Source organism: Hydrogenophaga luteola (assembly GCF_042648585.1).
GTDB lineage: Bacteria > Pseudomonadota > Gammaproteobacteria > Burkholderiales > Burkholderiaceae_C > Hydrogenophaga > Hydrogenophaga luteola.
In genome coordinates this window covers 439,502-494,814 of record NZ_JBHRXX010000002.1, presented here as the reverse complement: position 1 = coordinate 494,814, position 55,313 = coordinate 439,502, and the positions used below count along the sequence as shown (strand labels likewise).

Sequence of the window (55,313 nt, the reverse complement as noted above, 5' to 3'; positions counted from 1 at the left end):
GACAAGGTCGCCAAGGCCGCACCGGACGGTTACACCCTGCTGATGGGCCACATCGGTACGCTGGCGGTGAACCCCAGTCTCTATCCCAAACTGCCCTACAACCCGCTCAAGGACTTCGCGCCGGTGGCCTGGGTGGCCAACGTGCCCAATGTGCTGGTGCTGCACCCCTCGACCAAGGCGGCGAACATGAAAGAGTTCGTGGCCTACGCCAAGGCCAACCCGGGCCGGCTGAACTACGGTTCGGGCGGCAACGGCAGCGCCGCCAACCTCGCCACCGAGTACCTGAAGATGCGCACCGGCATCTCGCTGGTGCACATCCCCTACCGCGGCACCGCACCCGCGGTGAACGATCTGGTGGCGGGCCAGACCCAGGTGCTGTTCACCGGCGTGCCCGCGGTCATCGCCCAGGTGCGCAGCGGCCAGCTCAAGGCGCTGGCCGTCTCGGGCAAGGCGCGCGTCGAGGCCCTGCCGGAAGTGCCCACGGTCAACGAAGCGCTGGACCTGAAGGACTTCGAGGCCGACCAGTGGTATGGCGTGGTCGCACCGGCCGGCACGCCCGCCGACATCGTGGCCAAACTGAACCAGGCGATCAACGCCGCGCTGAACTCGGCCGAGCTGAAGAAGCGCCTGGGCGCCGAGGGCGCGGTGGCCAACCCGACCACGCCCGAGGCCTTCGGCAAGTACATCGCGTCGGAAATCGAGCGCTGGAAACCCGTGATCACGTCCGGTCGGGTGAAGGTGGATTGACAACCGCCTGATTCCACATAACCCGATGCCAGCTATCGCAGAGTGAAATAATCAGGTCCTCACCGCGGGACCTGTATGGACCTCAAACAACTCGAATACTTCGTGCGCGTGGCCGAGCTGGGCAGCTTCACCCGGGCTGCGCTGGCGCTGGACGTGGCGCAACCGGCCCTCTCGCGCCAGGTGCGCCTGCTGGAGGTCGAACTCCGGCAGAACCTGCTGATCCGCAACGGCCGCGGCGCCACGCCCACCGACGCCGGCAAGCTGCTGCTGGAGCACGGCCGCGGCATCCTGCACCAGGTGGAGCGTGCCCGCGAAGAGCTGGGCCGGGTGCGCGGTGCGCTGGCCGGGCGCGTGGCCATCGGCCTGCCGCCCAGCCTGGCGCGCGTGATGACCGTGCCCCTGACGCGCGCCTTCCGGGCGCAGCTGCCCGAGGCCAGCCTGTCGATCAGCGAAGGTCTCTCGGCCACCATGCAGGAGTGGCTGCACACCGGCAGGCTGGACATCGCCGTGCTCTACAACGCCACGCCGGCGCCCGACATCGAGATCGCGCCGCTGATGGAAGAGGAACTGATGCTGGTGCAGCCGCGCCCGCCCGGCCTGGCCGAAGAACCGCCGCCACCGCCCGTGCCCCTGGCCGAGGTGGCCGCGCTGCCGCTGGTGATTCCAAGCCGGCCCAACGCGCTGCGCATGCACGTCGAGGCCGAGATGGCTGCCATCGGTCTGAGGCCTGTTGTGGCGCTGGAGATCGATGGCGTCTCGGCCATCCTCGACCTGGTGGCCGATGGTGCCGGCGCCGCCCTGCTCTCGCGCCAGGCGGTGATCTCCTCAATCCGCCCCTCGGCCTACCGCATGCGCCCGGTTGAACCAAGGCTGCGCACCCGCGTGAGCCTGGCCACCAGCTCGCAACGCCCGGCCACGCTGACGCAACGCGCCGCGCTGGACCTCATCGCCCAGGTGCGCGCCGACCTGGGACTCTGAGCCGGTGGTTCAGCCCAGCCAGCCGGCGCTGTGGCGCAGCAGCCAGAGCAGGCCGCTGAGCGTGAAGAACGAGGCCATGGTGGCCACCAGCAGCGCCGCCGAGGCCAGACCTTCGTGGCCTTGGCGCTGGGCCAGGATGGTATAGATGCCCATGATCGGCATGGCGCCGGTCAGCAGCAGTGCCACCTTCAGCTGCGGATCACCGATTGGCACCAACCAGGTCATCACCGCCAGCAGGCACAGTGGGTGCAGCAGCAGCTTGCCGATGCCGATCTGGGCGACGGCGCTGCGCACCCCCTGCAGCTGCAGGCCTACCAGGCTGCCCCCGATCACGAACAGCGAGAGCGCGCTGCTCGCCTGCGCGAACAGCGTGACGGTGCGTGAGACGGGCGATGGCATCGGGATGCCGAGCGCCGACACCCCGAAGCCCGCTACGATGGCGATGATCAACGGGTTGCGCACCAGGCCCTGCAGGGTCTGCAGCACCAACTTGCGCCAGTGCCCGGCCTCGTGGCGCTCCATGTCGGCCAGCGCCAGCAGGATGGGGATGATCAGCAGGTTCTCGACCACCATGTTCAGCGCCAGCGCGACGCCAGCCACCGGAGCACCCAGTGTCAGCAGCAGCACCGGGTAGCCCACGTAGCCGCTGTTGGGGCAGGACATGCCCATGGCCATGATGGCCGAACGGCCCATGCCCTCGCGCCCGACCTTGCGGTACCAGAGCACGGCCGCGGACAGCAGGATCAGGCTGCCCAGCGCATAGGCAGCCAGGTAAGGGCCATTGAAGATTTCGCCCACGCTGCGCTGCGACAGCGCGTTGAACAGCAACGCGGGCAGCGCCAGGTTGATGACGAATTTTCCGAACACGCGCATGTCGGCGCGGTCGAACAGCCCGCCGCGTGTGGCCAGGTAGCCGAGGGCGATGCAGAGATAGATCGGGCCGGTGATGGCCAGGATGTCGAGCATGCGGCTTCAGACCTTGTCATCGTTGGCGGCGAGCAACCGGTCCGCGTAGTCCTTCCAGGGCGCGTTCTGGCCGAGGTCGGCGAAAAGCCCAACGCGCGCCCGCCCGGCCATCCAGTCGTGCTTGAGCGCAATGGCCGACGCCATGAATGGCTCGAAGCCGGCCTCGCGCACGGTGTGGGCCACCTCGCGCATCTCCTCGGCTCGGCGCTTGCCGTGCTGCGCCACGCGGCTGAAGAAGTAGGCGCCCTGCTTCGTCCAGTCGATGCCCGGGAAGGTTTCCTGCAGCGTGGCGATCATCGCGTCCTCGACGCCGTAGTGCCGCGCGGTGGCGTAGCTTTCGATCACCAGCGCCTCCAGCCCCTTGATCATCACGCTGCGGCACATCTTGGTGGCCGAGGCGATGCCCAGCCGTTCGCTCGCCACCTTCGCGTCCATGCCCAGCGCCGCCAGCACCGGCTGCAGGCGCGCGGCGTGCGCACCACCCAGCAGCATGGGCACGCGGATGCCGTAGGGCGGCACCGAGGTCATGACGCCCGCCTCGACGTAGTGGGCGCCGGCCGCGTCGATCAGCGCCGCGGCCTTCTGCTTGGTGCCCGGCGAGGCGGAGTTCAGATCGAGGAACACGGTGCCGGGCCGGATGTGCGGCGCCACCGCCTCGGCCACCGCCAGCGTGTTGCTCGCGGTCACGGCGGAAATCACCAGCGTGGCCTGCGCGCACAGCGCGGCCGCGCTCTCGCAGGCGACGACACCGGCCGCCGCCGCATGCGCCAGCGGCTCATCGCGCAGGGCCGGGTCCGCGAACTTCAGGTCCCAGGCGCCGGTCCAGGCCGCCTGGTCCTTGAGGCCCGACGTGAACACACGCCCCACCTCGCCATAGCCGATCAGGCCGATGCGCAAGTCACTCATGCTGTCCTCACTGTTTGGGGATACCGGCCTTCTCGATCACCGCGCCCCAGCGCTTGATGTCCGAAGCGAGCAGCGCCGCGGCCTCGTCGGGCGTGCTGGGGTCGGCGTCGATGTTCAGGTCGGCCAGCTTCTTCTTCACCTCGGGCTTGGCCAGCGCAGCGACGATGTCCTTGTGCAGGCGGTCGATCACCGGGCGCGGCGTCTTGCCGGGCACGGCCAGCGCATTCCAGGACGAGGCCTGGAAGTCCTTGACACCCTGCTCCACCGCGGTGGGCACCTCGGGCAGGATGCTCGAGCGCTTCTTGCCGGTGACGGCCAGCGCGCGGAAGGCGCCGGCCTTGATCTGCGTCAGCGTGGGCCCCAGGATCTCCACGCCCACGTCCACCTGCTTGCCGCGCAGCGCGCCGACCAGTTCGGGCGTGGCCTTGAACGGCACGACCTGCGCGTCGATGCCGGCGCTGGACTTGAACAGCTCGGCCGCCAGGTTCTGCGTGCTGCCGATGTTGATGCTGCCGATGTTGAGCTTGTTGGGGTTGGCCTTGGCGAAGGCGACCAGCTCGCCCAGGGTCTTGAACGGCGACTCGGCCGGCACCACCACCACCAGGTCGAAGGTGCCCAGTGTGGAGACCGGTGCCAAGTCTTTCAGCGTGTCGTAGGGCAGGCTTTTGAACAGGCTGGCCGTGACGGCCGTGCCGTTGGACATCAGGAACATCGTGTGCCCGTCGGGTTCCGCGCGCGCCACCGTTTCGGCCGCCACCACGCCGCCCGCGCCGGGACGGTTCTCGATGGTGACCGGCTGGCCCAGCGAGGCGCTCAGTTCGGCGCCGACGATGCGGGCCGTGAGGTCGCCCGCGCCACCGGCCGCGAACGGCACCACGATGCGCAGCGGCTTGCTGGGGAACGCCTGTGCCTGTGCGGTAGACACGACACCCAGCGCGGACAGCGCCAGGGCCGATGCCAGCAGGCCACGGCGCAGCGGTGAAACGGAACGGCTCATGGAAGTCTCCTTTTGTGGTGGGTCGGTCGGGAACGAGGGTCAATGTACCCAGCAGCAAAAAGGCCCGCAATTGCTTGCGGGCCCTTTCAGCTATGCAGGGTCGTGATGGCTGGCGAAGGACATCACAGGCGCAACACGAACAGCGTGATCGAGGGGAACGCCACCAGGATGGCGGTGCGCACGAAGTCGCTGGTCACGAAAGGCAGGATGGCGCGGTAGGTGTGGGTGATGGGCGTGTCCTTGGCCATCGAGTTGATGACGAACAGGTTCATGCCCACCGGTGGCGTGATCAGCCCCACCTCCACCACGATCAGCACCAGGATGCCGAACCAGATGGCCAGCTCTTCGGGCGGGAGGCCGAAGTCCAGCGCCATGATGATGGGGAAGAACACCGGGATGGTCAGCAGGATCATGGACAGCGAGTCCATGAAGCAGCCCAGGATCACATACAGCACCAGGATGGCGACCAGCACCAGGATCGGGCTCAGGCCCCAGCCGGCCACCGCGCCTGCGGCTTCCTGCGGCAGCTGCGACAGAGCCAGGAAGGTGTTGTAGAGGCCGGCGCCGAGCACGATCATGAAGATCATGCCGGTGGCCACGGCAGTGCCCAGCACCGAGTCCAGCAGGGTCTTGCGGTTCAGGCCGCCGCTGGCCCACGCCGCGATGCCGGTGCAGAACGCGCCGATGGCCGCGCCCTCGGTGGGCGTGAAGATGCCGGTGTAGATGCCGCCGACCACCACGACGAAGATCGCGATCACGGGCCAGGTGGCCACGGTGGCGGCGATGCGCTCCTTCATCGGCATGGGCGGCATGGTGCCCATCTCTTGGGGCTTGAGGCGCGCATAGATGGCGATGGTGATCATGTAGCCGATGGCCGCCAGGATGCCGGGCACGAAGGCGGCCAGGAACAGTTTGGCGATGTTCTGCTCGGTCAGGATGGCGTAGATCACCAGCACCACCGAGGGCGGAATCAGGATGCCCAGGGTGCCGCCGGCGGCCAGGCAGGCGGTGGAAATGCCGCCGGCGTAACCGGCGCGCTTGAGTTCGGGCAGGGCCACCTGGCCCATGGTGGCCGCGGTGGCCAGCGAAGAACCGCAGATGGCGCCGAAGCCGGCACAGGCACCCACCGCCGCCATCGCCACGCCGCCCTTGCGGTGGCCGATCCAGGCCTCGGCCGCCTTGAACAGCGCGCGGGAGAGCCCGCCCAGCGCCGCGAACTGCCCCATCAGCAGGAACAGCGGGATCACCGACAGGTTGTAGTTGGAGAAGGTGGTGAACGTGACCTGCTTGAGCTGGTTCAGGATCGGGTCGGCATTGCCGTAGATGACCCAGGAACCGCCCAGGCCGCACAGCAGCATGGACAGGCCGATCGGCACGCGCACGAAGATCAGCAGCAGCAGGAAGGGGAAGGACCAGAGGGCCAGTTGGATGTTGCTCATGATGCTCAGGCTCTCGGTCTCAGTGGCTGACGTTGGTTTCGACGGTCCAGCCCTTGGGCTCGGAGGCCAGCCCCAGGCGGGTCAGGGTCTTGGCGACGTAGCAGATGCAGCCGATCACCGCACCCACCAGGCAGAAGGCATAGGCCCACCAGATCGGCATCTGCAGGATGAAGGTGGTCTCCAGGTACTCCTTCTTCTCCAGCATGCCTTCCCAGAGTTTCCAGGTCAGCACCAGCCAGACCAGCAGCATGGCCACGTCGCTGAACAGGTCCACGGCCTTCTTGAACAAGTTGGGCATGTGCATGTAGAGCAGGTCCACCGTGGCGTGGCCGCCGCGCAGGTAGCACCAGGGCAGGAAGTAGAAGATGGCGATGCCCACGCCCACCTCGACCAGCTCGAAGTCGCCGGGCACCGGCCCCAGACCCAGCCCGATCAGGGCTCGCCCCGCCACACTGGCGACCACCATCAGCGTCAGCGCCACCAGCACGATCCCGCCGACGATGGCGGTCCAGTTGGCCAGGCGGTATATGAAAGAAATCATCCTCGGGTCCTTTGTTGTCTTGAGCGCCACGGGGCGCCCATTGTCTCTCACACGGGTCTGCGCACGCCCAGTAGGCGGCGCGCGAGACTCTATCCCATCATTTCACATGGGTAAACAGATTTCTCAATGAGAAACCGAAAACCAGGAAATCCGCTTCTTATTTGTTGTGCTTTGCCACCAGGGCGCGGGCCTCGGCGGCCAGCTTCGCGCCGTCGATGCCCTTGCCCTTCACTTCTGCCACCCAGTCGGACTCGACCACCGACGCGGTACGGCGCCAGCGCTGAGTCTCGGCCACATCGAGCGCCACCAGGTTGTTGCCCGCCTTCTGCGCCATGGCCAGGCCGACCTTGTCGGCCTCGTCCATGGTGCGACCGAAGGCGGCGGCCAGCTCAATGCCCGAGTTGTTGTCGATCACCTTCTTCAGGTCGGCCGGCAACTTGTCGTAGGACGCGCGGTTCATCACGAGGGCAAAAGTCTGGGTGAAAAGGCCCTCCTTGCCGGCAAAACTGGTGTGGTTCTTCACCAGCTCGGGGAGCTTGATGGAGGGCGCCACTTCCCAGGGCACGGTCGCCCCGTCGATCACGCCCTTGGACAGGGCCTCGGTGACGGCCGGCACCGGCATGCCCACCGGCGTGGCGCCCAGCTTGACCAGCATGTTGTTGATGATGCGCGAGCCGCCACGGATCTTCATGCCGCGCAGGCTCTCCAGCCCCGCCACCGGCTGCTTGGTGTGGAACAGGCCGGGGCCGTGGGTGTGGGCCGCCAGCAGCTTGACCGACTTGAATTCGTCGGCAGCGTTCTTCTCCACGTACTCGTGGAAGGCGCGCGAGCACTTCTCGGGGCCGCCGCTGCACATGAAAGGCAGCTCGAACACCTCGGACTTGTTGAAGCGGCCCGGGGTGTAGCCCAGCACCGTCCAGGTGATGTCGGCCACGCCGTCGCGCGCCTGATCGAAGAGCTGGGGCGGCGAGCCGCCCATCTGCATGGCGTGGAAGTCCTGGATCTTGATGCGGCCACCCGACTCGGCCTCGATCTTGCGGGCCCAGGGGATGATGGCCTTGGCCGGGATGGCGGCCTGCGGGGGCAGGAACTGGTGCAGACGCAGGGTGATGGTCTGGGCCTGGGCCAGACCGGAGAAACCGAGGGAAGCCAGCGCGATCAGCGCGCCGCGGCGAAGCAAGTTCATGAAAACGAAGTCCAGGGGAAAGGGTGAAACTCAGTCGGCGACTTCCGGAGCCCGGAAGAACGGCTGCACTGTGCGCGCTTTGCGACCTATTGAAAAGCAGCAGGTGCGACTTTCAGCTATGCCGGTTTGCTCTGTACCAAATGGTTAATTTCACCCCGCACCGCCGGGTGTGCGCCCCTGCGGCCCCTGAACAAAAAACCGCCCCCGAAGGGGCGGCCGTCAGAAGCTCAAGCTCCGGCTTACTTGTTGTACTTCGCGATCAGCGCGCGTGCCTCGGACGCCAGCTTGGCGCCATCAATGCCCTTGGCCTTCACCTCGTTGACCCAGTCGGTCTCCACCGTCGAGGCGGTGCGCTTCCAGCGCTGCACCTCGGCCAGTTCCAGCTCGGTGATCTTGTTGCCGGCCTTGACGGCAATCTCGCGCCCGGCCTTGTCGCCGTCGTCCATGGCCTTGCCGAACAGGGCGGCGGCCACCTGACCAGAGTTGTCGTCGATCACCTTCTTCAGGTCCGGCGGCAGCTTCTCGTAGGACGCCTTGTTCATCGAGAACGCAAAGGTCTGGGTGTACAGGCCTTCCTTGCCAGCGAAGGTGGTGTGGTTCTTCACCAGCTCGGTCACCTTCAGCGAGGGCGTCACTTCCCAGGGGATGGTGGTGCCGTCGATCACACCCTTGGACAGGGCCTCGGTCACCGCGGGCACCGGCATGCCCACCGGCGTAGCACCAAGCTTGGTCAGCATGTTGTTGATAATGCGCGAGCCGCCGCGGATCTTCATGCCGCGCAGCGACTCCAGCCCCACCACCGGCTGCTTGGTGTGGAACAGGCCCGGGCCGTGGGTGTGCACCGCGATCAGCTTGACGTCCTTGAACTCGTCGGCCGCGAACTTCTCGACGTATTCCTGGATGGCCCTGGACGAGGCCTCGGCCGAGCTGCTCATGAACGGCAGTTCGAACACTTCGGTCTTGGGAAAGCGCCCCGGCGTGTAGCCCAGCACGGTCCAGGTGAGGTCGACCACACCGTCCTTGGCCTGGTCGAACAGCTGCGGCGGCGCGCCACCGAGCTGCATGGCGTGGAACAGCTGCACCTTGATCTTGCCGCCGGACTCCGCCTCGACCTTCTGCGCCCAGGGCACGATGGCCTTGGCGGGAATGGTGGCCTGCGGCGGCAGCATCTGGTGCAGGCGCAGCGTCACAGTCTGGGCCATCGCGGTGCCGGCCGTCGCCAGGGCGGCCACCGCGCCAAGGGTGGCCAGGGCGGTGCGACGGGGAATGAGCTTCATGGGTGTCTCCTTGGGTTGAAAAACGGGATGGATGGGTTCAGCGGCGGCGCCGGATCATGCGGATCGCCGGCATATTGCCGGCCAGTGGTTCGGAAGGGTGCGCGGCCAGCACCTCGGCCAGGTTGCGGCGCGCCAGCCGCGAGTGCTCGCGCATGATGGACTCGGCGCGTGTGCCCTCGCGCTGCTCGATGGCGTCCAGCACCTGGCGGTGCTGGTCCTGCGCGACGATGAGCATGTCGCGCGCGCGGGTGGACTGCGCCTGCAGCAGCACGAAGCCCGAGGGCGACGCGAACGGCAGGCTCGCGGCACGTTCCAGCTGGCGCGTGATGGTGGGGCTGTCGGCCAGCTCGTAGAGCAGCGTGTGGAAGTGGCTGTTGAGGGCGACGTAGGCGGAGAACGCCTCGTCGTCCAGCTTGGGAGCGGTCAGCAGCGCGTCGATGCGGTCCAGGCATTGCCGCGCCTCGGCCAGCACCACCAGGGGGGCGCCGCGTTCGGCCGCCAGCCGGGCCAGCAGGCCTTCGAGCGTGCCGCGCAGTTCGATGGCGTCGGCCACATCGCGTTCGGAAAAGCTCTGCACCACATAGCCGCCGCTGGGCAGGGCTTCGAGCAGGCCCTCCTGCTCCAGCCGCACCAGCGCAGCGCGGATCGGGGTGCGCGACATGCCCAGCCGCTCGACGATGGCCAGCTCCGCAATGCGGGTGCCACCAGCCAGTTCACCCGAGAGGATCAGCTCGCGCAGTTGCAGCAGCGCGCGCACCTGGGCGGTCTCGGACGATCCGCTGGGGGTGGAGGCGAGCGCCGCATCGGCTTGATGGTCCTGGACCGTGTTCATGGATACCCAATGTATACAGAAACCCGAAAAAATCCCTCAGAGAGAACCCGATATCAGGGAAATCCATGAGTCTCTGTATCCAGACACAGCACCGATGTGTTGGCTACGATGCCGTTGGCAACCACCACACGGAGACACCATGAGCACCCGCATCCCGTTCCGTGCCGACCATGTCGGCTCTTTCCTGCGCCCGGCCTACCTGCTCGAAGCGCGCGACCAGTTTTTCAACAAGAAGTCGATCACCGCCGAGCAGCTGCGCGCCGTGGAAGACAAGGCGATCACCGAGATCGTGAAATTCCAGGCCGACGTGGGCCTGCAGTCGATCACCGACGGCGAGTTCCGCCGCACCTACTTCCACATCGACTTCCTGGAGCAGCTCGGTGGCGTCAAGACCGACATCCCGGTCACCATCGTTCGGCCCGACGGCACCGAGGAACTGGCACCGCCGGTGATCCGCGTGATCGACAAGGTGCGCCACGCCAAGAACATCCAGCTGGCCGACTTTCAGTACCTGAAAGGCCAGGTGGAAGCGCTGGGCATCACCGGCCTGGTGCCCAAGGTCACCATCCCCTCGCCCACCATGCTGCACTTCCGCGGCGGTCGCGCCGGCATCAGCAAAGAGGCCTACCCCGAGCTGGACCCGGTGTTCTACGACGACGTGGCCAAGGCCTACGGCGACGAGCTGCAGAGCCTGGCCGACGCGGGCTGCACCTATGTGCAGATGGACGACACCAACATGGCCTACCTGTGCGACGAGAAGATGCGCGAGGCGGCGCGCCAGCGTGGTGACGACCCCAACGAGCTGCCGCACCGCTACGCGGCCTTCATCAACAAGGTGGTGGCGCACAAGCCGGCCGGCATGACGCTGTGCATGCACCTGTGCCGCGGCAACTTCAAGAGCACCCACGCGGCGGCCGGCAACTACGAGCCGGTGGCCGAGGCCCTGCTCTCGGAGATGCACCTGGACGCCTACTTCATGGAGTACGACGATGACCGCTCGGGCGACTTCCGCCCGCTGCGTTTCCTCAAGCCCGGCAAGACCGTGGTGCTGGGCCTGGTCACCACCAAGTTCGGCCAGCTCGAAAGCAAGGACGACCTCAAGCGCCGCATCGCCGAGGCCGCGCAGTACGCACCGCTGGACCAGCTGGCGCTCAGCCCGCAGTGCGGTTTCTCGTCCACCGTGCACGGCAACAACATCGCAGTGGAAGACCAGCGCAGGAAGCTCGAGCTGGTGGTGGAAGCCGCCCGCGAGGTCTGGGGAAGCCTCTGACCGCAAAAAGAAACCGCCGTGAGGCGGTTTCTTTTTTTACTTCGAGTACTTGGCCATGGACGCCTTGGCTTCCGACAGCAGCTTCGCGCCATCGATGCCCTTGCCCTTGACCTCGTTGATCCAGTCGGACTCGACGGTCGAGGCGGTGCGCCGCCAGCGCTGCACTTCGGCAAGCTCCAGCTCGGTGATCTTGTTGCCGCCCTTGAGCGCGATCTCGCGACCGACCTTGTCACCCTCGTCCATGGCCTTGCCGAAGAACGCCGCGGTCTCGATGCCCGAGTTGTTGTCGATCACCTTCTTCAGGTCGGCCGGCAGCTTCTCGTAAGCCGACTTGTTCATCGACAGCGCGAAGGTGGTGACGTAGAGGCCATTGCCTCCGGCAAAGGTGGTGTGGTTCTTCACCAGCTCGTTCACCTTGAGCGACGGGCCCACTTCCCAGGGAATCGTGGTGCCGTCCAGCACGCCCTTGGACAAAGCTTCGGTCACCGCCGGCACCGGCATGCCCACCGGCGTGGCGCCGAGCTTGACCAGCATGTTGTTGACGATGCGCGTGCCGCCGCGGATCTTCATGCCGCGCAGCGACTCCAGCCCCACCACGGGCTGCTTGGTGTGCAGCAGGCCAGGGCCGTGGGTGTGGACCGTCAGCAGCTTGACATCCTTGAACTCGTCCATGGCGTTCTTCTGCACGTACTCAAACAGCGCCTTGGACGAGGCCTCCGACGACAGGCCGGTCAGGAAAGGCAGCTCGAAGACCTCGGTCTTCATGAAGCGACCCGGTGTGTAGCCCAGCACCGTCCAGGTGATGTCGGCCACGCCGTCACGCGCCTGGTCGTACAACTGCGGCGGCGTGCCGCCCAGCTGCATGGCACTGAACATCTGGATCTTGATGCGGCCGTTGGACTCGGTCTCGATCTTCTTGATCCAGGGCGTGATGGCCTTGGCCGGGATGGTGCCCTGCGGCGGCAGGAACTGGTGCAGGCGCAGCGTCACTTCCTGGGCGAACGCGCCCATGCTGGTGGCAGCGGCCAGCGCCACGCCGGCCAGTTTGAACTTCCATGGGGACATGGTCTTGTCTCCTTCTTGAGAGGATGGATGGTTGAAAAGAAACGGAAAACGGATCAGGCCAGGCCCAGCAGGCGCACGGCATTGCCCTTGAGGATCCCGGGCATCACCTCAGGCTTGAAGCCGGCCACCTCGAAGTCCTTCATCCAGCGCTCGGGTGTGATCAGCGGGTAGTCGCTGCCGAACAGGATGCGGTCCTTGAGCAGGGTGTTGGCGTACTGCACCAGTTGCTTGGGGAAGTACTTGGGGCTCCAGCCCGAGAGGTCGATCCACACGTTGGGCTTGTGCGTGGCCACCGACAGCGCCTCGTCCTGCCAGGGGAAGCTGGGGTGCGCCATCACGATCTGCATGTCGGGCCAGTCGATGGCCACATCGTCCAGGTGCATGGGGTTGCTGTACTCCAGCCGCAGGCCGCCGCCGCAGCGCATGCCGCTGCCGATGCCGCTGTGGCCGGTGTGGAAGATGGCCGGCATCTTGTGCTCGTTGATCACCTCGTAGATCGGCCAGGCCATCTTGTCGTAGGGGTGGTAGCCCTGCACCGTGGGGTGGAACTTGAAGCCTTTGACGCCCTCTTCCTTGATCAGGCGTTCCGCCTCGCGCGCGCCCATCTTGCCCTTGTGCGGGTCGATGCTGGCGAACGCCATCATCATGTCGCTGTTCTCGCGCGCAGCCTGGGCGATCTCTTCATTGGGAATGCGGCGGCGGCCCAGCTTGGACTCGCTGTCCACGGTAAACATCACCAGGCCGATCTTGCGCTCGCGGTAGTAGGCGATGGTCTCGGCGATGGTGGGCCGGCGGTTGCTGCCGAAGTACTTGTCGGCAGCGCGGTCGTACTCTTCGCCGTAGTTGTCGAACGGGTTCCAGCAGCTCACTTCGGCGTGGGTGTGGATGTCGATCGCGATCAGGTTCTGGTGGTCCATCATGGTCTCCTTGTGAAGATGGCACTAGGGTAAATACGGGGGTCTATGTTGCGGGGTACTGCTTGATTTGGTTATTGTTTATAACAATAATTCCACCACCCAACAAGCTCCAAAACCCGAACCACCATGACCACCCAACACCCCGACCTGAGCGTGCAGCTGCACGGCGAGCAACAGGAAATCGCCATCGTCACCCTGACCCGTCCGGCCAAGCGCAACGCGCTCAACGACGGTCTGATCCTGGCGATCCGCGATGCGTTCCAGAACCTGCCCGCCAGCGTGAAGGCGGCGGTGATCGACGGTGAGGGCGAGCACTTCTGCGCCGGGCTGGACCTGTCCGAGCTGAGCGAGCGCGACGCAGCCGAAGGTGTGTTCCATTCGCGCATGTGGCACGCGGCGCTGGACTGCGTGGAGAAGGGCACCGTGCCCGTGATCGCCGCGCTGCACGGTGCGGTGGTGGGCGGCGGCCTGGAGCTGGCCAGCGCCTGCCACATCCGTGTGGCCGACGAGACCACTTTCTACGCCCTGCCCGAAGGCACGCGCGGCATCTTCGTCGGCGGCGGTGGCGCGGTGCGCGTGCCCAAGCTGATCGGCGCCGCCCGCATGACCGACATGATGCTGACGGGCCGCGTCTACAACGCCGCCGACGGCGAGCGCGTGGGTCTGGCGCAGTATCTCGTGCCCACCGGCACGGCGCGCGACAAGGCCATCGAGCTGGCCACGCGCATCGCCACCAACGCCCGCATGACCAACTTCGCGCTCATGCACGCCCTGCCTCGCATCGCCGAACAGCCGACCGACCATGGCCTGTTCACCGAAGCCCTGATGGCCTCGATTGCGCAGTCGGCACCGGAAGCCAAGGCGCGGGTTCGTGCCTTCCTCGAAGGCAAGGCGGCCAAAGTCAAGAAAGCCGATTGACCGAGCAGGCGCCGTACAAAAGAACCGTGGAGACAACATGAGCACAGCGAAATACCGCCCCCTGAAATTCGGCGTCACCCGCGCCACCCTGCGCGACGGCGAGACCGGCGTGCACTACCTGCGCGCCGACCAGGACCTGGGCCCCTACCCCGAGCGCCTGACCGACCGTCTGGTGCACTGGGCCAAAGAGCGCCCCGACCAGACCCTGTTCGCGCGCCGCGTCAAGAACGCCGACGGCAGCAGCGGCGACTGGACGCACATCAGCTTCGCGCAGGCGCTGGACGCCGCCCGACGCATCGGCCAGGGCCTGGTCAACCGCGGCCTCTCGGCCGAGCGCCCGGTGCTGATCCTGAGCGAGAACGACCTCGAACACGCCCTGCTCGCGCTGGGCTGCCTGTACGCCGGCATCCCGTACTGCCCGACCTCGCCCGCCTACTCGCTGGTCAGCCAGGACTACGACAAGCTCAAGCACGTCATCAAGACGCTCACTCCGGGCATGGTGTTCGCCAGCGACGCGCTGCGCTACAGCCGCGCCATGCTCGCGACCGTGGCAGAGGATGTGGAGCTGGTCTGCACGAACGGCACCGTGCCGGGCCGCGACACGACCTCTTTCGCCGCCCTGATGGCCACCGAGCCGGCTCCGGCCATTGACGCCGCGATGGCCGCCACCGGCCCCGACACCATCACCAAGTTCCTGTTCACCTCCGGCTCCACCAAGCTGCCCAAGGCGGTGATCAACACCCAGCGCATGTGGTGCGCCAACCAGGCCCAGATGACGGCCTCGATGCCGGTGCTGGCCGAGAAGCCGCTGGTGCTGGTGGACTGGCTGCCCTGGAACCACACCTTCGGCGGCAACCACAACTTCGGCATGGTGATCTACCACGGCGGCACGATGTACATCGACGACGGCAAGCCCACGCCGGCGCTGATGCACGAGACACTGCGCAACCTGCGCGAAATCTCGCCGACGGTGTACTTCAACGTGCCCACCGGTTTCGAGGCGATCGCCAACGCGATGAAAACCGACGACCTGCTGCGCAAGACGCTGCTGGCCAAGGTCAACATGTTCTTCTACGCGGGTGCCGCCCTGGCCCAGCCGATCTGGGACAGCCTGTTCGAGAGCGCCGAGCGCGAGGTGGGCGAGCGCATCGTCATGGGCACGGGCCTGGGCATGACCGAGTCCGGCCCCTTCGGCATCTTCGTCACCAGCCCCAACGTGAACGCTGGCGACCTCGGTTTGCCGACGCCGGGTCTCGAGCTCAAGCTGGTGGACATGCAGGGCAAGACCGAGGTGCGCTACAAGGGCCCGAACATCACGCCCGGGTACTGGCGCCAGCCCGCGGAGACGGCCGAGGCCTTCGACGAAGAAGGCTTCTTCAAGACCGGTGACGCGGTGAAGTGGATCGACGAGACCGACGTGCACCAGGGCCTGAAGTTCGACGGCCGCATCGCCGAGGACTTCAAGCTCGCCACCGGCACCTTCGTCAGCGTCGGCCCGCTGCGCGGCAAGATCATCGCGGCCGGCGCGCCCTACATCCAGGACGTGGTGCTCACCGGTCTGAACATGAAGGAGGTCGGTGCCATGGTGTTCCCGACCGCGGCCGTGCGCCAGCTCTCGGGGCTGCCGGCCGATGCCTCGATGCACGACGTGCTGGACACCCCCGGTGTGCTGGCGCAGTTCCAGAAGATCGTGGACGAGCTGGCGAAAAACGCCACCGGCTCGGCCAACCGCATCGCGCGCCTGTGCCTGCTGGCCGACCCGCCCACCATCGACCGCGGCGAGATCACCGACAAGGGCTCGATCAACCAGCGCGCCGTGCTCACACACCGCGCCGACACCGTCGCCAAGCTGCACAGCGATGAGCTGCGCTACATCATCAAACCGACCGCCTGAACAGGAGCACTTCCATGAACATCCAAGGACACGCCGCCCTCGTCACCGGCGGTGGCTCCGGCCTCGGCGAGGCCACGGCCCGCGAACTCGCCCGTCTGGGCGCCAAGGTCGCGGTGCTCGACCTGAACCTGGAGAACGCACAGCGCGTGGCGGCCGACATCGGCGGCGTGGCGGTGCCCTGCAACGTCTCGGACGAGGCCAGCATGCAGGCCGCCATCGAGACCGCCTCTGCGGCCCATGGCCCGGCGCGCATCCTGATGCAGATCGCCGGCATCGGCAGCGCCAAGCGCGTGGTCGGCAAGGACGGCAACGCCGCCCCGCTGGCCGACTTTGCCCGCGTCATCAACGTCAACCTGATCGGCACCTACAACGCGGCCCGCCTGTTCGCCGCCGCCTGCGCGAAGCTGGAACCGCTGGAAGACGGCGAACGCGGTGTGATGGTGTTCACAGCCAGCGTGGCCGCCTTCGACGGCCAGGTGGGCCAGCAGGCCTACAGCGCATCCAAGGCCGGCGTGGTCGGCATGACGCTGCCGATGGCGCGCGACCTCGCGCAGCACGGCATTCGCGTCTGCACCATCGCCCCCGGCCTGTTTGCCACACCGCTGATGAAGGAGCTGCCCGAGCCGGTGCAGGAGTCGCTGGCCAAGAGCATCCCCTTCCCCAACCGCCTGGGCAAGCCGGAGGAGTTCGCGCAACTGGCGACCCACATCGTGAGCAATGGCCACCTCAACGGCGAGGTCATCCGCCTCGACGGCGCGCTCAGAATGGCTCCCCGCTGATGAGCAAAGTCGTCGTCTACGAGGTGGAGGTGATGTTCGGCGACTGCGATCCCGCCGGCATCGTCTTCTTCCCCAACTTCAGCAAGTGGATGGACGCCTCGTCGCTGAACTTCTTCGTGAAGTGCGGCGTGCCGCCCTGGCGCGAGCTGCAGAAAACGACCGGGATCATCGGCACGCCGCTGCTGGAGATCCACACGAAGTTCTTCAAGCCAGCCACCTATGGCGAGCGCCTGCAGGTCCACACCAGCGTCACCGAGTGGCGCGAGAAGGTGTTGATCCACAAACACCTTGTCAAACGCGGTGACGACCTGCTGTGCGAAGGCGAAGAAACCCGCGCCTTCTGCATGCGCGATCCGGCCAACCCGGACCGCATCAAGGCCGTCCCGATACCGCCCGACATCCGGGCTCTGTGCACCTGATTCCGAAACCCTCGCAGAAGGGTCCGCTTTTTCAACCACCACCACCGGAGACAACACCATGAGCATTGCCCGCCGTCAGTTCATCCAGGCGTCCGCCGCCTCCACCCTGCTGGCCAGTCTTGGCATTCAGAGCGCCCACGCCCAGGGGCTCGAACAGGTCAAGATCGTCAACGGTTTTCCCGCCGGCGGCAGCGCCGACGTGACCAGCCGCCGCATTGGCGACAAGCTGGGCGGCAGCGCCTACACCAAGAACGCCGCGGTGGTGGAGAACAAGACCGGCGCAGCCGGCCGCATCGCCGTGGAGTCGGTGAAGAATGCCGCGCCCGACGGCGCCACGCTGCTGCTCACGCCGTATTCAATGATGTCGATCTACCCGCACATCTACAAGCAGCTGAGCTACGACCCGTTCAAGGACCTGGTGCCGGTGGCCATGGCCTCGATGCTGGCGCATGGTCTGGCGGTCGGCCCGATGGTGCCGGCCTCGGTGAAGACGGTGAAGGACTACCTGGCCTGGTGCAAGGCCAACCCCAACCTGGCCAACTACGGCTCGCCGGCCGCAGGCTCCACGCCGCACTTCCTGGGCGCGCTGCTGGGCATCGAAGCCGGCGTCGAACTCAAGCACGTGCCCTACCGCGGCTCCATTCCGGGCATCACCGACGTGATCGGTGGTGCGCTCGCCTCGATGTTCACGCCGCACGGCGACTTCCTGCCCAACCACAAGGCCGGCAAGCTGCGCATCATCGCCACCTCCGGCAAGCAGCGCTCGACCTTCGTGCCCGACGTGCCCACCTTCGCCGAGCAGGGCTTCCCGGATCTGGTGGTCGAGGAGTGGTTCGGCTTCTATGCACCCGCCAAGACGCCGGCCGCCGTGGTCACCTCCGCCAACCAGGCCATCAACGCCGCGCTCAAGGAAAAGACCGTCATCGACAGCCTGGCCCTCTCGGCCATGGTGCCGGTGGGTGGCTCGCCCGAAGACATGGCCAAGAGCATGAAGTACTACTACGACTTCTGGGGCCCGCTGGTCAAGAAAATCGGTTTCACCGCCGAGTCCTGATCCGCTCTGTCCGCTGCCTGTCTTCAAGAGGTCCTTCATGAAGCGTTCCCCCTCGCCCCGCCGCCTAGCTCTGGCGGCGATCCCTGCGCTCGCGCTGACCGCCTGCTCCCAGATGGGGCCGGCACACAAAGCCGGCCCGTCCGGCGTCGCCAAAGGTGCCGCCCTTCAGCAATGTGAAACCCTGGCCACCAGCTTCCGCCACGACCAGACCGCCATTGAATCGGCGACCGTGGTAGCGGCAGGCACGCTGCGACTGGGTGGGCACGAACACTCGCGCCCGCTGCCGCAAGGTGCCGCACCAGCGCAGCCCACTGGCGGCAACCCGGTGGCCGAGCACTGCCTCGTCAAGGGCGCGATGCACAAGCGCAAGGGCAGCGACGGGCGCGACTACGCCATCGGCTTCGAGATGCGCCTGCCCAAGGCCTGGAACGGCCGCTTCTACTACCAGGGCAACGGCGGACTGGACGGCAATGTGCGCCCGGCCGAAGGCGCGCTGGGCGGCGGTCCGCTGACCGGTGCGCTGATGCAGGGCTTCGCCGTGATCAGCTCCGACGCCGGCCACTCGGGCCCGCAGACACCCTACTTCGGTCTGGAGCCCCAGTCGCGGCTGGACTACGGCTACCAGGCCGTGGCCAAGCTGACGCCCATGGCCAAGGCACTGATCGCCGCAGCCTACGGCAAGGGACCGGACCGGTCCTACTTGGGTGGCTGCTCCAACGGTGGGCGCCATGCCATGGTCGAGGCGGCGCGGGGCCAGGCCTACGACGGCTACCTCGTCGGTGCGCCCGGCTACCGCCTGCCCAACGCCGCCCTGGCCCAGCTCTGGGGCGCGCAGCAGTGGGCACCGCTGGCCGTGCCCGGCGCCACCACCCAGCACCCGCTCAACCCCACCGCCAAGATCCCCGATCTGAGCGGCGCTTTCACCAAGGCCGAGCGCCAGCTGGTGGCCGACGCCATCCTGGGCAAATGCGACGCGCTGGACGGCGCCAAAGACGGCATGGTCCAGGCCATGCAGGCCTGCCAGACCGCGTTCAACGTCAAGACCGACGTGCCCACCTGCTCCGGCGACCGCAACGGCTCGTGCCTGAGCGCGGCCCAGAAGGACGTGGTGGCCAACGTGTTCGCCGGTGGCCGCACATCCTCGGGCCAGGCGATCTACTCGGCGTTCCCGTTCGACCCGGGCCTGGCCGGTGACAACTGGGGCACCTGGAAGTTCGCCAACTCGGTGGCCCTCGACCCGCTGTCGGTCGGCACCGTGTTCAGCGTGCCGCCGGGCATGTTCGATCCGCTCAAGGTCGACATCAATGCGCGCCTGCCGATGTTCAGCGCCACCAACGAGGTCTACCGCGAATCCGGCCTGTCGCTGATGACACCGCCGGGCCACGAGAACCCGGTGAACCTGGCCAAGCTCAAGGACCGTGGCGCCAAGATGATCGTCTACCACGGCGTGGCCGATGCGATCTTCTCGGCCGAGGACACGCGCCAGTGGATGCTGCGCCTGGACCAGGCGCTGGGCGGCAAGGCCGACAGCTTCGCGCGCTACTTCCCGGTGCCGGGCATGGCGCACTGCAGTGGCGGCCCGTCCACCGACCAGTTCGACCTGCTTTCGCCGCTGGTGAAATGGGTCGAACAGGGCGAAGCACCCCAGGCCGTGAAGGCCACCGCGCGCGGCGTGGGCAACCCTGGCGGCGCCAACAACGAGGTGCCAGCCAGCTGGGCGCCCAACCGCAGCCGGCCGCTGTGCGCCTACCCCACGGTTGCGACCTACAAGGGGTCCGGACCGATGGAAGACGCGTCCAGCTTCGCCTGCCGCTGATCCCCACGCGTCCACCGAACGGAGCTCCACCGTGTACTACGAACCGGGCAAGACCCCCCACGGCCTGCCGCACGACCCGTTCAAGTCCTGCGTGATTCCCCGACCCATCGGCTGGATCTCCACGGTGGACGCGCAGGGCCGCGACAACCTCGCGCCCTACAGCCAGTTCCAGAACGTGACCTTCGACCCGCCCATCGTCATGTTCAGCGCCAACCAGAGCACGCAGGGCGAACGCAAGGACTCGGTGCGCAACGCCGAGCAGATGGGGCAGTTCGTCTGGAACATGGCCACGTATGCATTGCGCGAGGCGGTCAACATCAGCGCCGAGGAGCTGCCACACGGGGTCGATGAGTTCGAGCGCGCCGGGCTGGAGAAGCTGGAGAGCCGCCTGGTGAAACCCAGGCGCGTCAAGGGCTCGCCCATCCAGTTCGAGTGCGAGTACCTCAACACCGTGCGCTTCCCCGGCCGCCCGCCCATGGGCACGGTGGACGTGGTGTTCGGCCGCGTGGTCGGCATCCACATCGACGACGCCTACATCGACGGCAACGGCCTGGTCGACGTGCTCAAGATCCAGCCCATCGCGCGCATGGGCTACTACGACTACACCGTGGTCGACAACAAGTTCCAGATGGTCATTCCGGGCAGCAACCAGGCGCTGCTGGCCGGCCTGGAAGGCTCGCCCGACAAGACCCAGGCCGCCACAGGCGGCCGCTGACGTTTTCTCTCTCTCCGCTTCTGCTCACCGTGAACCACTTCCAGCCCGCCACCGCCGACATGGCTTTCGTCCTGCAGTCTGTGCTGCAGGCCCCGCAACAGCTGGGGGCGCTGCCCGCGCATGCGGAGGCCGATACCGACCTGATGCAGCAGGTGCTGGAGGAGTCGGGCAAATTCGTGGCCGAAGTGGTGGCGCCGCTGAACCGCGATGGTGACGAGATCGGTGCCCAGTGGAAGGACGGCGCCGTCACCATGCCGCCGGGCTTCCGCGACGCCTACCAGGCCTTCTGGCAGGCCGGCTGGCCCGCGCTGGCCTGTGCGCCCGAGGACGGCGGCCAGGGCCTGCCGGCGGTGCTGGAAGCCATGCTCTACGAGATGCTCAGCGCCGCCAACCACGGCTGGACCATGGCGCCCGGCCTGCTGCACGGCGCCTACGAGTGCATCAAGCACCACGCGTCCGACGAGCTCAAGGCGCGCTACCTGGAGAAGGTCGCCACCGGCGAGTGGCTGGCCACCATGTGCCTGACCGAGCCGCACGCCGGCTCAGACCTGGGCCTGTGCCGCACCAAGGCGGTACCGCTGCCCGACGGCCGCTACGCGCTCAGCGGCACCAAGATCTTCATCTCCGGTGGCGAACACGACCTGACCGACAACATCGTGCACCTGGTGCTCGCGCGCCTGCCCGATGCGCCGCCCGGGCCCAAGGGCCTGTCGCTGTTCCTGGTGCCGAAGTTCTACGAGGACGGCACGCGCAGCGCTGCGGTCTGCGAGCGCATCGAGGAAAAGATGGGCCTGCACGGCAGCCCGACCTGCGTGATGCGCTTCGACGAGGCGCCGGGCTGGATCGTCGGCGAGCCCGGCAAGGGCCTGAACGCGATGTTCGTGATGATGAATGCGGCCCGCCTGCACGTGGGCCTGCAGGGCATCGGCCTGCTGGAAGCCGCCTGGCAGAAGGCGGACGCTTACTCCAAGGAGCGTCGCCAGATGCGTGCGCCCGGCGGCACCGCAAAAGCCGGCGAGGCCGATTTCATCGAGCAGCACCCGGCCATGCGCCGCATCCTGGATGCGCAGCGCGCCTGGATCGACGCCGGCCGCGTCGTGGCCTACCGCACCGCGCTGGAACTCGACATCCTCAAGCACCACGGCGACGCCGCCCGCCGCGAGGCCGCCAGCCGCTGGTGCACGCTGGTGACGCCGGTGCTCAAGGCCGCCTGGACCGACCAGGCCTTCCACGGCGCCAGCGCCTGCCTGCAGGTGTTCGGTGGCCACGGCTTTGTGCGCGAATGGGGCATCGAGCAGATCGTGCGCGATTCGCGCGTGGCCATGATCTACGAGGGCACCAACGAGATCCAGGCCATCGACCTGCTGCTGCGCAAGACCCTGCCCGACGGCGGCGCTGCGCTGCTGACCCTGCTGGGCGAGCTGTCGGCCGACCTGGGCAGCGACGAACAGGCGGTCCGCGCCAAGTCACAGCTCGATGGCTTCGCCAGCTTCCTGCGCGAGCGCCTGCTGCCGCGCGTCACCGCCAAGGACGCCACCGCCGACCTGCCGCACTGGCTGGCCGACGACTTCCTGCGCGCCGTGGCGCTGCTGCTGATGGCCTGGGCCTGGGCCCGCATCGGCGCCACGCCCGGCGCCGACACCGCCCGCTGGCAGGCCGCGCGGGCTGGCTTCTGGCGCTGGGTCTGGCCCGAATTCGGCATGCGCGTGGCCATGATGGAGAGCACCCTGGCGGGCTGAGTGCGCCGCCAGCGCGGGCCTCGATACCGGTATCCTCTGCACCCATGTCCGAAACGACCGTCGCCAACGCCCTGCGCCGCCCGCGCACCCCCCGGAAGACCAGCGAACCCGTGGTCCGCGCCACGCCTGTGGCCGACAGCGAGGGCCAGATCGACACGAGCTACCTCGAATCCCTGCTGGGCTACAACGCCCGGCGCGCTGCGCTGGCCGTCATCGGCGTGTTCCTGCAGCGCATGGCGCCGTATGGCCTGCGTCCGGTCGACTTTTCGGTGCTGACCCTGATCGCCCACAACCCGGGCATCACCTCGCGCCAGCTCTGCGCCGCGCTGGACATCCTGCCCCCCAACCTCGTGGGCATGATCAAGAGCCTGGACAAGCGCGGCCTGATCGAGCGCCGCCCGCACCCGACCGACCGCCGCGCCCAGGGCCTGCACCTCTCCCCTGCCGGCAGAAAGCTGCAGAAGGATGCCCAGGCCACGGCAACCAAGCTGGAACGGGACGTGGCCAACGGTCTCTCGGAGCAGGAGCTGGAGCAGCTCAAGGCACTGCTTCAGCGCGTCTATTCCCGGTGACGCAATCCGGGTAAATCCCGACCGTGCTTTCCCGGTGGGGCTGGCTTTCCAGCTAGCGAACTGGTAGCGGCCGCCGTATAGTGGTTTCAAGCCTCGACGCAGAAGGCTGGTCCAGGAGACAAACCATGAGTGCCAAAGACCATGCGGCGGTCATTCAGCTGTTCGACCTGCTCGAGTCGCGCTACGCGATGCGTGTGATCTGGGCCTTGAGCGACGGGCATCCGCAGACCTTCCGCCTGCTCCAGGACAGCATCGGTGGCGTCACCCCCAACACGCTCAACACCCGCCTCAAGGAACTGCGCGCCGCCCGGCTGGTGGACCACACCGGCGACGGTTATCGCCTCACCCACCAGGGCGCCGACCTGGCGCGCCGCATGGTCGACGTGCAGCAGTTTGCCGGCCGCTGGGCCCAGCAGCAGGCCCGCGCGGCAATGGCGGTCTCTGCCTCGGTGCAGTCGGCTCACGCACCCTAGGCTTGGCCTGAACCGCTCCCGATCGGCGCCACACCCGCCGAAGCAGGTGCCCGGCCGGCGCATAGAATCACGCCCCGGCACGGCCGTTCCGGCAGCCCCGTTTTTCGCAGATCTTGGGCTCCAATCGGATCGGTTTCATGGGTTTTCCCGTGAAGCAAGCCCATGCTTCCTTCGCCCGACAGCCGGTCGGGGCGCCACCTCTTGAATACCGCTGCAGCGCCACCAGATAACGCGCACGGCTTGCTTTGCCATCCGAACCGACATACCAGACACCATGAGTTCCACCACGCCCTCTGCAGACTCCCCCCAGGCCCAGAACACCCAGAACACGGTCAGCCCCGAAGAGGCCCTGGCCGCCGCCGCGGTGACAGAAGCCGACGCGCTGGCCGCCCTGACCAACGAGGTCGCCGAGCTCAAGGCCAAGAACGCCGATCTGGCCGAGCAGTTCCTGCGGGCCAAGGCCGAGGCCCAGAACACCATGCGCCGCGCCGAGGAGGAAATGGCCAAGGCGCGCAAGTTCGCCGTGGAAAGCTTTGCCGAGGGCCTGCTGCCGGTGCTCGACAGCTTCGAGGCCGGCCTGGCGATCCAGGAAGCCACCCTGGAGCAACTGCGCGAGGGCTCCGAGGCCACGCTCAAGCAGCTGCGCAGCGCGCTGGAGCGCAACAAGGTGGTGGCGATTGCGCCCGAAGTGGGTGCCAAGTTCGACCCCGCCCAGCACCAGGCCATCAGTCTGGTGCCGGCCGACCAGCCCACCAACACGGTGGTGACCGTGCTGCAGAAGGGCTACCTGATCGCCGAGCGCGTGCTGCGCCCGGCCCTGGTCACAGTCGCGGCCCCCAAATAAAGAACAGCGGACGGAGAAGAAAACCGGCGCACAGGCCTTGAAAAGTCCACCGGTTATCCACACCTCCTCCACAACGGGTCCACACCCATCCCACACACTTATTCAAACTTTCGCAAACGGAGCAGAACATGGGAAAAATCATCGGCATCGACCTGGGCACCACCAACAGCTGCGTGTCCATCATGGAAGGCAACACCACCAAGGTGATCGAGAACTCGGAAGGTGCGCGCACCACGCCGTCGATCGTGGCCTACCAGGAAGACGGTGAAGTGCTGGTCGGCGCCTCGGCCAAGCGCCAGGCCGTGACCAACCCCAAGAACACGCTCTACGCCATCAAGCGCCTGATCGGCCGCAAGTTCACCGAGAAGGAAGTGCAGAAGGACATCGACCTGATGCCCTATTCCATCGTGGCCGCCGACAACGGCGACGCCTGGGTGGAAGTGCGCGGCAAGAAGATCTCGGCCCAGCAGGTTTCGGCCGACATCCTGCGCAAGATGAAGAAGACCGCCGAGGACTACCTGGGCGAGCCCGTGACCGAAGCCGTCATCACCGTGCCGGCCTACTTCAACGACGCCCAGCGCCAGGCCACCAAGGACGCCGGCCGCATCGCCGGTCTGGAAGTCAAGCGCATCATCAACGAGCCCACCGCCGCGGCCCTGGCCTTCGGCCTGGACAAGCAGGACAAGGGTGACCGCAAGATCGCCGTGTACGACCTGGGCGGCGGCACCTTCGACGTGTCCATCATCGAGATCGCCGACGTCGATGGCGAGAAGCAGTTCGAGGTGCTGTCCACCAACGGCGACACCTTCCTGGGCGGCGAAGACTTCGACCAGCGCATCATCGACTTCATCATCGGCGAGTTCAAGAAGGAACAAGGCGTCGACCTGAGCAAGGACGTGCTGGCCCTGCAGCGCCTGAAGGAAGCCGCCGAAAAGGCCAAGATCGAGCTGTCCAGCTCGGCCGCGACCGACATCAACCTGCCCTACATCACCGCCGACGCCTCGGGCCCGAAGCACCTGAACATCAAGCTGACCCGCGCCAAGCTGGAAGCCCTGGTGGAGGAGCTGATCGAGCGCACGATTGCGCCCTGCCGCACCGCCATCAAGGATGCCGGCATCAGCGTCAGCGACATCCACGACGTGATCCTGGTCGGCGGCATGACCCGCATGCCCAAGGTGCAGGAGAAGGTCAAGGAGTTCTTCGGCAAGGACCCGCGCAAGGACGTGAACCCCGACGAGGCCGTGGCCGTGGGCGCCGCCATCCAGGGCCAGGTGCTCTCCGGTGACCGCAAGGACGTGCTGCTGCTGGACGTGACCCCGCTGTCGCTGGGCATCGAGACCATGGGCGGCGTGATGACCAAGATGATCGCCAAGAACACCACGATCCCGACCAAGTTCTCGCAGGTCTTCTCCACCGCCGAGGACAACCAGCCGGCCGTGACCATCAAGGTGTTCCAGGGCGAGCGCGAAATCGCTTCGGGCAACAAGCTGCTGGGCGAGTTCAACCTCGAAGGCATCCCCAGCGCCCCGCGCGGCATGCCGCAGATCGAAGTGACCTTCGACATCGACGCCAACGGCATCCTGCACGTGGGCGCCAAGGACAAGGGCACCGGCAAGGAAAACAAGATCACCATCAAGGCGAACTCGGGCCTGTCCGAGGCCGAGATCCAGCAGATGGTGAAGGACGCCGAGCTGAACGCCGCCGAAGACCACAAGAAGGTCGAACTGGTGCAGGCCCGCAACCAGGCCGAAGCCTCGGTGCACAGCGTCAAGAAGAGCCTGGGCGAACACGGCGACAAGCTCGAAGCCGCTGAGAAGAGCGCCATCGAGGACGCGATCAAGGCCCTGGAAGAAGCCGCCAAGGGCGACGACAAGGCCGCCATCGAAGCCAAGACCGAAGCCCTGATGACCGCCAGCCAGAAGCTGGGCGAGAAGGTGTACGCCGCCTCGCAGGCCGAAGCTGCGGCCGCTGCAGGAGCAGCCGGTGGTGCCGAGCAGGCCAGCGCCGGTGCTTCGTCCAGCGCCAAGGACGACGACATCGTCGACGCCGAAGTCAAGGAAGTGAAGAAGGGCTGATCGGCTGCCCCGGCCGATTGACCGTTACCGCCGCGTCGGGGCAACCTGGCGCGGCGTTTGTGCTCAACAGAACCCCGATTGACCACCATGGCCAAACGCGACTTTTACGAAGTGCTGGGCGTGCCCAAGAACGCTTCGGACGACGAGATCAAGAAGGCGTATCGCAAGCTGGCGATGAAGTACCACCCGGACCGCAACCAGGGTGATGCCGCCAAGGGCGCCGAAGAGAAGTTCAAGGAGGCCAAAGAGGCCTACGAGATGCTGTCGGACCCGCAGAAGAAGGCGGCCTACGACCAGTACGGCCACGCCGGTGTGGACCCCAACATGCGCGGCCCGGGAGGCCCGGGTGCGGAGGGTTTTGCCGGCTTCGGCGAGGCCTTCGGCGACATCTTCGGCGACATCTTCGGTGGCGCCCGCCGCGGCGGTGGCGGCCGGCAGGTGTACCGCGGCGCGGACCTGTCCTACGCCATGGAAATCACGCTGGAAGAAGCGGCCAGCGGCAAGGAAACGCAGATCCGAATCCCCAGCTGGGACGACTGCGAGACCTGCAAGGGCACCGGCGCCAAGCCGGGCACCAGCGTCAAGACCTGCTCCACCTGCCACGGCCAAGGCGTGGTGCAGATGCGCCAGGGTTTCTTCAGCGTGCAGCAGACCTGCCCGCACTGCCACGGCAGCGGCAAGATCATTCCCGAGCCCTGCACCACCTGCAGCGGCCAGGGCAAGATCAAGAAGCAGAAGACGCTGGAGATCAAGATCCCCGCCGGCATCGACGACGGTCAGCGCATCCGCTCCAGCGGCAACGGCGAACCCGGCCAGAACGGCGGACCGGCCGGCGACCTCTACATCGAGATCCGACTGCGCAAGCACGACATCTTTGAACGCGAGGGCGACGACCTGCACTGCCAGGTGCCGGTGAGCATGACCACCGCCGCACTCGGCGGCGAGATCGACGTGCCGACGCTGCAAGGCAAGGCCACCATCGACCTGCCCGAAGGCACCCAGAGCGGCAAGACCTTCCGCCTGCGCGGCAAGGGCGTCAAGGGTGTGCGCAGCAGCTACCCCGGCGACCTGTACTGCCACGTGGCGGTGGAGACGCCGGTCAAGCTGACCGAACACCAGCGCAAGCTGCTCAAGGAACTCGATGAGTCGTTCAAGAAAGGCGGCCACAAACACAGCCCGAACGACAAGGGTTGGTTCGAGAAGGCCAAGGACTTCTTCAGCTGATTCTCTTCGCTGAAGGGTTCAGAAATGCGAAGGGGCGACGGGTGACCGTCGCCCCTTCGCATTTCTGCATTTACTTCTGCACACAACGGAACTCAAGCGAAATGGCAGCTGATCTGACAAACCCGGAATTAGTTTCCTCAAGCTTGATGGTTTCGACGGCTTTACCGTCCTTCGAACAGAACTCGTTTGCCTCGGTGTATGCCTCTCCCTTGATACCAATAGGTGGCCCGAAGCCAACCTGGGGGCTCTTTTTGGCGATGAGGTAAGTGCCTTTGTCCATAGGCACGACACCTGTGTTGGCGCAGGCGACCAATCCAATGACACACAAAGCAATTGCGAGTTTCATGCAAACCTCCGTTGACCGAAGCATATGTCCAGATCGTGCAGGACCAGACGGTGTGATCGGACAGCTCACGAGGTCCCGGCGTGTGCAGCATGGCACGGAGGTCAAAGCAGGCCCAGGGTCAACACTCCACGATGGCCTTGATCACCCCGGCGGTGGGGTCAAGCAGGTTCTGGAACCGGGTGGGCACATCGGCCAGCGCCAGGCGGTGGGTGTTCAGGCTGTCGGGAATCTGGCCCGCGCGCATGGCGTCGAGCACGGTGCGGAAGTCTTCGGTGGTGGCGTTGCGGCTGCCCATCAGCGTCATCTCGCGCTTGTGGAACTCGGGGTCTGAAAAAGTGATGTTGGCGCTGACCACCGAGATCAGCACATAGCTGCCGCCGTGGGCCACGAACTTGAAGCCGCGCTCCATGGCCTGGGGGTTGCCGGTGGCGTCGAACACCACGTCGTAGAACTCGCCATCCGTCAGCTTGGCCAGCTGTTCTTCATCGCCTTCGCCCAGCGGCACACCCGCATGGATGCCCAGTGCGCTGGTGCAGAAGTCCACCCGGTCCTGGCGACCGTCCAGCGCAGTGACCGACGCGCCGCGCAACTGGGCAAAGATCATCGCAGCCATGCCGATGGGGCCGGCGCCCACCACCAGCACGCGCTGCCCCGCGTTCAGGCCCGAGCGGCGCACGGCGTGGGCGCCGATGGCCAGGAACTCCACCATGGCGGCCTGGTCGAGCGACACGCCTTCGGCCTTGTGCACGAAGGCCTGGGGCACGGTCAGGTACTCGGTGAAGGCGCCGTCGCGGTGTACGCCGAGCACCTGGATGTTCGTGCAGCAGTTGGTCTTGCCCGCGCGGCAGGCGATGCAGCTGCCGCATGAGAGGTAGGGCATGACGTAGACCGTGTCGCCAGCGCGCAGGGTGCTGCCATCCGGCGCGACTTCCACGATGCCCGAGAGCTCGTGGCCCATTACGCGGGGGTAGCTCAGGTAGGGCTGCTTGCCAGTGAAGATGTGCAGATCGGTACCGCACACGCCCACACGCTTGACGCGCAGCAGCACGTCGTGGGGGCCGCGTTCGGGCATGGGGCGGTCCTGGGCCAGCAGGGTGCCGGGGGTTTCGCAGACAACGGTCAGCATGGTGTTCCTTGGGTTCAGTCGATGTTCTGTTCGTTGAGTTCACGCCGGGTGGGCAGGCCTTCCATGTCGCCGATCACCTGCAGCGCGAGCGAGGCGATCCAGTTGGCGCGCTTCAGGGCCTGTGGCCATGAAAGCCCTTCGAGGCGGGCGCTGATGATGCCGACCGCAAACGCGTCGCCCGCGCCCACGGTGTCCACCACCACAGGCACCGGCACGCCGGGCACGGCGCCCTGCTCTCCTTCGGCGGTGCGGAAGTAGGCACCCTCGGCGCCGAGCTTGACCACCACGGCCTGGGCGCCGCGGTCGAGGTACCAGGCGGCGATGTCGGCGGGCGTGGACTGTCCCGTCAGCAGCCGGCCTTCCTCGATGCCGGGCAACACCCAGTCGGCGTGCCGGGCCAGATCGTTCAGGGTGTCGCGCATGGTGGCCGTGTCGGGCCACAGGCGGGGGCGCAGGTTGGGGTCGAACGAGACGCTGCGACCCGCGGCGCGCAGGCTCTGCATGGCGTGCGCCACCACCTCGCAGGCCGCGGGCGACAGCACGGGCGTGATGCCGGTGGCGTGCAGGTGGCGAGCGCGGAGTGCGTAGGCCGGCGGCAGGTTGGCCAGCCCGAGCTGGCTGGCGGCGGAGTTGCGGCGGTAGTACTCGATGACCGGGTCGCTGCCGTCCAGGCTGCGTGCCTTGAGCATGAAGCCGGTGGAGCGGGTCGGGTCCACCTCGACCTGAGAGGTGTCCACGCCTTCGGCCTCGATGGCTTGTCGCACGTAGCGGCCGAACGAGTCGTCCCCCAGGCGGCTGACCCAGCCCACCTTGAAGCCCAGACGGGCCAAACCGATGGCCACGTTGCTGTCGGCGCCGGCCAGCCGCTTGCTGAAGGTCTGCACCTGGTCGAGCGGCCCGGGCTCCTGGGCCACCAGCAGTGCCATGGTCTCGCCCAGCGTCAACACATCGAGTGGTTCGGCGGCTGAGGTCATGCTGGCAGCTCTCCCCGGTTCACCGCGTCCAGCGTGGCCTGCACGCCGCGCGTCTGCAGCGACTGCAAGGGACCGAGCAGCGCCGCGGCCAGCGCCTCGTTGCCCGCGAGGTCACCAAACACCGGCGCGTAGGACAGCATGGCCTGCACGGCCGCGGCGCTGGCGCCCTGCCCCAGCGTGCGCTGGTGGAGCGCCGTCAGGTCGGCCGCATGGGGATCGTCGATGGCGTAGGCGTTGCCCTGCTCGTCCACGCCGCGCAGGTAGTGCATCCACGCCGCGACCCCGAGGGCCATGCGCGGCACGGGCAGGCCCCGGGCCAGGCGGTCGCGCACGGTGCCGAGCAGGCGCTGCGGCAGCTTCTGCGAGCCGTCCATGGCGATCTGGTGGGTGCGATGCGCCAGCGCGGGGTTGGCGTAGCGGGCCAGCAGGTTGGCGCGGTAGGCGGGCAGGTCCAGCCCGGGCAGGTCGGCCAGGGTGGGCTCGATCTCGTCGCGCATCAGCGCTTCGATGTGCGTGCGCAGCGGCGCCTGGGCAATCGCCTGGTCGACTGTCTGCCAGCCAGCCATGGCGCCCAGGTAGGCCAGGCTGGAGTGCGTGCCGTTGACCATGCGCAGCTTGAGCCGCTCGAAGGGTTCGGCGTCGGCCACGAAGCGCGCGCCGCCCAACGTCCAGTCGGGTCGGTCGGCCGCGAAGTGGTCTTCCACCGCCCAGTCGAAGAAGGGTTCGCCCAGCACCGGCCAGCGGTCTTCGGCGCTCAGCGCCTGCGACACGGCGGTGCGGTCGGCGTCGGTGGTGCGGGGCACGATGCGGTCCACCATCGAGCAGGGAAACCGACATTCGTCGGCGATGCGCTTCGCCAGCGCCGGGTTCACCGCTTCGGCGAAGCGCAGCACCGCGCCACGCAGCACGCGGCCGTTGGCGGGCAGGTTGTCCAGCGACATCAGCGTGATCGGGCCGCGGCCCTGCGCGAAGCGCCGCTGCAGACCAAACACCAGCATGCCGATGGCCGAGCGCGGCGTGTGCGGATGGCCCAGGTCGTGGACGATGTCCGGGTGGTCCAGCCGCAGCGCGCCGGTGGCCGGGTCGTGGCAGTAGCCCTTCTCTGTCACGGTCAGGCTCACGATGCGGGTGTCGGCGGCGGCGATGGCGTCCAGCACCGCGCCCGGGTTCTCGGGCGCCACCAGCAGACTGCGCACCGCGCCGATCACCTGCAGGCGCTGGCGTGGCTGGCCCTGGGCGTCGGCGTCGCGGATGGCGAGTGTGTAGAGGCCGTCCTGCGGCTGCAGCGCGTCGCGCGTGTCGGGCTGGCGCAGCGACACGCCGACGATGCCCCAGCGCAGGTCGCCGGCGGCGATGGCCGCTTCGGTGGCGGCCGCCAGGTGGGCGCGCATGAAGGCGCCGATGCCCAGGTGCACGATGCCCGGTTGCAGGCGCTGGCGGTCGTAGGGTGGGCGCGTCACGGTGGCGGGCAAGGCGCCCACCGTGCGGTCGTCGAGTCGGTTCATGGGCGCGTTCACCAGTTGGTCAGGGTGCCGTCGTGCTGCAGGCGGTTCACCGGCAGGTAGGCGCGCTTGTAGGGGTACTTGGCGGCCAGGGCTTCGTCAATGGTCACGCCGTGGCCGGGCGCCTCGCCGGGGTGCATGTAGCCATCCTTGAAGCTGTAGGCGTGGGGGAACACGGCGTCGGTTTCATCGGTGTGGCGCATGTATTCCTGGATGCCGAAGTTGGGCACCCAGAGGTCGAAGTTGAGCGCGGCGCCCATGCACACGGGGGACAGGTCGGTGGCGCCGTGCGAGCCGGTGCGCACCTGGTAGAGCGCGGCCAGGTCGGCGATGCGGCGCAGGTGGGTGATGCCGCCAGCGTGGACCACGGTGGTGCGGATGTAGTCGATCAGCTGGTTCTGGATCAGGTCCTTGCAGTCCCAGATGGTGTTGAAAATTTCGCCCACGGCCAGCGGCGTGGTGGTGTGCTGGCGGATCAGCCGGAACGACTCCTGGTTCTCGGCCGGCGTGGTGTCTTCCAGCCAGAACAGGCGGAAGGGCTCCAGGTCCTTGCCCAGACGCGCGGCCTCGATGGGCGTGAGGCGGTGGTGCGCGTCGTGCAGCAGGTGGATGTCCGGCCCCACGGCGGCGCGCACCTTTTCGAACAGCTCGGGCGTGTGGCGCAGGTACTTCTCGGTGGACCAGTCGTGTTCGCTGGGCAGGTCGGCGTCGGCCGGTTCGTAGAACATGGTGCCGCGGCCCACGCCGTAGACCTTCTCCAGCCCCGGCACGCCGCTTTGCGCGCGGATGGCCTTGTAGCCCATCTCCTTGTAGCGCAGCACTTCCTCGACGGTCTGCGTGATGTCCTTGCCGTTGGCGTGGCCGTAGACCATCACGCCGGTGCGGCTCTTGCCGCCCAGCAGCTGGTACAGCGGCATGTTCGCGGCCTTGGCCTTGATGTCCCACAGCGCCGTGTCCACACCAGCGATGGCGCTCATGGTCACCGGTCCGCGGCGCCAGTAGGCCCCCTTGTAGAGGTACTGCCAGATGTCTTCGATCTGCTGCGGATCGCGGCCGATCAGGCAGGGGATGACGTGGTCGGTGAGGTAGCTGGCCACGGCCAGTTCGCGGCCGTTGAGCGTGGCATCGCCGATGCCGGTCAGGCCCTCGTCGGTCTCGATCTTGAGGGTCACGAAGTTGCGGCTGGGTGCGCAGATGATGACTTTGGCCGAGGTGATTTTCATGGTGCCATTTCTTTCAGGTGCGCTTCGAGGAAGCGGAAGCCCCAGCCCGCGCCCTCCCGGGGCAGGGCCTGGCCGTGGTGGATGGTCAGGGGCTGGTCGATCAGGGCATCGATCCAGTCGAAGCTCTCGGCCGCCAGCCCGTTGGGAATGCTGCACAGCAGCGGTACGTCGTAGTCGCGGTAGTAGTGGGGGAGCACCGGCAGGTGGTGTGCTTGCGCCAGGGCGGCCGACGCCCGCCAGGCCTCCACGCTGCCGATGCGCAGCAGGTCAGGCTGCCAGAGGTCGATGCCGTCGGCGGCGATCAGCGCCTGCAGGGTCCGGGTGTCGTACTCGCGCTCGCCCATGGCCAGGCTGATGCCGCACTGGCGGCGCAGCGTGGCGTAGCCCGCCACGTCGTGGTGGTGCAGCGGCTCCTCGAACCAGGTGATGCCCAGCGGCAGGGCCGCGCGTGCGAGGGCCAGCGCGCCGGCCAGGTCGCAACCCTGGTTGGCGTCCATCATCACCCGCACCCGAGGCCCCACGGCCTCGCGCACCCGGCGCAGGCGCTCCAGGTCGCGCTGCACATCGGGCGAGCCCACCTTGATCTTGACGGCGTCGAAGCCGCGGCCCACGTAGCCGCGCACTTCGTCCAGCAATTCGTCGTCGCCGTAGGACAGCCAGCCTCCCGAACCGTACACCGGCACGCTGGCGCGCGTCTGCCCCAGCAGCCGGTGCATGGGCGCCCCCAGCGTGCGGGCCCAGGCGTCCCACATCGCGATGTTGATCAGCCCCACGGCCCAACGCTGCACGCCTTCGTGGCCGAAGTACTCGTGCTCCCGCTCGGCCTGTGCGATGAAGGCGCCCGGCGCCGCCGCGTCGGCCCCGAGGACCAGGGGTTCGATGTCGCGCAGTGCGCCGCGGATGGCCGCGCGCGAGTAGGGAAAGGCCAGCAGGTAGCCCTGGCCGCGCACACCGTTGGCCAGCACGACCTCGGCGACGATGAATTCGATGGCCGAAATCTGGTGCGTCGCATCGGCGATGGGGCGCGACAGGGTCGAGGTGGCTTCGAAGAAGCGCAGCTCGCGAATCGTGGTGTTCGTCATGGCCTCACATCACCGCGCCGAGTGCCCAGGGCACAAACTCGTTCTGGCCATAGCCGTGCTGTTCGCTCTTGGTTTTGCGGCCCGAGGCAGTGGCCAGCATGTCGCGGAAGATGCGCTCGCCCAGCTGTTCCACGCTCTCGCTGCCGTCGATGACGGTGCCGCAGTTGATGTCCATGTCCTCTTCCTGCCGGGCCCACAGCGCACTGTTGGTGGCCAGCTTGAGCGAGGGCGACGGCGCGCAGCCGTAGGCCGAACCGCGCCCGGTGGTGAAGCAGATGAGGTTGGCGCCGCCGGCCACCTGGCCGGTGGCCGACACCGGGTCGTAGCCTGGCGTGTCCATGTAGACGAAGCCTTTGGCGGTGATGGGTTGGGCGTATTCGTAGACGTCCACCAGGGGTGTGGTGCCGCCCTTGGCGATGGCGCCGAGCGATTTCTCCAGGATGGTGGTCAGGCCGCCAGCCTTGTTGCCGGCCGAGGGGTTGTTGTCCATCTCGGCGTGGTGGCGGGCGCAGTACTCGGTCCACCAGCGCAGACGGGCTTCGAGCTTGTCGGCCACGGCCTGCGACACGGCGCGTTGCAGCAGCAGGTGTTCGCCGCCGTAGATCTCGGGCGTCTCGGACAGCACGGCCGTGCCGCCGTGGCGCACCACCAAGTCCACCGCCGCGCCCAGTGCCGGGTTGGCGCTGATGCCAGAGTAGCCGTCGGACCCGCCGCACTGCAGGCCCACCACCAGGTGGCTGGCGGGCACGGGCTGGCGCTGCACGGCGTTGGCCTCAGGCAGCAGGGCCTGCACCGCTTCGATGCCGCGCGCCACGCTCTTGGCGGTGCCGCCCGTGTCCTGGATGCTGAAGGTCACCAGCTTGGCACCCTCGCGCAGGCCTTCCTGCGCCAGCAGGCCCTGGATCTGGTTCGTCTCGCAGCCCAGCCCCACCACCACCACGGCGGCGAAGTTGGCGTGGCGCGCGTAGCCCGCCAGCGTGCGGCGCAGCACGTGCAGGCCCTCGCCTTCGCTGTCGGTGGCACAGCCCGCGCCGTGGGTCAGGGCCACCACACCGTCCACGTTCGGGAACGCGGCCAGGGCTTCGGGGTGGATGTCGCGGCGGAAGTGGTCGGCGATGGCGCGCGCCACCGTGGCCGAACAGTTCACGCTGGTCAGCACGCCGATGTAGTTGCGCGTGGCCACGCGACCGTCGCTGCGCACGATGCCGTCGAAGGTGGCGGGCGTGTCCACATAGGCCACCGGCCGCACATCGCCGCCCACAGCGTGGCCACGGTCGAAGCGGCTGAAGGCCAGGTTGTGGGTGTGTACGTGCTGCCCGGGCGCGATGGCCTGGGTGGCGGTGCCAATGACCTGGTTGTAGCGCCGCACCGGCTCGCCTGCCGCGATGGCGCGCACGGCGATCTTGTGGCCCGGCGGGATCAGGCCCGACACGCTGATGCCTTCGGATTCGATGCGCGTGCCGCCCAGCAGCTGCTGCCGTGCGATGACGACGTCGTCCTGGGGATGGATGCGGATGACGGGGTTCATTTCAGCAGCCCCATCTGCTGCGGCAGCCACAGCGTCAGCCCGGGGACGTAGGTGATGGCCACCAGACCCAGCAACAAGGGAATCAGCCAAGGCAGGATGGCCATGGTGGCGCGTTCCACCGAGAGCTTGGAGATCCGCGCCAGCACGAACAGCACCATGCCCAGTGGCGGCGTCATCAGGCCGATCATCAGGTTCAGCGTCACGATGAGGCCGAACTGCACCGGGTCGATGCCCAGCTTGAGCACGATGGGCAGCAGGATGGGCACCAGGATGGTGATGGCGGCAATGGTGTCGATGAAGCAGCCCACGAACAGGATCAGCAGATTGGCCAGCAGCAGGAACACCCACTTGTTGCTGGTGATGGAGAGGATCCAGTCGGCCAGGGCCTGGGCGGCCTGCGTGGTGGTGAGCAGCCAGGCGAAGATGGACGCGGCGGTGACGATGAACAGCACCGAAGCCGTGGTCTCGATGGTGTCGAAGGTGGCCTTGGCCAGCGTCTTGAGGGTCATGGAGCGGTAGCGCACCAGGCCCAGGAACAGGGCCCAGAGGACCGCGGCCACGGCCGCCTCGGTGGGGGTGAACCAGCCCATAGTCATGCCGCCGATCAGGATCACCGGCGCCATGAGCGCCAGCACGGCCGAGAAGTTGTAGCGCCAGTCCAGCGCCAGCAGCACCACGAAGGCCGTGATGGCCGCCACGTTCACCGCAGCGCCGGCTTTCACGGCCAGCCACACGGCCATGGGGAAGGCCAGCACCAGCAGGATCTCCAGGCCGGCGCTGCCCAGGCGGCCCCAGTGGAACGCCACGTCGCCCCCCCAGCCCTGGCGGCGGGCGTAGTAGGCGACGGTGAGCATCATCAGCACGGTCAGGAAGATGCCCGGCAGAATGCCGGCCACGAACAGCGCGCCGATGGAGACGTTGGCCATCATCCCGTAGATGACGAAGGGCAGCGACGGCGGAAAGATCGGGCCCAGGGTGGCCGAAGCGGCCGTCACACCCACCGCGAACTCGGTGGAATAGCCGTGTTCCTTCATGGCCTTGATCTCGACCGTGCCCAGACCCGCCGCGTCGGCGATGGCCGTGCCCGACATGCCCGAAAAGATCACCGAGCCAATGATGTTGACCTGCCCCAGGCCGCCTTTCATCCAGCCCACCAGCGCGATCGCGAAGTTGTAGATGCGCCCCGTGATGCCGGCGATGTTCATCAGGTTGCCGGCCAGGATGAAGAAGGGCACGGCCAGCAGCGGGAAGGACTCGATGCCGGAGATCATGCGCTGGGCCAGCACGATGTCGGGCACGCTGCCCGAGACCAGGATGTAGATCAGCGAGCCGCCCGCCATGGCCACGGCCACGGGCAGACCCAGGAGCATCAGCCCCACGAAGGACAGAATCAGGATGAGCATGGAGAGGGTCCGTGTGAGCGGGCGTCAGTGGGGCGCGTCTTCGAAGCGGGCGGGGTTCTGCAGCGGCGAAAAGCCGCGCCGCCAGTTCTCCACCGCCACCTGAACGCCGCGCACGGTCATCAGTGCAAAGCCGGCGAAGGCGAGCCAGTACACGTAGCTCTTGTTCCAGTCGATGGTGGTCATGGGCTCGTTGTCCACCGCCAGCGCGTAGCGCGCCACCAGCCAGCTGGCGTAACCGTAGAAGGCGATGGCCGCCAGGTCCACCGCGGTGGACAGCGCCCGGCCCGCGGGCGCGGGCAGGTGGCCATACACCAGGTTGACCTGGATGTGGCGCATGCGCCGCACGCACATGGACGCCCCGATGAAGACCACCGGCATCAGGCAGTAGACCGCCAGCTCCTCGGTCCAGGCGAACGAGTCGTTCAGCACATAGCGGGTGAAGAACTGCAGGAACACCAGGCCGGCCATGGTCCAGAAGAAGGCCAGGCAGATCCAGTCCTCGATGCCATAGCCCGAGAGATCGACCGGGTGCCGGTCGGCCTCGGCGAAGCTGGCGGCCAGCGCTTCCGCGCTGGTTTCCACCGGATGCGAGGCCGCCGCACCGACGGCATCGGGCAGAGCGCGCTGAAGCGACATGCCGTCCTCCGCCTTACTTCACGGCCTGGATGCGGTCCCAGTCGGCTTTCTGGTAGCCGAACTGTTCAAAGGGCACGTTCTTCAGCACGGTGTCGCGGAACTCGCCAGTGTTGACCTCGGTCACGCTCACGCCTTTGCTGCGGAACACGGCGGCCAGCTCCTTCTCGCGGGCGGCCACTTCCTTCGAGGCCCGGGCCGCGGCCTCCTGAGCCACTTCGGTGAACATTTTCTTGTCGGCGTCCGAGAGCTTCTTCCACAGGCCGCCGGCCACCACGGTGTTCAGGTGGTCCACGATATGGCCGGTGAGCACGATGTGCTTTTGCACCTCGAAGAACTTCTTGGCGTCGATGGTGGGCAGCGGGTTTTCCTGCGCTTCCACGGTGCCGTTCTGCAGCGCGAGGTAGACCTCGGCGAACGCGATGGGCGAGGTGTTGGCCCCGCAGGCGCGCGGCATGGCCAGGTAGGCCGGCACATCGGGCACGCGCATCTTCAGGCCCTTCATGTCGGCGCACTTGGCAATCGGCCGGTTGCTGGTGGTGTGGCGCGTGCCGTAGTAGGTGGTGGCGATGATCTCGTTGCCGCTCTTCTGCTCGTAGCCCGCCGTCAGCTCCTTGTAGATGTCGCTCTTGGTGTAGGCCAGCAGGTGGTCCACGTCGCGGAAGGTGTAGGGGTAGTAGGTGACGCCGATGCGCGGGAAGGCCTTGGCCGCGAAGCTGGAGCCGGAAATGATGATGTCCACCGTGCCCAGCGACAGGCCCTGGTTGATGTCGTTCTCCTTGCCCAGCTGCGACGCGGGGTACACGTCGATCTGGTAGCGGCCGCCGCTGCGCTTCTTGATCTCCTCGGCCGCCCACACGGATGCGGTGTGGAAGGACTCGGTGGTTTCATAGACGTGGGCCCACTTGAGCTTGGTCTGGGCGAAGGCGGGGGCGGCCACCACCAGGCTCGCGGCGAGGGTCAGAGTGAGTCGTTGGAATGTCATGGCTTGTCTCCAGTGTTTGTTGAGTGCGGTGCCCACCCTCCCCTAGCCGGGGATGAGCTGCACCTTGGTGCTGCGGCTGCGGTCCAAAGCCAAATCGAAGGCCGCCTTCGATTCGCTGATCGGGATCTGGGCGCTGATGAGCGGCCGCACGTCGGCGCGCCGGCTGCGGATGGCCTGCACGGCCCAGTCGAATTCGATGTCGGCCCGGAAGGCCCCCACGTAGTCCAGCTCGCGGGTCATGATGTCGTTGGCCGGAAACGGCAGCTCGGGCGGCAGCGTGCCGACCTGAACGATGCGCGCGCCGCGGCGCACCGCCGACAGGCAGCCGGCGAGCGCCGCGGGGTGGCCCGCAGCTTCGATGGCCACATCCACCTGGCCCTGCCACGCGCTGGTGTCGGGCTGGGCCTCGTCGGCGCCCACGGTGAGCGCCATGTCGCGGGCGCGCTCGCTGGGGTCGCTGCAGAGCACGCGCCCCGCGCCGGCCAGCCGCGCGGCGATCACCGACATGCAGCCGATGGTGCCGGCGCCGGTGACCAGCACCGTGGCACCCAGCACCGAGCCGGCGCGGCGCACCGCGTGCAGCCCGACCGACAGCGGCTCGGCGCAGGCGATCTCGCCCAGACCCACGTCCTCGTCCACCGCGGTGAGCTGCGATTCACCCACCACAAAATGCTCCCGGAACAGGCCCGGCAGGTGCGGAAAGATCGCCGCGCTGCCGAGGAACACCATCTTTTCGCAGAGGTTGCTGCGGCCGGCGCGGCAGGCCGGGCACAGGCCGCAGGGGTGGGCCGGGTTCACCGCCACCTTCTGGCCCGGCCGCACCCGGGTGACGCCAGGCCCGATGGCTTCGACCACGCCCGAGGCCTCGTGGCCCGGCACGAAGGGCGCGCGGATGGCGAAGGCGCCGGCGCGCCCGTGCTGGTAGTAGTGCAGGTCGGAACCGCAGATGCCGCCAGCGCCCAGGCGCAGGCGCACCTGGCCGGCGGCCGGCTCGACTTGTGCCAATGTTTCCACGCTCAGTTGCAGGGGTCCGTGCAGGGTGCAGGCCAGGCTCATGCGGTGCTCTTGGGGGTTTCCGTGTCGGTGGTCGCCGTCCAGCCGGCCGAGAAACGCTGGTGGGAGCGTTCGAGGTGGTGGCTCATGGCCTGGCGGGCGGCCTGCGGGTCGTTGCGTTCGATGGCCCGGACCACGCCCCGGTGTTCGGCCACCGCCTGCTTCCAGGTGCTTTCGCGCTCGAAGTGGCTACCCAGGCGGGCAAACAGCGGCCCGTTGCGCTCGTCGAACAGCTGCGTGACGACCGCCAGCAAGGGGCTGTTGTCGCTGGCCTGCGCGATGCGCAGGTGGAAGTTGCGGTCGCCCTTGATCGGCAGCGTGCGGGCGAGGATGTCGCTTTCCATCTCGCGCAGGGCCTCTTCGAGGTCGGGCACCAGGGTGTTGTCGGTGCTGCCCGCGGCCACGGCGGCCAGTTCACATTCGATCAGCTGGCGCGCCCGGATGATCTCCAGCGGGCCGTGCGCGTTGTCGAGCAGCTGCACCGGCTCGCGGCGGACGACCACGATGCCCGAACCACCGCGCACCTCGATCAGTCCCTGCACTTCCAGCGCGATCAGCGCCTCGCGCACCGAGGGCCGCGACACCCCCATCTTGGCCGCCAGGTCGCGCTCGGCCGGCAGGCGCGAGCCCACCGCGAACTCGCCGCTCTGGATCAGCTGGCGCAGCTGGTCGGCAATCTGGCGGTACAGCCGCCTCGGCTCGATGGGTTGAAAGGGCATGACTGGTAAGTTGGTAAATTGGTCTGACCACTTGGCCGAAGTGTAGGCAGCAAGCACCCGCGGGTGTTCGAGGGTTTACACGGGGTCTGCGGCCGGACGGGGGGCGGCAGACGCCGGATTCACGGAGCGCTCATGCCCTGCGTCAGCGACAGCGCGGCCGCCGCCTCGCGCAGGTACTCGCGCACCTGGGCCATGTCCGGGCCGACGTGGCGGTCGATGCGGCGGATGTAGGGACAGGTCAGCGTGGCCAGTGCCGTGTTGTCGGGGCCAAGGATGGGGAAGGAAATGTCCACCACGCCCAGGGTCTGCGCACTCTCGCGTTCCAGGTAGCCCTGGGCACGGATGGCGGCCAGCGTCTCCTGCAGCTGCTCCAGGGTGATGGGCACCTCGCCATCCAGCGGCGTGTGCTCGGCCAGCATGCGGTTGAACTGGCCTTCGTCGGCATAGGCCAGCAGCAAATGGCCCGAGGCCGTGTCCACCAGGCCCACCCGCGCACCCCGCTGCACCGCAAAGCTCCAGCCGCTGGGGCTGTTGACCTGGGCGCTGATCAGCACATTGCCCCGGTCGTACACCCCCATGTGGCAGGACTGCTCGGCCTTGCGGGTGAACTCGTCCATGATGGGCAGCGCCTGGTTGATCAGGCGGCTGAGCGGCGGGTGCATGTTGGCCAGCGCGAACAGCTTGAGGCTGAGTGCGTAGCGGTCGCCCGAGCGCGTGCGCATGACGTACTGCCGCGCCACCAGGCGTTCGAGCATGCGGTAGATCTCGCTCGCGCTGCGGTCCATCTCTTTCACGATTTCTGCCCGCGTCAGCCCGTGGGGCTGTGTGGCCAGCAGCTCCAGGATGTCCAGCCCCTTGTCCAGCGCCGGCGCCCGGTAACGGTCGTCGCTGTCGGTGCTGGGGTCGGCCTTGGGGCGGCGTCCGCGGGGTCGGGGCGTGGTGGTCGGCATGGGGGTCTCTTCACTGGGCATGGGACGTGGAGCTGTTTTGTACCGCAGGGTCCGGCTAGGGAAAGTACCGAGCCAGACCCCAAGGACATGCACCTATGATTTTGTTCATACATGGATTTTCTGTTCATATGTGAATTCAACAACCGGGACTTACCCCATGCATGAAGGTCGACTGAAAGGCAAAACGGTGCTCATCACCGCCGCGGCGCAAGGCATTGGCCGCGCCAGCGCGCTGGCCTGCGCCGCCGAGGGGGCGCGGGTGATCGCCACCGACATCAACGCGCCGCTGCTGCAACAGCTGGCCGCCGAACACGCGGGCATCGAGGTGGTGACGCTGGACGTGCGCGACGACGCCGCCGTGCAGGCGCTGGCGCAGCGCAGCCCGGCGCTGGACGTGCTGTTCAACTGCGCCGGCATGGTGGCCAACGGCAGCCTGCTGGACTGCTCCGAGGCCGACTGGGACCTGAGCTTCGACCTCAACGTCAAGAGCATGTTTCGCATGACGCGCGCCTTCCTGCCCGGCATGCTGGAGCACGCCCGCACGCAGGGCGGCAGCGTGTCGGTGATCAACATGGCCTCCATGGCGTCGAGCATCAAGGGCTTTGCCAACCGCTGCGCCTACGGGGCCACCAAGGCCGCGGTGATCGGCCTGACCAAATCGCTCGCGGCCGACTACGTCAAGCAGGGCCTGCGCGCCAACGCCCTGTGCCCGGGCACGGTGGACACCCCGTCCCTGCGCGGGCGCATCGCCTCCGCGGCCGACCCGGTGCAGGCCGAGAAGGACTTCATCGCCCGCCAGCCCATGGGCCGCCTGGCCACGGTGGACGACATCACGCCGATGGTGGTGTTCCTGGCCAGCGACGAATCGCGCTTCGTGACCGGGCAGGCGCTGCTGGTCGATGGCGGCGTGACGATCTGACGATGGACCCCACCAGCCCACCAGGTCGTTCCGTGGCCCCCCTGATTTCGGTCCAGAACCTCAGCAAGTCCTTCCCCGGCGTCAAGGCGCTGGACCGGGTGCAGTTCGACCTGCGCCCGGGCGAAGTCCATGCCCTGATGGGAGAGAACGGCGCGGGCAAGTCCACGCTGATGAAGATCCTGGCCGGCGTCTACCGCAAGGACAGCGGCGAGGTGCTGCTGGACGGCCAGCCGGTGGAGATCGAAAGCCCGGCGCACGCGCAGTCGCTGGCCATCGGCATCATCCACCAGGAGCTGCACCTGATGGGACACCTCACGGCGGCGCAGAACATCTTCCTGGGCCGCGAGCCGCGCAAGCTCGGCGGCCTGCTGCTGGACGACGAGCAGCTCAACCGCGACGCGCAGGTGCTGTTCGACCGCATGAACCTGGCGCTGGCGCCCACCACCGTGGTGGGCCAGCTGACCGTGGCGCGCCAGCAGATGGTGGAGATTGCCAAGGCACTGTCGCACAAGTCGCGCGTGCTCATCATGGACGAGCCCACCGCCGCACTGAACAACGCCGAGATCGAGGAGCTGTTCCGCATCATCCGGCAGCTGCGCAGCGAGGGCGTGGGCATCGTCTACATCTCGCACAAGATGGACGAGATCCAGCGCATCGCCGACCGCATCACGGTGATGCGCGACGGCACCTACGTGGCCACCGTGCCGGCCACCACGCCCATGGCAGAGGTGATCGCCATGATGGTCGGGCGCACACTCGACCAGGCGGACAAGCACATCCCCGACACATCGGCCAGCGAGGTGCTGCTGGACGTGCGTGGCCTCAACCGGGGCCGCGCCATCCGGGACGTGAGCTTCACCGTGCGGCGCGGCGAAATCCTGGGCTTTGCGGGCCTGATGGGCGCCGGCCGCACCGAGGTGGCGCGCGCCGTGTTCGGCGCGGACCCCATCGACTCGGGCGAGGTGCGGGTGCGCGGCGAGCCGATCCGGCTGCGCTCGCCGCAGGACGCGGTGCGCGCAGGCATCGGCTACCTGTCCGAAGACCGCAAGCACTTCGGTCTGGCCACGGGCATGGACGTGGAATCCAACATCACGCTGCCCAGCCTGCGGCGCTGGCTCAGGTGGGGCGTGTTCCTCAACCAGCCCGCCATCCGCGCCATCGGGCAGCAGATGGTGGCGAAGCTGCGCATCAAGACGCCCTCGCTCACGCAGACGGCGCGCCTGCTCTCGGGCGGCAACCAGCAGAAGGTGGTGATCGCCAAATGGCTGGTGCAGGACTGCGAGGTGTTGATCTTCGATGAGCCCACGCGCGGCATCGACGTGGGCGCCAAGAGCGAGATCTACAAGCTGCTCAACGAGCTGGCCGCGCAAGGGCGCGCCATCGTCGTCATCTCCAGCGAACTGCCCGAGGTGCTGCTGCTGAGCCACCGCATCGTGGTGATGTGCGAGGGCTGCATCACCGGCGAGGTGCCGGGCGATGCCGCCACACAGGAAAGCCTGATGGCCCTGGCCACCCGGCGCGATTGACCAGAGACCACCAGACCCCGCCATGACCGACAAAAACACCGCTCCCTCCTGGCTGGCCCGCCTCTCCGGCGGTCAGGCCAAACAGAAACTGCTGGCCTTTGGCAGCCTGATCGCACTGATCGTGGTGTTCAGCGTGCTCAAGCCCGATGCCTTCATGACGCAGGACAACCTCATCGGCATCCTGCAGTCCACCACGGTGATTGGCGTGCTGGCCATTGCCAGCACCTTCATCATCATCACCTCGGGCATCGACCTGTCGGTGGGCGTGCTGATGACCTTCTGCGCCGTCATGGCCGGTGTGTTCATGGTGAACCTGGGCCTGCCCATGCCGCTGGGCATCGTGCTGGCCATCGGCATGGGTGCGCTCTCGGGCTGCGTCTCCGGCCTGGCCATCACCAAGCTCAAGGTGCCGCCGTTCATCGCCACGCTGGGCATGATGATGCTGCTCAAGGGCCTGTCCCTGCTGATCACGCAGACCCGCCCCATCTACTTCAGCGACGTGGAGGGGTTCGACCAGATCTCGCTCGGCTCGCTGCTGGGCGACCTGATCCCGGCGCTGCCGATCCCCAACGGCGTGCTCATCATGTTCCTGGTGGCCGTGGTCGGTGCGGTGGTGCTGAACAAGACCGCGCTGGGCCGCTACACCTTCGCCCTGGGCAGCAACGAAGAGGCGGTGCGCCTGTCGGGCGTGAACGTGGACCGCTGGAAAGTCATCATCTACACCTTCTCCGGCGGCATCTGCGGCATCGCCGGCCTGCTGATCGCCTCGCGCCTGAACTCGGCGCAGCCCGCGCTGGGCCAGGGCTACGAACTCGACGCCATCGCCGCGGTGGTGATCGGCGGCACCTCGCTCAGTGGTGGCGTGGGCACCATCCTCGGCACCATCATCGGCGCCTTCATCATGAGCGTGCTGATCAACGGCCTGCGCATCATGTCCGTGGCGCAGGAGTGGCAGATGGTGCTCACCGGTCTGATCATCATCCTGGCGGTCTACACCGACAACCTGCGCCGCAACAAGCCATGAGGAGGCCGCCCCACGCCACAAGCCCTTGCCCTCGCACCCCCTTCCCTCTTTCGTGATTCCCCCCACCACAAACCACTTCAAACGGAGACAAACATGAACACCAAGAGAAAGCTGCTGGCCCTGACCGCCGGCCTGGCGCTGGCCGGCTTCACCAGCTTCGCATCGGCCCAGGAGGTCTACATCCCCCTGGTGTCCAAGGGCTTCCAGCACCAGTTCTGGCAGGCCGTGAAACAGGGAGCCGACCAGGCCGCCAAGGAGTACAAGGTCAAGGTGACGTTCGAAGGACCGGAGACCGAGCAGCAGGTCGACAAGCAGATCGACATGCTCTCGGCCGCCATGGCCAAGAAGCCCGCCGCCATCGGCTTTGCCGCGCTCGACAGCAAGGCGGCCATTCCGCTGCTGAAGAAGGCCCAGGCCGCCAAGATCCCCGTGATCGCGTTCGACTCCGGCGTGGACAGCGACATCCCGGTGACCACGGCCACCACGAACAACGTGGCCGCCGCGGCCCTGGCCGCCGACAAGATGGCCGAGAAGATCGGTGGCGAAGGCGAGGTGGCGGTGATCGCCCACGACCAGACCAGCCGCACCGGCGTGGACCGCCGCGATGGCTTCCTGAACCAGATCAAGGCCAAGTACCCCAAGATCAAGGTGGTGGACGTGCAGTACGGCGGCGACCAGCTGAAGTCGGCCGAGATCGCCAAGGCCCTGCTGCAGGCCCACCCCAAGCTCAAGGGCATCTTCGGCACCAACGAACCGGGCGCCATCGGCGCGGGCAAGGGCATCAAGGAAGCCAAGAAGAGCGGCATCGTGATCATCGGCTTCGACTCGGGCAAGGCCCAGAAGGACATGATCAACGACGGCACCATCGCCGGCGCCATCACCCAGAACCCGGTGGGCATCGGCTACAAGACCGTTGAGGCCGCGGTGAAGACGCTCAAAGGCGAGAAGCTGCCCAAGATCATCGACACCGGCTTCTACTACTACGACAAGTCGAACATGAACGACCCCAAGGTCGCTGCTGTTCTGTACGACTGATCCACCACCCACCCTCCCCGCACCGCTGGCGCGGCGCGGGGAGCCAACACCTCAAGGAACAACTGTGAAACTCTTGCGCTACGGATCCCCCGGCCAGGAAAAACCCGGCGTGCTCGACGCCCAGGGGCGCGTGCGCGACCTCTCCGGCGTGATCGCCGATGTGGCCGGCGCGGCCTTGCTGCCGGAGAGCCTGGCGCGCCTGCGCAGCCTCGACCTCAACAGCCTGCCGCTGGTGCCCGGCACGCCGCAGCAGGACCTGCGCCTGGGCGCCTGCGTGGGCCAGGTGGGCAAGTTCATCTGCATCGGCCTGAACTACTCGGACCACGCAGCCGAGAGCGGCATGCCAGTGCCGCCCGAGCCGGTGGTGTTCAACAAATGGACCAGCGCCATCGTGGGGCCCGACGACAACGTGGAGATCCCCCGCGGCTCGGTGAAGACCGACTGGGAAGTGGAACTGGGCGTGGTGATCGGCCGCGGTGGCCGCTACATCGAGGAAGCCGACGCGCTGTCCCATGTGGCCGGCTACTGTGTGGTCAACGACGTGTCCGAACGCGAATACCAACTGGACCGCAGCGGCACCTGGGACAAGGGCAAGGGCTGCGACACCTTCGGCCCCACCGGCCCCTGGCTGGTGACCGCCGACGAGGTGCCCGACCCGCAGGCGCTGCGCATGTGGCTGGAGGTGGACGGCAAGCGCTACCAGGACGGCAGCACCGCCACCATGGTCTACGGCGTGGCCTTCCTGGTCAGCTACCTCAGCCGCTTCATGAGCCTGCAGCCGGGCGACGTGATCTCCACCGGCACCCCGCCCGGCGTGGGCCTGGGGCAGAAGCCGCCGGTCTACCTGCGCGCCGGACAGACCATGCACCTGGGCATCGATGGCCTGGGGACACAGACCCAGAGGACCGTGCAGGCCTGACATGAGCACCATCACCGCCCTGCGCGTCGTGGACGTGCGCTTTCCCACGTCCCAGCATCTGGACGGCTCGGACGCCATGAACCCGGACCCGGACTATTCCGCGGCCTATGTGGTCCTGGAAACCGACCAGCCCGGACTGGAAGGCCACGGCCTGACCTTCACCATCGGGCGCGGCAACCAGATCTGCTGCGCCGCCATCGAGGCCATGCGCCACCTGGTGGTGGGGCTGGACATGGACTGGGTGGCCGAGGACATGGGCCGCTTCTGGCGCCGCATCACCTCCGACAGCCAGCTGCGCTGGATCGGCCCCGACAAGGGCGCGATCCACCTGGCCACGGGCGCCGTCGTCAACGCCGTGTGGGACCTGTGGGCCAAGCAGGAAGGCGTGCCGGTGTGGGAACTGGTGGCGCGCATGAGCCCGGAAGAGATCGTCAAGCTGATCGACTTCCGCTACATCACCGACTGCATCACGCCCGAAGAGGCGCTGGCGCTGCTCAAGGAGCGCGCCGTGGGCAAGGACGAGCGCTGGGCGCGGCTGCAGCGCGAGGGCTACCCCTGCTACACCACCTCGGCCGGCTGGCTGGGCTACCCCGACGACAAGCTGCGCCGACTGGCGCAAGAGGCGGTGGATGCGGGTTTCAACCACATCAAGCTCAAGGTCGGGCGCGACCAGGCCGACGACATCCGCCGTCTGCGCATCGCGCGCGAGGTGCTGGGGCCGGACCGCCAGTTGATGATCGACGCCAACCAGGTGTGGGACGTGCCACAGGCCATTGCATGGCTGGAGGAACTGGCTTTTGCCAAACCCTGGTTCATCGAAGAGCCCACCAGCCCGGACGACATCGAAGGCCACCGCCAGATCCGCGAGGCCATGCTGGGCAAGATGAAAGTGGCCACGGGCGAGATGTGCCAGAACCGCATCATCTTCAAGCAGCTCATCATGCGCGGCGCCATCGACGTGGTGCAGATCGACTCGTGCCGCCTGGGCGGTGTGAACGAGATCCTGGCCGTGATGCTGATGGCCGCCAAGTACAAGCTGCCGGTGTGCCCGCACGCGGGCGGCGTGGGTCTGTGCGAGTACGTGCAGCACCTGTCCATGATCGACTACCTGTGCATCGCGGGCACGCACGAGGGCCGGGTGATCGAGTACGTGGACCACCTGCACGAGCACTTCAAGGACCCTTGCGTCGTCCGCGGTGCCGCCTACATGCCGCCCACGGCGCCGGGCTTCTCGATCGAGATGAAGCCTGAATCCCTGAAGCAGTACGAGTTCAGGCCGGCCGCCGCATGAAGATCGACACCCACCAGCACTTCTGGCACTACAACCCGCCGGAGTTCCCCTGGATCAGCGAGGCCATGCCCGTCCTGCGGCGGGACTGCCTGCCGCCGGACAACTGCGCAGCCCTGCGGGCGGCGGGCGTGGACGCGGTGGTGGCCGTGCAGGCCCGCACACGGCCCGACGAGACCGACTTCCTGCTGCAGCAGGCCGAGCGCCACCCCGAGGTGCTGGGCGTGGTGGGCTGGGCCGATCTGGCGGCCGCCGATCTGGAAGCGCGGCTGCAGGCCTGGTGCGCCCACCCGGCCTTCAAGGGCCTGCGCCACATCCTGCAGGACGAGGCCGATGCCATGGCCTGGGTGGAAGCCCCGGCCCACCGGCTGGGCCTGCAGACCCTGCAGCGGCACCAGCGCGTCTACGACGTGCTGGTGTTCGAACACCAGATGCCCGCCGCGGTGGCCTTGTGTGCCCGCCACGACGCGCACTGGCTGGTGCTGGACCACGTGGGCAAACCCGCGCTGCGCGACTGGCGGGACGACACCGCCTCGCCCGCCTGGCGGCAGGGCCTGCGCGAACTGGCCGCGATGCCGCACGTGATGTGCAAGCTCTCGGGCCTGGTGACCGAGACCGACTGGCCGCACCGGCCCGACCTGACGCGCCAGGACGCCCACCACATCCTCGTGTGCTTCGACCTGGCGCTGGAGGCCTTCGGCCCGCAGCGCCTGATGTTCGGCTCCGACTGGCCGGTGTGCCAGCTGGCGGCGCCCTACGACCGGGTGCACGAGCTGGCCGAGCAATGGGCTTCCTCGCGCCTGAGCGCCGCGGAACAGGAGGCGTTCTGGAGCGGCAACGCGATGCGCTGCTACGGCCTGACACCGCCGGCGACCACGGCCTGACGGCCCCACCCTTACCCACCCATCCCCTCCCATGGACCTGCATCTGAAAGACAAGGTGGTCATCGTCACCGGTGGCGCCAGCGGCATCGGCGCCGCCATCTCGCTGACCCTGGCCGACGAAGGCGCCATTCCCGTCATCCTGGGCAAGAGTCCCATGACGGACGAGTTCATGGCGCAGCTGAAGGCCCGCACGGCGCAGCACCTGTTCGTGCAGGTCGAGCTCTCGGACGACGCGGCCTGCCGCGCGGCCGTGGAACAGACGGTGGCGCGCTTCGGCCGCATCGACGGCCTGGTGAACAACGCCGGCGTGAACGACGGCATTGCCCTGGACGCGGGCCGCGAAGCCTTCATGGCCTCGCTGGAGCGCAACCTGGTCCACTACTACGTGATGGCGCACTACTGCGTGCCCCACCTCAAGGCCACGAAGGGCGCCATCGTCAACGTGTCGTCCAAGACCGCCCTCACCGGCCAGGGCAACACCAGCGGCTACACCGCCGCCAAGGGCGCCCAGCTCTCGCTCACGCGAGAGTGGGCGGCGTCGCTGCTGGCTGATGGCGTGCGCGTGAACGCGCTGATCCCGGCCGAGGTGATGACCCCCCTGTACGAGCGCTGGATCCAGACCTTCGATAACCCCGCCGAGAAGCTCGCCAGCATCACGCGCAAGATTCCGCTGGGCCAGCGCATGACGACCTCGGAGGAAATGGCGCGCACCTGCGTGTTCCTGCTCTCCGACGCCTCCTCGCACACAACCGGACAGTGGGTGTTTGTCGATGGCGGCTACACCCATCTCGACCGCGCGCTGACCTGACTTTTCCCGGAGCCCCCCATGCGCCATGCCCTGGCCCTCGACCTGGTGGACGATCCCCAACGCATCGCCGAGTACGAAAAGGCCCACGAGCGCATCTGGCCCGAGGTGCGCGACCACCTGCGCGCCCAGGGCGTGCTGGGCATGGAGATCTACCGCCTGGGCACGCGCCTGTTCATGGTGATGGAGGTAGACCCGGCGGTGTACAGCGTCCAGGCCATGGCCGAGGCCTCGCGCGACAACCCGCACATCCAGCGCTGGGAAACGCTGATGTGGACCTACCAGGCGCCCACCCCCTGGACGCCCGAGGGTGAGAAGTGGGTCGAGATGAAACGGATCTTCGATCTCTCGACCCAGTGACACCGCTTGGGCGGTCCGCCGTCAGTCGCGGCCGGGCTACCCGAGAAAGAACGTCGGAGCGGCGGCCACTGCATGCTCATCGCCCTTCGCCGCGTCGGGTGGTCCACCTTTGCCCCACAGCACCCCGGCCAGCGGCATGTCCAGGAACTTCGCGCACATCGCGGTCGAGTCGATCATGGGCTGGGCCTTGGCGCGGTCGCCGTTGGTGGTGATGAGCCACAGGCGCTTGGTGCTCATCCGTGCCTTGAAATCCAGCCCCGGCACGCGCAGCCAGGCGCTCCAGTGGTCCAAGTAGGCCTTGAGCGTGCTGGGGAAGCTGAACCAGTAGACCGGCGCGACGAAAACCAGGTCGGTGCAGGCCAGGGTCTGGTCCAGCAGGCCGCGCATCACGCTGCCGTCCTCGGGCATGGGGTAGCTGCCCACGGTGTGGCGCTGGTCGACGAACTCGGGGATGCCGGCGCGGGCCAGATGCACCCAGGTCTGGGTGGTGTCGGCCGGCAGGCTGGCCGCGGCCTGGCGGGCCAGCCACTCGGTGTTGCCGACGTGGCCGGCTTCGCGGGTGGAGGCGACGAGGAAGAGGAAGTGTTTCGGATCGGTCATGGCAACATCCTGCCATGAACCCCTCCACGCACGACTTCCTCATCCTCGGCGCCGGCATCGCGGGTGCCTCCATCGGCCACTTCCTCGCGCCGTATGGGCGCTGCGCGATGCTCGAGCGCGAGAGCCAGCCGGGCTACCACAGCACCGGGCGTTCGGCGGCGCAGTTCATCGCCAGCTACGGGCCGACGCAGGTGCGGGCACTCTCGCGCGCCAGCGAGCCCTTCTTCCTGAACCCGCCACCGGGCTTCGCCGAGGCGCCGCTGCTCACGCCGCGCGGGCTGCTGACGGTGGCCGGGCCGGAGGAGATGCCTCACCTGGATGACGCCTGGGCCACGCTGCAGCAGACCAGCCCTCGCGGGCGCCGCCTGGGTGCCGATGAGGCCCTGGCCATGGTGCCAGCACTCCGGTCGGAGAAGGTGAGCGCTGCGATCTACGAGCCCGACAGCTTCGACATGGACGTGCACGCCATCCATCAGGGCTATCTGCGCGGCTTCCGGCGCGCGGGTGGCACGCTGGTGTGCGATGTGGAGGTAGTGACCATTGAGCGCCGTGGCGACCAGTGGCGTGTGCGCACGGCGGCGGGTGACGAACACGCCGCACCGGTGCTCATCAACGCCGCGGGCGCCTGGTGCGATGCGGTGGCGCAGCTGGCGGGCGTGGCGCCCATCGGTCTGGTGCCCAAGCGCCGCACCGCCTTCACCTTCCTGCCACCGGCCGGCACCGACACCGCGCACTGGCCGCTGCTGCTGGCCGCAGACGAGAGCTTCTACATGAAGCCCGACGCGGGCGCCCTGCTCGCCTCGCCGGTGAACCAGGACCCCACGCACCCGCAAGACGTGCAACCCGAGGAACTGGACATCGCACTCGGCCTGCACGCCATCGAGACCTGGACCACGCTAGCGCCGCGCCCCACCCACACCTGGGCCGGGCTGCGGTCCTTCGTGGCCGATGGTGAACTGGTCGGCGGCTTCGATGCGGCGGCCGATGGCTTCTTCTGGTGCGCGGCGCAGGGCGGCTACGGCATCCAGACCAGCGCGGCCATGGGCGAGGCCTGCGCGGCGCTGGTGCGCGGCCTGCCGCTGCCGGCCCACATCAGCGGGTGCGGTCTGACTGCGGAGATGCTGTCGCCCGCGCGGGCAACGTTGCGCGGCTGAACCGTCTGACAACGGTCATTGCACGGCAAAACGGAACGGCAGGTTCATGCGGACGGAGGTGGGCTTTCCGTCGCGCAGCGGCGGCTCGAACCGCCAGGTCTCCAGCGCTTCGGTCATCAACCGGACCAACTCCGGGTTGTCATCCGGCCTCGGCGTCACGCCAGTCACCAGCCCCTGCGGATTGATCGTGAACCGAATCAGGACGCTGCCCGAGTGCACTTTCGAAATCCATTTGGGGTAGTCGGGCGCTACCACGGTGATGGCCTTCAAGGGTTTGTCTAGAGACGGTGGGGACAACTTCTCGATCTCTTTCGCGAGGAGACGGTCCACCTCAGACGGACTGAACTCACCCTCCGCCGCCGAAGGCATCGAATAGCGCAGCAGAGGAGATCGGCACCCCTGCAAACCGAGGCCCATCACGGCCCACACGAGGCTTCGCCCCAAAAAATCTCGTCGCAGACGCACAGCAAACCACTCCCATTTTGACCACTCGACCAGCGCCACCCCTCGAAGGCGCGACGCACCCAAAAAACAAAGCAGCGCCCATCAGCCCATTGAGTGCAGCCCGACGCGGTTGCCTTCGGTGTCAATGAAGTGGGCGAAGAAGCCGAAGCCGCTGCCGATGTCGGTCTTGGGCACGGCCACCGTGCCGCCGGCCGGTTCCACCCTGGCCAGCATCACCGCCAGGTCGTCGCCGCCGTTGAGGTAGACCAGGGTGCCGCTTTTCGATGGCGCGGTGCCGTCGCCGTGCACGATGGCGCCGCCGACGCCCTCCGGGCTGCTGGAGAGAAAGCCCATGGTGGAAGGCCCCATGGTCATGGTCTCGATGGGGCGGCCGAGCACGGCCTCGTAGAACGCCTTGGCGCGGGCGAAGTCGTTGGCGGGAATCTCGAACCAGCTGATGGCGTGGGGACTCGCGGGCATGGGGACCTCCTTGAAAGAACAGACTGCTGACTGTGCCCGCCGGAGGCGGGCCGGTCAACCGGATCAACACCTCAGGTGCTGATCCACCAGAGGACCAGCAGGGCCAGCCCCATGAGCAGGTGCAGACGGACCGCCCACCGCACCAGCCCCCCGGTGACCGCCGCGCTCCGCGTGAGTGCGCGCACCCACAGGCCAATCAGGCCCGAGACGGCGTACACCACCGACCAGGCGAACCAGTAGACCCCCAGGCCCATGCAGCCGAAGCCCTCGCAGCGCATGCGCAGGCCGTAGACCACACCGACCACCAGGGCGACGAACAGGGCCAGGTACACCGCCGCTGCCGCGAGCACCAGTGTTCTCGATGGCGGACTGACCAACCCTTGGCCACCGCCCGCGGTCGGCCGGGGCACGCCCATCGCGTACAGCTTCTCCTCCACCGCCACCAGCCCCACCTGCCGCGCGGCCTGCAGCGGCGTCGCGGCATCGAACTCGGACGCCAGGGCCGGGTTGGCGCCGTGGTCCAGCAGGTACAGGGCCACCGCTTCCTGGCCCGCCAGAATCGCGGCCACCAGCGGCGTCGACAGGAACTCCGGGTGGGCGTAGTTCACGTCGACGCCGGACTTCACGTGGTGCTCCACCAGCGCCAGGTCGCCCTCGCAACCGGCGTTGAACATCTCCTTCCAGTCACCTCCAGACATACGCCTCCTCATGTTCGTCGGTGGTCGCCCGCAACTTGCGACCGGCGCGCAGTCTGACAGAGACTGGCCCGCACCTGGCCGGAACCCCTGGGGTTTCTGCAGGAACCGCAGGTGCTCCGCCGGTCGGCTGCGGCACACTGGCGTGCGCCATGGCCGCCACCCCCACCGCCACCGCTTCCGACCTCATCGTTGCCCGCCCCGAAGGCCTGTACTGCCCGGCGGGGGACTTCTTCATCGACCCCTGGCGGCCTGTGGAGCGGGCCGTGATCACGCACGGCCATTCGGACCACGCGCGCTGGGGCCATGCGCACTACCTGGCGCACACGCTCAGTGCGGGCACGTTGCGCCAGCGGCTGGGCGCCGACATCGCGCTGCAGACGCTGGACTATGGCGAGGTGATCGAGCACCACGGTGTGCGACTGTCGCTGCACCCGGCCGGCCATGTGCTGGGGTCGGCCCAGGTGCGGCTGGAACATGGCGGCCGCGTGTGGGTCGCCTCGGGCGACTACAAGACCGAGGCCGACGGCACCTGCACCCCGTTCGAGCCGGTGCGCTGCGACACCTTCATCACCGAATCCACCTTCGGCCTGCCCATCTACCGCTGGCCCACGCAGGCGGTGCTGTTCGACGAGATCAACGCCTGGTGGCGACGCAACGCGGACGAGGGCCGCGCCTCGGTGCTGCTGTGTTACGCCTTCGGCAAGGCGCAGCGGCTGCTGCACGGGGTGGACGCCAGCATCGGCCCCATCGTCGTGCACGGCGCGGTGGAGCCGCTGAACGCGGTGTACCGCGCGGCCCACGTGCACCTGCCGCCCACGCACCGCGTGACCGAACTGGACAAGACCGCGCTGCAGCGCGCGCTGGTGCTCGCCCCACCGTCGGCCCAGGGCACGCCGTGGATGAAGCGCTTCGGCGCCGACGCGGTGGACGCTTTCGCCAGCGGCTGGATGCTGGTGCGCGGCACGCGGCGGCGGCGCGGGGTGGACCGGGGTTTCGTGATGTCCGACCACGCCGACTGGCCGGGGCTGATGAGCGCCATCAAAGCCACAGGCGCCGAACACATCCGCGTGACGCACGGCAGCGTGCCGGTGCTGGTGCGCTGGCTGACCGAGCAGGGCCTGGACGCGCACGCCTTCGAGACCGAGTACGGCGACGAGGACGCAGCGGACAAAGCGCAGCCCGAGGAGCCGGTGGCATGAAGCGCTTCGCCGCCCTCTACCGTGAGCTGGACGCCAGCACCGCCACGCGCGAGAAGCAGGCGGCGCTTCAGCGCTACTTCAACGAAGCGCCCGCTGAAGACGCGGCCTGGGCGGTGTACTTCCTGGCCGGCGGCAAGCCGCGCCAGACGGTGCCCACGCGCGCGCTGCGCGAGTTGGCGCAGGCGGCCGCCGGTCTGCCTGAGTGGCTGTTTGAGGAGAGCTACCAGACCGTGGGCGATCTGGCCGAGACCGTATCGCTGCTGCTGCCGCCGGCCGCCGCGCCGGTGGACCGCGGGCTGGCCGGGTGGCTGACGCGGCACCTGCTGCCGCTGCGTGGTCTGCCGCCCGAAGCCCTCGCCGAACGCCTGCGCGAACAATGGGACGCCCTGCCCGACGACCAGCGCTTCGTCTACTTCAAGCTCATCACCGGCGGCTTCCGCGTCGGCGTGTCCAAGCTGCAGGTCACGCAGGCGCTGGCGACGGTGGCCGGCGTCGACGCCAAACGCGTGGCGCAGCGGCTCATGGGCTACACCCACATCGGCGCCCAGCCCACCGCGGCCGACTACGCGGCGCTGGTGGCGCCGGAAAGCGCCACCGAACAGAACCAGCAGACCAGCGGCCAGCCCTACCCCTTCTTCCTCGCGCATCCGTTCAACGAAGCGCTGGAACGCTTCGACGAGCTGCTGGGCCCGCCCGCCGACTGGCAGGTGGAATGGAAGTGGGACGGCATCCGCGCGCAACTCGTGAAGCGCGCGGGCCAGGTCTGGCTGTGGTCTCGCGGCGAGGAGCTGGTGACCGAGCGCTTCCCCGA

At 67.7% G+C, this 55,313-nt stretch carries 55 protein-coding genes (2 of these 55 running past the window's edge); 28 read left to right on the top strand and 27 right to left on the bottom strand.

Annotation, left to right across the window (positions count from 1 at the left end):
* Both ACFOPI_RS06150 and ACFOPI_RS06145 read left to right on the top strand, forming a co-directional pair.
* A protein-coding gene (locus ACFOPI_RS06150; RefSeq protein ID WP_382172155.1) for a Bug family tripartite tricarboxylate transporter substrate binding protein crosses the window boundary here: on the top strand, positions 1-747 show its 3' portion. The gene continues 255 nt to the left of window position 1, outside the view; the window shows 747 of its 1,002 coding nt (coding positions 256-1,002); its start codon lies off the left edge, out of view; its stop codon occupies positions 745-747.
* Between the two features lie 75 nt (positions 748-822).
* Entirely contained in the window at positions 823-1,725 is a 903-nt protein-coding gene (locus ACFOPI_RS06145; RefSeq protein WP_382172153.1) for a LysR substrate-binding domain-containing protein, read from the top strand.
* Positions 1,726-1,734: 9 nt separating this feature from the next.
* Here ACFOPI_RS06145 and ACFOPI_RS06140 read toward each other — a convergent pair whose 3' ends face one another.
* The 8 genes from ACFOPI_RS06140 to ACFOPI_RS06105 form a co-directional block, all read right to left on the bottom strand.
* Positions 1,735-2,691, bottom strand: a complete 957-nt coding sequence (locus tag ACFOPI_RS06140; RefSeq protein WP_382172151.1) for an AEC family transporter — start codon at positions 2,689-2,691, stop codon at positions 1,735-1,737.
* A gap of 6 nt (positions 2,692-2,697) precedes the next feature.
* The gene (locus ACFOPI_RS06135) at positions 2,698-3,597 is read right to left on the bottom strand and encodes an NAD(P)-dependent oxidoreductase (protein ID WP_382172149.1); all 900 of its coding nucleotides are present in this window, start codon (positions 3,595-3,597) and stop codon (positions 2,698-2,700) included.
* A 7-nt stretch (positions 3,598-3,604) separates the two neighbouring features.
* On the bottom strand, positions 3,605-4,594 hold the full coding sequence (locus tag ACFOPI_RS06130; RefSeq protein ID WP_382172147.1) for a Bug family tripartite tricarboxylate transporter substrate binding protein: 990 nt from the start codon (positions 4,592-4,594) through the stop codon (positions 3,605-3,607).
* A 122-nt stretch (positions 4,595-4,716) separates the two neighbouring features.
* A complete protein-coding gene (locus tag ACFOPI_RS06125; RefSeq protein ID WP_382172145.1) occupies positions 4,717-6,033 on the bottom strand; it encodes a TRAP transporter large permease in 1,317 nt (438 codons plus the stop codon).
* Between the two features lie 19 nt (positions 6,034-6,052).
* Positions 6,053-6,574: a TRAP transporter small permease gene (locus ACFOPI_RS06120; protein ID WP_382172143.1), complete on the bottom strand. Its 522-nt coding sequence runs from the start codon at positions 6,572-6,574 to the stop codon at positions 6,053-6,055.
* Between the two features lie 157 nt (positions 6,575-6,731).
* Positions 6,732-7,760, bottom strand: a complete 1,029-nt coding sequence (locus tag ACFOPI_RS06115; protein WP_382172141.1) for a TRAP transporter substrate-binding protein — start codon at positions 7,758-7,760, stop codon at positions 6,732-6,734.
* A 239-nt stretch (positions 7,761-7,999) separates the two neighbouring features.
* The gene (locus ACFOPI_RS06110; RefSeq protein ID WP_382172139.1) at positions 8,000-9,037 is read right to left on the bottom strand and encodes a TRAP transporter substrate-binding protein; all 1,038 of its coding nucleotides are present in this window, start codon (positions 9,035-9,037) and stop codon (positions 8,000-8,002) included.
* 37 nt (positions 9,038-9,074) lie between these two features.
* On the bottom strand, positions 9,075-9,869 hold the full coding sequence (locus ACFOPI_RS06105; RefSeq protein ID WP_382172137.1) for a GntR family transcriptional regulator: 795 nt from the start codon (positions 9,867-9,869) through the stop codon (positions 9,075-9,077).
* A 139-nt stretch (positions 9,870-10,008) separates the two neighbouring features.
* Here ACFOPI_RS06105 and ACFOPI_RS06100 point away from each other — a divergent pair, with 139 nt between their 5' ends.
* Positions 10,009-11,139, top strand: a complete 1,131-nt coding sequence (locus tag ACFOPI_RS06100; protein ID WP_382172136.1) for a 5-methyltetrahydropteroyltriglutamate--homocysteine S-methyltransferase — start codon at positions 10,009-10,011, stop codon at positions 11,137-11,139.
* A 36-nt stretch (positions 11,140-11,175) separates the two neighbouring features.
* Here ACFOPI_RS06100 and ACFOPI_RS06095 read toward each other — a convergent pair whose 3' ends face one another.
* Both ACFOPI_RS06095 and ACFOPI_RS06090 read right to left on the bottom strand, forming a co-directional pair.
* Positions 11,176-12,204 carry a TRAP transporter substrate-binding protein gene (locus ACFOPI_RS06095; protein ID WP_382172134.1) on the bottom strand — a complete coding sequence of 343 codons (1,029 nt, stop codon included), beginning with the start codon at positions 12,202-12,204 and terminating at the stop codon, positions 11,176-11,178.
* 53 nt (positions 12,205-12,257) lie between these two features.
* Positions 12,258-13,121, bottom strand: a complete 864-nt coding sequence (locus tag ACFOPI_RS06090) for an amidohydrolase family protein (RefSeq protein WP_382172132.1) — start codon at positions 13,119-13,121, stop codon at positions 12,258-12,260.
* Positions 13,122-13,247: 126 nt separating this feature from the next.
* Between ACFOPI_RS06090 and ACFOPI_RS06085 the strand changes: the two genes are divergently transcribed.
* The 13 genes from ACFOPI_RS06085 (at position 13,248) to dnaJ (ending at position 27,643) form a co-directional block, all read left to right on the top strand.
* Positions 13,248-14,039 carry a crotonase/enoyl-CoA hydratase family protein gene (locus ACFOPI_RS06085; protein WP_382172130.1) on the top strand — a complete coding sequence of 264 codons (792 nt, stop codon included), beginning with the start codon at positions 13,248-13,250 and terminating at the stop codon, positions 14,037-14,039.
* A 37-nt stretch (positions 14,040-14,076) separates the two neighbouring features.
* Positions 14,077-15,933: a feruloyl-CoA synthase gene (locus ACFOPI_RS06080; RefSeq protein ID WP_382172128.1), complete on the top strand. Its 1,857-nt coding sequence runs from the start codon at positions 14,077-14,079 to the stop codon at positions 15,931-15,933.
* Between the two features lie 14 nt (positions 15,934-15,947).
* Positions 15,948-16,712, top strand: a complete 765-nt coding sequence (locus tag ACFOPI_RS06075) for an SDR family NAD(P)-dependent oxidoreductase (protein ID WP_382172126.1) — start codon at positions 15,948-15,950, stop codon at positions 16,710-16,712.
* Positions 16,712-17,131 (top strand): acyl-CoA thioesterase, encoded by a 420-nt coding sequence (locus tag ACFOPI_RS06070; protein ID WP_382172124.1) that lies wholly within the window; start codon positions 16,712-16,714, stop codon positions 17,129-17,131. Before ACFOPI_RS06075 ends, ACFOPI_RS06070 begins: the two co-directional genes overlap by 1 nt.
* Before the next feature lie 58 nt (positions 17,132-17,189).
* Entirely contained in the window at positions 17,190-18,185 is a 996-nt protein-coding gene (locus tag ACFOPI_RS06065; protein ID WP_382172122.1) for a Bug family tripartite tricarboxylate transporter substrate binding protein, read from the top strand.
* A gap of 37 nt (positions 18,186-18,222) precedes the next feature.
* Positions 18,223-20,001 (top strand): tannase/feruloyl esterase family alpha/beta hydrolase, encoded by a 1,779-nt coding sequence (locus tag ACFOPI_RS06060; protein WP_382172121.1) that lies wholly within the window; start codon positions 18,223-18,225, stop codon positions 19,999-20,001.
* A 31-nt stretch (positions 20,002-20,032) separates the two neighbouring features.
* Entirely contained in the window at positions 20,033-20,716 is a 684-nt protein-coding gene (locus ACFOPI_RS06055; protein WP_382172119.1) for a flavin reductase family protein, read from the top strand.
* Positions 20,717-20,775: 59 nt separating this feature from the next.
* Positions 20,776-22,455, top strand: coding sequence for an acyl-CoA dehydrogenase family protein (locus ACFOPI_RS06050; RefSeq protein ID WP_382173066.1), 1,680 nt, complete (start codon positions 20,776-20,778; stop codon positions 22,453-22,455).
* Between the two features lie 44 nt (positions 22,456-22,499).
* Positions 22,500-23,027 (top strand): MarR family winged helix-turn-helix transcriptional regulator, encoded by a 528-nt coding sequence (locus tag ACFOPI_RS06045; protein ID WP_382172118.1) that lies wholly within the window; start codon positions 22,500-22,502, stop codon positions 23,025-23,027.
* Positions 23,028-23,152: 125 nt separating this feature from the next.
* Entirely contained in the window at positions 23,153-23,500 is a 348-nt protein-coding gene (locus ACFOPI_RS06040; RefSeq protein ID WP_382172117.1) for a winged helix-turn-helix transcriptional regulator, read from the top strand.
* A 274-nt stretch (positions 23,501-23,774) separates the two neighbouring features.
* On the top strand, positions 23,775-24,344 hold the full coding sequence (grpE, locus tag ACFOPI_RS06035) for a nucleotide exchange factor GrpE (protein ID WP_382172116.1): 570 nt from the start codon (positions 23,775-23,777) through the stop codon (positions 24,342-24,344).
* 128 nt (positions 24,345-24,472) lie between these two features.
* Positions 24,473-26,419 carry a molecular chaperone DnaK gene (dnaK, locus tag ACFOPI_RS06030; RefSeq protein WP_382172115.1) on the top strand — a complete coding sequence of 649 codons (1,947 nt, stop codon included), beginning with the start codon at positions 24,473-24,475 and terminating at the stop codon, positions 26,417-26,419.
* 87 nt (positions 26,420-26,506) lie between these two features.
* On the top strand, positions 26,507-27,643 hold the full coding sequence (dnaJ, locus tag ACFOPI_RS06025; RefSeq protein ID WP_382172113.1) for a molecular chaperone DnaJ: 1,137 nt from the start codon (positions 26,507-26,509) through the stop codon (positions 27,641-27,643).
* A 70-nt stretch (positions 27,644-27,713) separates the two neighbouring features.
* On the opposite strand, the gene ACFOPI_RS06020 is transcribed toward dnaJ, so the two are convergent.
* The 13 genes from ACFOPI_RS06020 to ACFOPI_RS05960 all read right to left on the bottom strand — a co-directional run bounded on the left by ACFOPI_RS06020 (position 27,714) and on the right by ACFOPI_RS05960 (position 41,167).
* Positions 27,714-27,989, bottom strand: coding sequence for a hypothetical protein (locus tag ACFOPI_RS06020; protein ID WP_382172111.1), 276 nt, complete (start codon positions 27,987-27,989; stop codon positions 27,714-27,716).
* A gap of 118 nt (positions 27,990-28,107) precedes the next feature.
* Entirely contained in the window at positions 28,108-29,115 is a 1,008-nt protein-coding gene (locus ACFOPI_RS06015; RefSeq protein ID WP_382172110.1) for a zinc-binding alcohol dehydrogenase family protein, read from the bottom strand.
* A gap of 14 nt (positions 29,116-29,129) precedes the next feature.
* Positions 29,130-30,089, bottom strand: coding sequence for a sugar kinase (locus ACFOPI_RS06010; RefSeq protein ID WP_382172107.1), 960 nt, complete (start codon positions 30,087-30,089; stop codon positions 29,130-29,132).
* A complete protein-coding gene (locus ACFOPI_RS06005; RefSeq protein ID WP_382172104.1) occupies positions 30,086-31,594 on the bottom strand; it encodes a mannitol dehydrogenase family protein in 1,509 nt (502 codons plus the stop codon). Before ACFOPI_RS06005 ends, ACFOPI_RS06010 begins: the two co-directional genes overlap by 4 nt.
* An 8-nt stretch (positions 31,595-31,602) precedes the next feature.
* Positions 31,603-32,814, bottom strand: a complete 1,212-nt coding sequence (gene manD, locus ACFOPI_RS06000; RefSeq protein WP_382172101.1) for a D-mannonate dehydratase ManD — start codon at positions 32,812-32,814, stop codon at positions 31,603-31,605.
* Positions 32,811-33,896: a mandelate racemase/muconate lactonizing enzyme family protein gene (locus ACFOPI_RS05995; protein WP_382172099.1), complete on the bottom strand. Its 1,086-nt coding sequence runs from the start codon at positions 33,894-33,896 to the stop codon at positions 32,811-32,813. The genes manD and ACFOPI_RS05995 overlap by 4 nt, the downstream gene beginning before the upstream one ends.
* A gap of 4 nt (positions 33,897-33,900) precedes the next feature.
* Positions 33,901-35,424, bottom strand: coding sequence for a UxaA family hydrolase (locus ACFOPI_RS05990; RefSeq protein WP_382172097.1), 1,524 nt, complete (start codon positions 35,422-35,424; stop codon positions 33,901-33,903).
* The gene (locus ACFOPI_RS05985) at positions 35,421-36,827 is read right to left on the bottom strand and encodes a TRAP transporter large permease (protein ID WP_382172096.1); all 1,407 of its coding nucleotides are present in this window, start codon (positions 36,825-36,827) and stop codon (positions 35,421-35,423) included. The genes ACFOPI_RS05990 and ACFOPI_RS05985 overlap by 4 nt, the downstream gene beginning before the upstream one ends.
* A gap of 24 nt (positions 36,828-36,851) precedes the next feature.
* Positions 36,852-37,463, bottom strand: coding sequence for a TRAP transporter small permease (locus tag ACFOPI_RS05980; RefSeq protein WP_382172093.1), 612 nt, complete (start codon positions 37,461-37,463; stop codon positions 36,852-36,854).
* Between the two features lie 13 nt (positions 37,464-37,476).
* The gene (locus ACFOPI_RS05975; protein ID WP_382172090.1) at positions 37,477-38,445 is read right to left on the bottom strand and encodes a sialic acid TRAP transporter substrate-binding protein SiaP; all 969 of its coding nucleotides are present in this window, start codon (positions 38,443-38,445) and stop codon (positions 37,477-37,479) included.
* Positions 38,446-38,487: 42 nt separating this feature from the next.
* Positions 38,488-39,501, bottom strand: a complete 1,014-nt coding sequence (locus tag ACFOPI_RS05970; RefSeq protein ID WP_382172087.1) for an L-idonate 5-dehydrogenase — start codon at positions 39,499-39,501, stop codon at positions 38,488-38,490.
* Positions 39,498-40,217, bottom strand: a complete 720-nt coding sequence (locus tag ACFOPI_RS05965; RefSeq protein WP_382172086.1) for a FadR/GntR family transcriptional regulator — start codon at positions 40,215-40,217, stop codon at positions 39,498-39,500. Before ACFOPI_RS05965 ends, ACFOPI_RS05970 begins: the two co-directional genes overlap by 4 nt.
* 119 nt (positions 40,218-40,336) lie before the next feature.
* Positions 40,337-41,167, bottom strand: coding sequence for an IclR family transcriptional regulator (locus tag ACFOPI_RS05960; RefSeq protein ID WP_382172083.1), 831 nt, complete (start codon positions 41,165-41,167; stop codon positions 40,337-40,339).
* 157 nt (positions 41,168-41,324) lie between these two features.
* Between ACFOPI_RS05960 and ACFOPI_RS05955 the strand changes: the two genes are divergently transcribed.
* From ACFOPI_RS05955 to ACFOPI_RS05915, 9 genes are all read left to right on the top strand, one after another.
* Positions 41,325-42,086: an SDR family oxidoreductase gene (locus ACFOPI_RS05955; protein WP_382172081.1), complete on the top strand. Its 762-nt coding sequence runs from the start codon at positions 41,325-41,327 to the stop codon at positions 42,084-42,086.
* Positions 42,087-42,088: 2 nt separating this feature from the next.
* Positions 42,089-43,612 carry a sugar ABC transporter ATP-binding protein gene (locus ACFOPI_RS05950; protein WP_382172080.1) on the top strand — a complete coding sequence of 508 codons (1,524 nt, stop codon included), beginning with the start codon at positions 42,089-42,091 and terminating at the stop codon, positions 43,610-43,612.
* Positions 43,613-43,634: 22 nt separating this feature from the next.
* The gene (locus tag ACFOPI_RS05945; protein ID WP_382172077.1) at positions 43,635-44,636 is read left to right on the top strand and encodes an ABC transporter permease; all 1,002 of its coding nucleotides are present in this window, start codon (positions 43,635-43,637) and stop codon (positions 44,634-44,636) included.
* Positions 44,637-44,729: 93 nt separating this feature from the next.
* Positions 44,730-45,671, top strand: a complete 942-nt coding sequence (locus ACFOPI_RS05940; RefSeq protein ID WP_382172074.1) for an ABC transporter substrate-binding protein — start codon at positions 44,730-44,732, stop codon at positions 45,669-45,671.
* Positions 45,672-45,735: 64 nt separating this feature from the next.
* Positions 45,736-46,590, top strand: a complete 855-nt coding sequence (locus tag ACFOPI_RS05935; protein ID WP_382172071.1) for a fumarylacetoacetate hydrolase family protein — start codon at positions 45,736-45,738, stop codon at positions 46,588-46,590.
* A gap of 1 nt (position 46,591) precedes the next feature.
* Positions 46,592-47,881 (top strand): L-fuconate dehydratase, encoded by a 1,290-nt coding sequence (locus ACFOPI_RS05930; protein ID WP_382172068.1) that lies wholly within the window; start codon positions 46,592-46,594, stop codon positions 47,879-47,881.
* A complete protein-coding gene (locus ACFOPI_RS05925; RefSeq protein WP_382172066.1) occupies positions 47,878-48,762 on the top strand; it encodes an amidohydrolase family protein in 885 nt (294 codons plus the stop codon). The genes ACFOPI_RS05930 and ACFOPI_RS05925 overlap by 4 nt, the downstream gene beginning before the upstream one ends.
* A 31-nt stretch (positions 48,763-48,793) precedes the next feature.
* Positions 48,794-49,570 carry an SDR family oxidoreductase gene (locus tag ACFOPI_RS05920; RefSeq protein ID WP_382172064.1) on the top strand — a complete coding sequence of 259 codons (777 nt, stop codon included), beginning with the start codon at positions 48,794-48,796 and terminating at the stop codon, positions 49,568-49,570.
* Between the two features lie 18 nt (positions 49,571-49,588).
* Positions 49,589-49,927, top strand: coding sequence for an L-rhamnose mutarotase (locus ACFOPI_RS05915; RefSeq protein WP_382172061.1), 339 nt, complete (start codon positions 49,589-49,591; stop codon positions 49,925-49,927).
* A gap of 36 nt (positions 49,928-49,963) precedes the next feature.
* Here the strand turns inward: ACFOPI_RS05915 and ACFOPI_RS05910 are convergent, their stop codons facing one another.
* Positions 49,964-50,527, bottom strand: a complete 564-nt coding sequence (locus ACFOPI_RS05910) for a flavodoxin family protein (RefSeq protein ID WP_382172059.1) — start codon at positions 50,525-50,527, stop codon at positions 49,964-49,966.
* Between the two features lie 14 nt (positions 50,528-50,541).
* On the opposite strand from ACFOPI_RS05910, the gene ACFOPI_RS05905 reads away from it, so the two are divergent.
* A complete protein-coding gene (locus ACFOPI_RS05905) occupies positions 50,542-51,681 on the top strand; it encodes an NAD(P)/FAD-dependent oxidoreductase (RefSeq protein ID WP_382172058.1) in 1,140 nt (379 codons plus the stop codon).
* A 15-nt stretch (positions 51,682-51,696) separates the two neighbouring features.
* On the opposite strand, the gene ACFOPI_RS05900 is transcribed toward ACFOPI_RS05905, so the two are convergent.
* The 3 genes from ACFOPI_RS05900 to ACFOPI_RS05890 all read right to left on the bottom strand — a co-directional run bounded on the left by ACFOPI_RS05900 (position 51,697) and on the right by ACFOPI_RS05890 (position 53,303).
* Positions 51,697-52,185, bottom strand: coding sequence for an energy transducer TonB (locus tag ACFOPI_RS05900; RefSeq protein ID WP_382172056.1), 489 nt, complete (start codon positions 52,183-52,185; stop codon positions 51,697-51,699).
* Between the two features lie 42 nt (positions 52,186-52,227).
* On the bottom strand, positions 52,228-52,605 hold the full coding sequence (locus ACFOPI_RS05895; RefSeq protein WP_382172054.1) for a VOC family protein: 378 nt from the start codon (positions 52,603-52,605) through the stop codon (positions 52,228-52,230).
* A 71-nt stretch (positions 52,606-52,676) separates the two neighbouring features.
* Entirely contained in the window at positions 52,677-53,303 is a 627-nt protein-coding gene (locus ACFOPI_RS05890) for a hypothetical protein (RefSeq protein WP_382172052.1), read from the bottom strand.
* A gap of 149 nt (positions 53,304-53,452) precedes the next feature.
* Between ACFOPI_RS05890 and ACFOPI_RS05885 the strand changes: the two genes are divergently transcribed.
* Together ACFOPI_RS05885 and ACFOPI_RS05880 are read left to right on the top strand one after the other, a co-directional pair.
* A complete protein-coding gene (locus ACFOPI_RS05885) occupies positions 53,453-54,502 on the top strand; it encodes a ligase-associated DNA damage response exonuclease (RefSeq protein ID WP_382172049.1) in 1,050 nt (349 codons plus the stop codon).
* Positions 54,499-55,313: the beginning of an ATP-dependent DNA ligase gene (locus tag ACFOPI_RS05880; protein WP_382172047.1), read on the top strand. Its footprint extends 841 nt past the window's final position; the window shows 815 of its 1,656 coding nt (coding positions 1-815); the start codon lies at positions 54,499-54,501; the stop codon falls past the right edge of the window. Before ACFOPI_RS05885 ends, ACFOPI_RS05880 begins: the two co-directional genes overlap by 4 nt.

Bases quoted from the DNA above. Each gene is read 5' to 3' on its own strand.
- ACFOPI_RS06145 (WP_382172153.1), top strand. From the start codon at position 823: ATGGACCTCAAACAACTCGAATACTTCGTGCGCGTGGCCGAGCTGGGC.
- ACFOPI_RS06140 (WP_382172151.1), bottom strand. From the start codon at position 2,691: ATGCTCGACATCCTGGCCATCACCGGCCCGATCTATCTCTGCATCGCC.
- ACFOPI_RS06135 (WP_382172149.1), bottom strand. From the start codon at position 3,597: ATGAGTGACTTGCGCATCGGCCTGATCGGCTATGGCGAGGTGGGGCGT.
- ACFOPI_RS06130 (WP_382172147.1), bottom strand. From the start codon at position 4,594: ATGAGCCGTTCCGTTTCACCGCTGCGCCGTGGCCTGCTGGCATCGGCC.
- ACFOPI_RS06125 (WP_382172145.1), bottom strand. From the start codon at position 6,033: ATGAGCAACATCCAACTGGCCCTCTGGTCCTTCCCCTTCCTGCTGCTG.
- ACFOPI_RS06120 (WP_382172143.1), bottom strand. From the start codon at position 6,574: ATGATTTCTTTCATATACCGCCTGGCCAACTGGACCGCCATCGTCGGC.
- ACFOPI_RS06115 (WP_382172141.1), bottom strand. From the start codon at position 7,760: ATGAACTTGCTTCGCCGCGGCGCGCTGATCGCGCTGGCTTCCCTCGGT.
- ACFOPI_RS06110 (WP_382172139.1), bottom strand. From the start codon at position 9,037: ATGAAGCTCATTCCCCGTCGCACCGCCCTGGCCACCCTTGGCGCGGTG.
- ACFOPI_RS06105 (WP_382172137.1), bottom strand. From the start codon at position 9,869: ATGAACACGGTCCAGGACCATCAAGCCGATGCGGCGCTCGCCTCCACC.
- ACFOPI_RS06100 (WP_382172136.1), top strand. From the start codon at position 10,009: ATGAGCACCCGCATCCCGTTCCGTGCCGACCATGTCGGCTCTTTCCTG.
- ACFOPI_RS06095 (WP_382172134.1), bottom strand. From the start codon at position 12,204: ATGTCCCCATGGAAGTTCAAACTGGCCGGCGTGGCGCTGGCCGCTGCC.
- ACFOPI_RS06090 (WP_382172132.1), bottom strand. From the start codon at position 13,121: ATGGACCACCAGAACCTGATCGCGATCGACATCCACACCCACGCCGAA.
- ACFOPI_RS06085 (WP_382172130.1), top strand. From the start codon at position 13,248: ATGACCACCCAACACCCCGACCTGAGCGTGCAGCTGCACGGCGAGCAA.
- ACFOPI_RS06080 (WP_382172128.1), top strand. From the start codon at position 14,077: ATGAGCACAGCGAAATACCGCCCCCTGAAATTCGGCGTCACCCGCGCC.
- ACFOPI_RS06075 (WP_382172126.1), top strand. From the start codon at position 15,948: ATGAACATCCAAGGACACGCCGCCCTCGTCACCGGCGGTGGCTCCGGC.
- ACFOPI_RS06070 (WP_382172124.1), top strand. From the start codon at position 16,712: ATGAGCAAAGTCGTCGTCTACGAGGTGGAGGTGATGTTCGGCGACTGC.
- ACFOPI_RS06065 (WP_382172122.1), top strand. From the start codon at position 17,190: ATGAGCATTGCCCGCCGTCAGTTCATCCAGGCGTCCGCCGCCTCCACC.
- ACFOPI_RS06060 (WP_382172121.1), top strand. From the start codon at position 18,223: ATGAAGCGTTCCCCCTCGCCCCGCCGCCTAGCTCTGGCGGCGATCCCT.
- ACFOPI_RS06050 (WP_382173066.1), top strand. From the start codon at position 20,776: ATGGCTTTCGTCCTGCAGTCTGTGCTGCAGGCCCCGCAACAGCTGGGG.
- ACFOPI_RS06045 (WP_382172118.1), top strand. From the start codon at position 22,500: ATGTCCGAAACGACCGTCGCCAACGCCCTGCGCCGCCCGCGCACCCCC.
- ACFOPI_RS06040 (WP_382172117.1), top strand. From the start codon at position 23,153: ATGAGTGCCAAAGACCATGCGGCGGTCATTCAGCTGTTCGACCTGCTC.
- grpE (WP_382172116.1), top strand. From the start codon at position 23,775: ATGAGTTCCACCACGCCCTCTGCAGACTCCCCCCAGGCCCAGAACACC.
- dnaK (WP_382172115.1), top strand. From the start codon at position 24,473: ATGGGAAAAATCATCGGCATCGACCTGGGCACCACCAACAGCTGCGTG.
- dnaJ (WP_382172113.1), top strand. From the start codon at position 26,507: ATGGCCAAACGCGACTTTTACGAAGTGCTGGGCGTGCCCAAGAACGCT.
- ACFOPI_RS06020 (WP_382172111.1), bottom strand. From the start codon at position 27,989: ATGAAACTCGCAATTGCTTTGTGTGTCATTGGATTGGTCGCCTGCGCC.
- ACFOPI_RS06015 (WP_382172110.1), bottom strand. From the start codon at position 29,115: ATGCTGACCGTTGTCTGCGAAACCCCCGGCACCCTGCTGGCCCAGGAC.
- ACFOPI_RS06010 (WP_382172107.1), bottom strand. From the start codon at position 30,089: ATGACCTCAGCCGCCGAACCACTCGATGTGTTGACGCTGGGCGAGACC.
- ACFOPI_RS06005 (WP_382172104.1), bottom strand. From the start codon at position 31,594: ATGAACCGACTCGACGACCGCACGGTGGGCGCCTTGCCCGCCACCGTG.
- manD (WP_382172101.1), bottom strand. From the start codon at position 32,814: ATGAAAATCACCTCGGCCAAAGTCATCATCTGCGCACCCAGCCGCAAC.
- ACFOPI_RS05995 (WP_382172099.1), bottom strand. From the start codon at position 33,896: ATGACGAACACCACGATTCGCGAGCTGCGCTTCTTCGAAGCCACCTCG.
- ACFOPI_RS05990 (WP_382172097.1), bottom strand. From the start codon at position 35,424: ATGAACCCCGTCATCCGCATCCATCCCCAGGACGACGTCGTCATCGCA.
- ACFOPI_RS05985 (WP_382172096.1), bottom strand. From the start codon at position 36,827: ATGCTCATCCTGATTCTGTCCTTCGTGGGGCTGATGCTCCTGGGTCTG.
- ACFOPI_RS05980 (WP_382172093.1), bottom strand. From the start codon at position 37,463: ATGTCGCTTCAGCGCGCTCTGCCCGATGCCGTCGGTGCGGCGGCCTCG.
- ACFOPI_RS05975 (WP_382172090.1), bottom strand. From the start codon at position 38,445: ATGACATTCCAACGACTCACTCTGACCCTCGCCGCGAGCCTGGTGGTG.
- ACFOPI_RS05970 (WP_382172087.1), bottom strand. From the start codon at position 39,501: ATGAGCCTGGCCTGCACCCTGCACGGACCCCTGCAACTGAGCGTGGAA.
- ACFOPI_RS05965 (WP_382172086.1), bottom strand. From the start codon at position 40,217: ATGCCCTTTCAACCCATCGAGCCGAGGCGGCTGTACCGCCAGATTGCC.
- ACFOPI_RS05960 (WP_382172083.1), bottom strand. From the start codon at position 41,167: ATGCCGACCACCACGCCCCGACCCCGCGGACGCCGCCCCAAGGCCGAC.
- ACFOPI_RS05955 (WP_382172081.1), top strand. From the start codon at position 41,325: ATGCATGAAGGTCGACTGAAAGGCAAAACGGTGCTCATCACCGCCGCG.
- ACFOPI_RS05950 (WP_382172080.1), top strand. From the start codon at position 42,089: ATGGACCCCACCAGCCCACCAGGTCGTTCCGTGGCCCCCCTGATTTCG.
- ACFOPI_RS05945 (WP_382172077.1), top strand. From the start codon at position 43,635: ATGACCGACAAAAACACCGCTCCCTCCTGGCTGGCCCGCCTCTCCGGC.
- ACFOPI_RS05940 (WP_382172074.1), top strand. From the start codon at position 44,730: ATGAACACCAAGAGAAAGCTGCTGGCCCTGACCGCCGGCCTGGCGCTG.
- ACFOPI_RS05930 (WP_382172068.1), top strand. From the start codon at position 46,592: ATGAGCACCATCACCGCCCTGCGCGTCGTGGACGTGCGCTTTCCCACG.
- ACFOPI_RS05925 (WP_382172066.1), top strand. From the start codon at position 47,878: ATGAAGATCGACACCCACCAGCACTTCTGGCACTACAACCCGCCGGAG.
- ACFOPI_RS05920 (WP_382172064.1), top strand. From the start codon at position 48,794: ATGGACCTGCATCTGAAAGACAAGGTGGTCATCGTCACCGGTGGCGCC.
- ACFOPI_RS05915 (WP_382172061.1), top strand. From the start codon at position 49,589: ATGCGCCATGCCCTGGCCCTCGACCTGGTGGACGATCCCCAACGCATC.
- ACFOPI_RS05910 (WP_382172059.1), bottom strand. From the start codon at position 50,527: ATGACCGATCCGAAACACTTCCTCTTCCTCGTCGCCTCCACCCGCGAA.
- ACFOPI_RS05905 (WP_382172058.1), top strand. From the start codon at position 50,542: ATGAACCCCTCCACGCACGACTTCCTCATCCTCGGCGCCGGCATCGCG.
- ACFOPI_RS05895 (WP_382172054.1), bottom strand. From the start codon at position 52,605: ATGCCCGCGAGTCCCCACGCCATCAGCTGGTTCGAGATTCCCGCCAAC.
- ACFOPI_RS05890 (WP_382172052.1), bottom strand. From the start codon at position 53,303: ATGTCTGGAGGTGACTGGAAGGAGATGTTCAACGCCGGTTGCGAGGGC.
- ACFOPI_RS05885 (WP_382172049.1), top strand. From the start codon at position 53,453: ATGGCCGCCACCCCCACCGCCACCGCTTCCGACCTCATCGTTGCCCGC.